Source organism: Streptomyces sp. NBC_01474, from assembly GCF_035918215.1.
In the GTDB taxonomy this organism is placed as follows: domain Bacteria; phylum Actinomycetota; class Actinomycetes; order Streptomycetales; family Streptomycetaceae; genus Streptomyces; species Streptomyces aureus.
Genome location: NZ_CP109449.1, coordinates 1,368,114 through 1,424,903, shown reverse-complemented (window position 1 = coordinate 1,424,903; position 56,790 = coordinate 1,368,114). Strand labels below are relative to the sequence as shown.

At 70.2% G+C, this 56,790-nt stretch carries 53 protein-coding genes (2 of these 53 running past the window's edge); 27 read left to right on the top strand and 26 right to left on the bottom strand.

Translation table 11 applies throughout. From position 1 onward, the window contains the following. Positions 1-921, top strand: the 3' portion of a protein-coding gene (galE, locus tag OG758_RS06810) for a UDP-glucose 4-epimerase GalE (protein WP_326709124.1). Its footprint begins 75 nt before the window's first position; the window shows 921 of its 996 coding nt (coding positions 76-996); its start codon lies off the left edge, out of view; its stop codon occupies positions 919-921. Positions 922-931: 10 nt separating this feature from the next. Here galE and OG758_RS06805 read toward each other — a convergent pair whose 3' ends face one another. The 5 genes from OG758_RS06805 to OG758_RS06785 all read right to left on the bottom strand — a co-directional run bounded on the left by OG758_RS06805 (position 932) and on the right by OG758_RS06785 (position 5,264). Further along, positions 932-2,164: a phosphodiester glycosidase family protein gene (locus OG758_RS06805; RefSeq protein ID WP_326709123.1), complete on the bottom strand. Its 1,233-nt coding sequence runs from the start codon at positions 2,162-2,164 to the stop codon at positions 932-934. A 74-nt stretch (positions 2,165-2,238) separates the two neighbouring features. Then, positions 2,239-2,598 carry a DUF779 domain-containing protein gene (locus OG758_RS06800; RefSeq protein ID WP_326709122.1) on the bottom strand — a complete coding sequence of 120 codons (360 nt, stop codon included), beginning with the start codon at positions 2,596-2,598 and terminating at the stop codon, positions 2,239-2,241. 92 nt (positions 2,599-2,690) lie between these two features. After that, positions 2,691-3,506, bottom strand: coding sequence for a dienelactone hydrolase family protein (locus OG758_RS06795; protein WP_326709121.1), 816 nt, complete (start codon positions 3,504-3,506; stop codon positions 2,691-2,693). A gap of 51 nt (positions 3,507-3,557) precedes the next feature. Beyond that, entirely contained in the window at positions 3,558-4,115 is a 558-nt protein-coding gene (locus OG758_RS06790) for a hypothetical protein (RefSeq protein WP_326709120.1), read from the bottom strand. 129 nt (positions 4,116-4,244) lie between these two features. Then, entirely contained in the window at positions 4,245-5,264 is a 1,020-nt protein-coding gene (locus OG758_RS06785; protein WP_326709119.1) for an AraC family transcriptional regulator, read from the bottom strand. A 70-nt stretch (positions 5,265-5,334) separates the two neighbouring features. Here OG758_RS06785 and OG758_RS06780 point away from each other — a divergent pair, with 70 nt between their 5' ends. Continuing rightward, complete coding sequence (locus tag OG758_RS06780) at positions 5,335-6,900, top strand: flavin-containing monooxygenase (RefSeq protein ID WP_326709118.1); 1,566 nt, start codon at positions 5,335-5,337, stop codon at positions 6,898-6,900. Between the two features lie 74 nt (positions 6,901-6,974). Here the strand turns inward: OG758_RS06780 and OG758_RS06775 are convergent, their stop codons facing one another. Both OG758_RS06775 and OG758_RS06770 read right to left on the bottom strand, forming a co-directional pair. Beyond that, the gene (locus OG758_RS06775; protein ID WP_326709117.1) at positions 6,975-8,339 is read right to left on the bottom strand and encodes a pyridoxal phosphate-dependent decarboxylase family protein; all 1,365 of its coding nucleotides are present in this window, start codon (positions 8,337-8,339) and stop codon (positions 6,975-6,977) included. 155 nt (positions 8,340-8,494) lie between these two features. Further along, positions 8,495-9,256, bottom strand: coding sequence for a FadR/GntR family transcriptional regulator (locus OG758_RS06770; protein ID WP_326709116.1), 762 nt, complete (start codon positions 9,254-9,256; stop codon positions 8,495-8,497). A 168-nt stretch (positions 9,257-9,424) separates the two neighbouring features. On the opposite strand from OG758_RS06770, the gene OG758_RS06765 reads away from it, so the two are divergent. Further along, entirely contained in the window at positions 9,425-10,795 is a 1,371-nt protein-coding gene (locus OG758_RS06765) for an MFS transporter (RefSeq protein WP_326709115.1), read from the top strand. A gap of 264 nt (positions 10,796-11,059) precedes the next feature. Next, entirely contained in the window at positions 11,060-12,217 is a 1,158-nt protein-coding gene (locus OG758_RS06760) for an RNA-guided endonuclease InsQ/TnpB family protein (RefSeq protein WP_326709114.1), read from the top strand. Positions 12,218-12,290: 73 nt separating this feature from the next. On the opposite strand, the gene OG758_RS06755 is transcribed toward OG758_RS06760, so the two are convergent. Next, on the bottom strand, positions 12,291-12,998 hold the full coding sequence (locus OG758_RS06755) for a GntR family transcriptional regulator (RefSeq protein ID WP_326709113.1): 708 nt from the start codon (positions 12,996-12,998) through the stop codon (positions 12,291-12,293). A 216-nt stretch (positions 12,999-13,214) separates the two neighbouring features. Here OG758_RS06755 and OG758_RS06750 point away from each other — a divergent pair, with 216 nt between their 5' ends. The 3 genes from OG758_RS06750 to OG758_RS06740 all read left to right on the top strand — a co-directional run bounded on the left by OG758_RS06750 (position 13,215) and on the right by OG758_RS06740 (position 16,760). Then, on the top strand, positions 13,215-14,531 hold the full coding sequence (locus OG758_RS06750; RefSeq protein WP_326709112.1) for an amidohydrolase family protein: 1,317 nt from the start codon (positions 13,215-13,217) through the stop codon (positions 14,529-14,531). After that, entirely contained in the window at positions 14,528-16,030 is a 1,503-nt protein-coding gene (locus tag OG758_RS06745; RefSeq protein ID WP_326709111.1) for an APC family permease, read from the top strand. The genes OG758_RS06750 and OG758_RS06745 overlap by 4 nt, the downstream gene beginning before the upstream one ends. Positions 16,031-16,181: 151 nt before the next feature. Then, on the top strand, positions 16,182-16,760 hold the full coding sequence (locus OG758_RS06740) for a dihydrofolate reductase family protein (protein ID WP_326715831.1): 579 nt from the start codon (positions 16,182-16,184) through the stop codon (positions 16,758-16,760). Between the two features lies 1 nt (position 16,761). Here the strand turns inward: OG758_RS06740 and OG758_RS06735 are convergent, their stop codons facing one another. Genes OG758_RS06735 through OG758_RS06725 form a run of 3 tightly spaced genes read right to left on the bottom strand, consistent with a single transcriptional unit; the run spans position 16,762 to position 19,235 of the window. After that, a complete protein-coding gene (locus tag OG758_RS06735) occupies positions 16,762-17,001 on the bottom strand; it encodes a hypothetical protein (RefSeq protein ID WP_326709110.1) in 240 nt (79 codons plus the stop codon). 5 nt (positions 17,002-17,006) lie between these two features. Then, the gene (locus OG758_RS06730) at positions 17,007-17,405 is read right to left on the bottom strand and encodes a thioesterase family protein (RefSeq protein WP_326709109.1); all 399 of its coding nucleotides are present in this window, start codon (positions 17,403-17,405) and stop codon (positions 17,007-17,009) included. Between the two features lie 51 nt (positions 17,406-17,456). Then, complete coding sequence (locus tag OG758_RS06725; RefSeq protein WP_326709108.1) at positions 17,457-19,235, bottom strand: FUSC family protein; 1,779 nt, start codon at positions 19,233-19,235, stop codon at positions 17,457-17,459. Positions 19,236-19,417: 182 nt separating this feature from the next. Between OG758_RS06725 and OG758_RS06720 the strand changes: the two genes are divergently transcribed. Further along, a complete protein-coding gene (locus OG758_RS06720; RefSeq protein ID WP_326709107.1) occupies positions 19,418-20,050 on the top strand; it encodes a DUF1345 domain-containing protein in 633 nt (210 codons plus the stop codon). Positions 20,051-20,210: 160 nt separating this feature from the next. On the opposite strand, the gene OG758_RS06715 is transcribed toward OG758_RS06720, so the two are convergent. Then, the gene (locus OG758_RS06715) at positions 20,211-20,684 is read right to left on the bottom strand and encodes an Hsp20/alpha crystallin family protein (protein ID WP_326709106.1); all 474 of its coding nucleotides are present in this window, start codon (positions 20,682-20,684) and stop codon (positions 20,211-20,213) included. 223 nt (positions 20,685-20,907) lie between these two features. Between OG758_RS06715 and OG758_RS06710 the strand changes: the two genes are divergently transcribed. From OG758_RS06710 to OG758_RS06700, 3 genes are read left to right on the top strand one after another with little or no spacing between them, the layout of a single operon-like run. After that, on the top strand, positions 20,908-23,460 hold the full coding sequence (locus tag OG758_RS06710) for an ATP-dependent Clp protease ATP-binding subunit (protein WP_326709105.1): 2,553 nt from the start codon (positions 20,908-20,910) through the stop codon (positions 23,458-23,460). Positions 23,461-23,503: 43 nt separating this feature from the next. Then, on the top strand, positions 23,504-23,779 hold the full coding sequence (locus tag OG758_RS06705; RefSeq protein ID WP_326709104.1) for a hypothetical protein: 276 nt from the start codon (positions 23,504-23,506) through the stop codon (positions 23,777-23,779). A gap of 40 nt (positions 23,780-23,819) precedes the next feature. Further along, a complete protein-coding gene (locus OG758_RS06700) occupies positions 23,820-24,281 on the top strand; it encodes a GreA/GreB family elongation factor (protein WP_326709103.1) in 462 nt (153 codons plus the stop codon). A 10-nt stretch (positions 24,282-24,291) separates the two neighbouring features. On the opposite strand, the gene OG758_RS06695 is transcribed toward OG758_RS06700, so the two are convergent. The 3 genes from OG758_RS06695 to OG758_RS06685 form a co-directional block, all read right to left on the bottom strand. Continuing rightward, positions 24,292-25,221 carry a LysR family transcriptional regulator gene (locus OG758_RS06695; protein WP_326709102.1) on the bottom strand — a complete coding sequence of 310 codons (930 nt, stop codon included), beginning with the start codon at positions 25,219-25,221 and terminating at the stop codon, positions 24,292-24,294. 76 nt (positions 25,222-25,297) lie between these two features. Next, positions 25,298-26,134 (bottom strand): formate dehydrogenase accessory sulfurtransferase FdhD, encoded by an 837-nt coding sequence (gene fdhD, locus OG758_RS06690; RefSeq protein WP_326709101.1) that lies wholly within the window; start codon positions 26,132-26,134, stop codon positions 25,298-25,300. A 501-nt stretch (positions 26,135-26,635) separates the two neighbouring features. Beyond that, positions 26,636-28,930: an FdhF/YdeP family oxidoreductase gene (locus OG758_RS06685; protein WP_326709100.1), complete on the bottom strand. Its 2,295-nt coding sequence runs from the start codon at positions 28,928-28,930 to the stop codon at positions 26,636-26,638. A 505-nt stretch (positions 28,931-29,435) separates the two neighbouring features. Here OG758_RS06685 and moaA point away from each other — a divergent pair. From moaA to OG758_RS48845, 5 genes are all read left to right on the top strand, one after another. After that, complete coding sequence (gene moaA / locus OG758_RS06680; RefSeq protein ID WP_326715830.1) at positions 29,436-30,446, top strand: GTP 3',8-cyclase MoaA; 1,011 nt, start codon at positions 29,436-29,438, stop codon at positions 30,444-30,446. A gap of 47 nt (positions 30,447-30,493) precedes the next feature. Next, positions 30,494-30,751 carry a DUF6457 domain-containing protein gene (locus tag OG758_RS06675; protein ID WP_382061341.1) on the top strand — a complete coding sequence of 86 codons (258 nt, stop codon included), beginning with the start codon at positions 30,494-30,496 and terminating at the stop codon, positions 30,749-30,751. Then, positions 30,748-32,004, top strand: coding sequence for a molybdopterin molybdotransferase MoeA (locus tag OG758_RS06670; protein ID WP_442810265.1), 1,257 nt, complete (start codon positions 30,748-30,750; stop codon positions 32,002-32,004). The genes OG758_RS06675 and OG758_RS06670 overlap by 4 nt, the downstream gene beginning before the upstream one ends. Positions 32,005-32,281: 277 nt before the next feature. Next, positions 32,282-32,977: a L,D-transpeptidase family protein gene (locus OG758_RS06660; RefSeq protein ID WP_326709099.1), complete on the top strand. Its 696-nt coding sequence runs from the start codon at positions 32,282-32,284 to the stop codon at positions 32,975-32,977. 189 nt (positions 32,978-33,166) lie between these two features. Further along, on the top strand, positions 33,167-33,415 hold the full coding sequence (locus OG758_RS48845) for a hypothetical protein (RefSeq protein ID WP_382061338.1): 249 nt from the start codon (positions 33,167-33,169) through the stop codon (positions 33,413-33,415). A gap of 21 nt (positions 33,416-33,436) precedes the next feature. On the opposite strand, the gene OG758_RS06650 is transcribed toward OG758_RS48845, so the two are convergent. Further along, positions 33,437-34,087, bottom strand: coding sequence for a TetR/AcrR family transcriptional regulator (locus OG758_RS06650; protein ID WP_326709098.1), 651 nt, complete (start codon positions 34,085-34,087; stop codon positions 33,437-33,439). A 39-nt stretch (positions 34,088-34,126) separates the two neighbouring features. Between OG758_RS06650 and OG758_RS06645 the strand changes: the two genes are divergently transcribed. Further along, positions 34,127-35,578, top strand: a complete 1,452-nt coding sequence (locus OG758_RS06645; protein ID WP_382061347.1) for an FAD-dependent oxidoreductase — start codon at positions 34,127-34,129, stop codon at positions 35,576-35,578. Here OG758_RS06645 and OG758_RS06640 read toward each other — a convergent pair. Continuing rightward, positions 35,575-36,360: an SAM-dependent methyltransferase gene (locus OG758_RS06640; protein WP_326709096.1), complete on the bottom strand. Its 786-nt coding sequence runs from the start codon at positions 36,358-36,360 to the stop codon at positions 35,575-35,577. The genes OG758_RS06645 and OG758_RS06640 overlap by 4 nt on opposite strands. 241 nt (positions 36,361-36,601) lie before the next feature. Beyond that, a complete protein-coding gene (locus OG758_RS06635; RefSeq protein ID WP_326709095.1) occupies positions 36,602-37,747 on the bottom strand; it encodes a S1 family peptidase in 1,146 nt (381 codons plus the stop codon). Between the two features lie 317 nt (positions 37,748-38,064). Here OG758_RS06635 and OG758_RS06630 point away from each other — a divergent pair, with 317 nt between their 5' ends. The 10 genes from OG758_RS06630 to OG758_RS06585 all read left to right on the top strand — a co-directional run bounded on the left by OG758_RS06630 (position 38,065) and on the right by OG758_RS06585 (position 48,772). Further along, positions 38,065-38,205, top strand: coding sequence for a hypothetical protein (locus OG758_RS06630; RefSeq protein ID WP_326709094.1), 141 nt, complete (start codon positions 38,065-38,067; stop codon positions 38,203-38,205). Between the two features lie 131 nt (positions 38,206-38,336). After that, a complete protein-coding gene (locus tag OG758_RS06625; RefSeq protein ID WP_326709093.1) occupies positions 38,337-39,104 on the top strand; it encodes an NPP1 family protein in 768 nt (255 codons plus the stop codon). Between the two features lie 268 nt (positions 39,105-39,372). After that, on the top strand, positions 39,373-40,137 hold the full coding sequence (locus tag OG758_RS06620; RefSeq protein ID WP_326709092.1) for an alpha/beta hydrolase: 765 nt from the start codon (positions 39,373-39,375) through the stop codon (positions 40,135-40,137). A gap of 149 nt (positions 40,138-40,286) precedes the next feature. Beyond that, positions 40,287-40,853, top strand: a complete 567-nt coding sequence (locus tag OG758_RS06615; RefSeq protein ID WP_326709091.1) for a glycerol-3-phosphate responsive antiterminator — start codon at positions 40,287-40,289, stop codon at positions 40,851-40,853. A 246-nt stretch (positions 40,854-41,099) separates the two neighbouring features. Then, positions 41,100-42,401 (top strand): MFS transporter, encoded by a 1,302-nt coding sequence (locus OG758_RS06610; RefSeq protein WP_326709090.1) that lies wholly within the window; start codon positions 41,100-41,102, stop codon positions 42,399-42,401. Positions 42,402-42,518: 117 nt separating this feature from the next. Then, the gene (locus OG758_RS06605; RefSeq protein WP_326709089.1) at positions 42,519-43,295 is read left to right on the top strand and encodes an SDR family oxidoreductase; all 777 of its coding nucleotides are present in this window, start codon (positions 42,519-42,521) and stop codon (positions 43,293-43,295) included. A 70-nt stretch (positions 43,296-43,365) separates the two neighbouring features. Continuing rightward, positions 43,366-44,829: an FAD-binding oxidoreductase gene (locus OG758_RS06600; protein ID WP_326709088.1), complete on the top strand. Its 1,464-nt coding sequence runs from the start codon at positions 43,366-43,368 to the stop codon at positions 44,827-44,829. Positions 44,830-44,899: 70 nt separating this feature from the next. Beyond that, complete coding sequence (locus OG758_RS06595; RefSeq protein WP_326709087.1) at positions 44,900-46,330, top strand: FGGY-family carbohydrate kinase; 1,431 nt, start codon at positions 44,900-44,902, stop codon at positions 46,328-46,330. A 118-nt stretch (positions 46,331-46,448) separates the two neighbouring features. Next, positions 46,449-48,335: a DUF6461 domain-containing protein gene (locus OG758_RS06590; RefSeq protein WP_326709086.1), complete on the top strand. Its 1,887-nt coding sequence runs from the start codon at positions 46,449-46,451 to the stop codon at positions 48,333-48,335. 188 nt (positions 48,336-48,523) lie between these two features. Continuing rightward, entirely contained in the window at positions 48,524-48,772 is a 249-nt protein-coding gene (locus OG758_RS06585) for a hypothetical protein (RefSeq protein WP_326709085.1), read from the top strand. A 57-nt stretch (positions 48,773-48,829) separates the two neighbouring features. Here OG758_RS06585 and OG758_RS06580 read toward each other — a convergent pair whose 3' ends face one another. From OG758_RS06580 to OG758_RS06545, 8 genes are all read right to left on the bottom strand, one after another. Continuing rightward, positions 48,830-49,804 carry a phosphotransferase family protein gene (locus OG758_RS06580; protein ID WP_326715828.1) on the bottom strand — a complete coding sequence of 325 codons (975 nt, stop codon included), beginning with the start codon at positions 49,802-49,804 and terminating at the stop codon, positions 48,830-48,832. A gap of 112 nt (positions 49,805-49,916) precedes the next feature. After that, a complete protein-coding gene (locus tag OG758_RS06575) occupies positions 49,917-50,474 on the bottom strand; it encodes a pyridoxamine 5'-phosphate oxidase family protein (protein ID WP_326709084.1) in 558 nt (185 codons plus the stop codon). 86 nt (positions 50,475-50,560) lie between these two features. After that, positions 50,561-53,290: a fumarate reductase/succinate dehydrogenase flavoprotein subunit gene (locus OG758_RS06570; protein ID WP_382061333.1), complete on the bottom strand. Its 2,730-nt coding sequence runs from the start codon at positions 53,288-53,290 to the stop codon at positions 50,561-50,563. 28 nt (positions 53,291-53,318) lie between these two features. After that, positions 53,319-54,068: an ABC transporter ATP-binding protein gene (locus tag OG758_RS06565; RefSeq protein ID WP_326709083.1), complete on the bottom strand. Its 750-nt coding sequence runs from the start codon at positions 54,066-54,068 to the stop codon at positions 53,319-53,321. Continuing rightward, positions 54,065-54,922: an ABC transporter permease gene (locus OG758_RS06560; RefSeq protein WP_326709082.1), complete on the bottom strand. Its 858-nt coding sequence runs from the start codon at positions 54,920-54,922 to the stop codon at positions 54,065-54,067. Before OG758_RS06560 ends, OG758_RS06565 begins: the two co-directional genes overlap by 4 nt. Continuing rightward, positions 54,919-56,265, bottom strand: coding sequence for an ABC transporter substrate-binding protein (locus OG758_RS06555; RefSeq protein ID WP_326709081.1), 1,347 nt, complete (start codon positions 56,263-56,265; stop codon positions 54,919-54,921). The genes OG758_RS06560 and OG758_RS06555 overlap by 4 nt, the downstream gene beginning before the upstream one ends. Positions 56,266-56,279: 14 nt before the next feature. Further along, positions 56,280-56,507, bottom strand: coding sequence for a 4Fe-4S dicluster domain-containing protein (locus OG758_RS06550; protein WP_266555939.1), 228 nt, complete (start codon positions 56,505-56,507; stop codon positions 56,280-56,282). Between the two features lie 41 nt (positions 56,508-56,548). Then, positions 56,549-56,790, bottom strand: partial view of a GntR family transcriptional regulator gene (locus OG758_RS06545; protein ID WP_326709080.1) — the 3' end only. It continues 529 nt past the right edge of the window; the window shows 242 of its 771 coding nt (coding positions 530-771); its start codon lies beyond the right edge, outside the window; it ends in the stop codon at positions 56,549-56,551.

The following is a 56,790-nucleotide window of genomic DNA, read 5'->3' as shown; positions in this document are numbered from 1 at the left end:
ACCCCGGTCATCCTCGACAGCCTGGTGACGGGGAGGCGGGAGTTCACCGAAGGGCGCGTGTTCTACGAGGGTGACATCGCGGACGGCACGCTCGTGGACCGCGTCTTCGCCGAGCATCCCGACATCGACGCGGTCATCCAGTGCGCGGCCCTGATCGTGGTGCCGGACTCCGTCGCGGATCCGGTGGGCTACTACGAGGCGAACGTGGCGAAGAGCCTCGACTTCGTCGGCCATCTCCTGCGCAACGACTGCCCCCGCATGATCTTCAGCTCCTCCGCCTCGATCTACCGCGCGAACGACGACCTGACCGTGGACGAGGAGTCCGCCGTCGAGCCGCTGAGCCCCTACGCCCGCACCAAGGCGGTGTGCGAGGCGATGTTCGCCGACATCGCCGCCACCCGGCCCCTCCGCGTACTGTCCCTGCGCTACTTCAACCCGATCGGCGCCGACCCCAAGATGCGCACGGGCCTGCAACTGCCGCGCCCCAGCCATGCCCTGGGCCAGATGATCCTGGCCCAGGGGGACGGCGTGCCGTTCCGGGTCACCGGCACCGACTACCCGACCCGCGACGGCTCCGGGATCCGGGACTACGTGCACGTCTGGGACCTGGCCGCCGCCCATGTGGCCGCCCTGCGGACCTTCGACACCCTCCTCGCCGGGGCGACCACGTCCACCGCCGTCAACCTCGGCACCGGCACGGGCACCACCGTGCGTGAACTCCTCGACGCCTTCAACAGCGTGACGGACGCGCCGATCGCCTCCGTCGACACCGCGCGCCGGCCCGGTGACGTCGTGGGGGCCTATACGCGCAGCGACCGGGCGAAGGAACTGCTCGGGTGGCAGCCGCGGTACTCGGTCGCCGACGGCATCCGTGACTCCCTTCGGTGGGCGGCGCTCCGGGGCGAGGTCCTGGCCGGGTAGGGCGCGGCGGTCAGGGACGTGAGAAGACGCCGATCCCGTTCGCGACGGCCCGCTCCGGGGTGTCCGTCGGGTGGTTCCTCACGGTGGTCGTCGCGGCGCCCGGGTCCCTCGTGGCCAAGGTCGACGAGCCGCCGCCGTCCAGGCTGAAGGCGTCGTCCGCGCCCAAGTTGCGCATCGCGTCGGCGACTTCCGCGATGGTCAGGCCTGTGCGGTACTGCGGGGCGCCGTCGAGGGCCAGGAGGTACAGGCGGCGGCCGTCGGCCGTGGCGCCCGCGGCGGTGCGGACCGCGGCCGTCTTGGCGTCCAGGCCGGGCAGTGGTGCGCCGTCCCGCAGTACGGGGTAGCCGCCGACCGCGAACTGGTAGGGAACGTGTGACGTCGCCGCCACCAGGCGGTGCGTGATCCGGACGCGGTCGCCCTCGGACAGCTTCCGCAGCTCCTGCGCGCCCGCTTCGCGCCCGACGAGGACGGTGGTGCCGGAGGCTATGGGTCCGCTGCCGGGTGTGTCGGCCGATGACACGACGCGGCCGTGGCGCACCGTCACCTCGTACGTGTCCGTGCTGCACGGCGCGGCCCGGTTCGTGTCGGTGCCGCAGGTGGCGCGCACCCGCGACACGGCGCCCCAGCCGGAGGTGAACGCGCCGACCGAACCGACCGGCAGGGCGTACTGGTTGAGGCCGCCGAGCGGCAGCCGCCGGCCGTCGGCGCCGACCGACCCTTCGAGGGCCATGCGGTCGAGCCGGACCCGGTGGTCGACGCCCACGCCGAGCACGTCCTCGGTGGTGGTGCCGGGCGGGAGCGCGGGGCCGAAGCGCTGACCGTTCGGCACGGCGGACTTGAGCGTCCGGCCGCTCGCGACGGCCGGACCGACGGAGGCGCCGGTGGCCTCTACGCCTGGGTGCTGGGACTCGGTGATGTTGAAGAAGTCGCCGTTGACGCCGCCGACCGCGCCGCTCGCGTCGGCCAGTGAGGAGACGGTGGCCCGGGCGCCGACCGCGTCCGGGTGCAGCAGATCGATCCGCACCCGCGCGTTGCGCAGGTCGACGCTCAGCACATGGGCGTGCGTGAGGCCCTTCGCCGCGGGGATGTCGAACTCCTCGTACGTGACGCCCGGGGCTATCGCCGTGCCGCCGCCCTCCGCGCCACTGGCCGGCGCCGCCCCGGCGAGGACGGTGCCGGCCAGCGCGCCGAATGCGGCGCAGGCCGCCAGGGCCGATCTGTAGCGTCCGTCGCGATGTCTCACGTGACCCCCTGGTGTCCGCGTAACTCACCCCTGTCACAAGGGAGTTCACCAGACGCGGAGGGGCACGTCGATGGCTAGGCGTCGACCAGCCGGGAACGGATCAGGAAACGTACACCTTCGGGTGCTTCCAGGGAGAAGCCGCTGCCGCGGCCCTCGACCACGTCGACGATCAGCCGCGTGTGGCTCCACACCTCGAACTGGCTCTTCGACATCCAGAACGCGATGGGCTCCGCGACGCCCTCGACGGTCAGGGACGCGAGCCGCACATCGCTGCCGCCCGTACGGAACTCGCCCTCCGGGTAACACATGGGAGCGCTGCCGTCGCAGCACCCGCCGGACTGATGGAACATCAGCGGCCCATGGGCCGTACGCAGCCGACGCAGCAGATCGGCGGCCGCAGGGGTCAGCTCCACACGCGGGGCCTCGTCACTCACGGCGGGCTCCTTCCGTAGGACGGTGTCGCGGGGCCACAGTCAACTCCCCGCTACGTTGCAGGAAGGTTGCGCCCCGCGCCAGGCCCCGGGATCTAAGAACCCTCGGGGGTCAGCTTTTCACGCAGGAAGGTCACGACGCGTTCGCGGGCGGCGAGCGCCGGGTTGCCCGGCTCCTCGCGCACCTCCGCGGTGAGCACCGCGTGCGCGGTCTTGGCGAAGCCGCCCGCGTTGCCCGGGGACGAGTCCAGTTCGATGACCTCGAACGCGTCGCCGAGGTGCTCGCGCAGGGTGCGGAACCGCTGTTCGGGCACCGCCCTGTCCTCGCTGAAGCGCAGGCCGAGCACGCACAGGCCGGACTCCTTGGAGCGGCTGACGACCGTGTCGAACTCGGCGCGGGACAGGCCCGGGTCGACGCGCCGCGCCCCGCTGACCGGGAACGGGACCGACGGCTGGCTGAGCACGGGCGCGAGCACGACGTCGTCCACCGCGGCCGCGAGCGCGAAGCCTCCGGTGAAGCACATGCCGATGACACCGACCCCGGGACCCGGTGTGCGTGCCGCGAGATCGCGGGCCAGCGCGCGCAGATAGTCCGCGATCGGCCGGCGCGCGTTCGTGGCGAAGGCGCGGAACTCGGAGCTGACGCAGAGCCGGGCCACGACCTTGAGCGCGTAGCCGACGGACTCCTCGCGGCCCGGCTCGCCGAACGGGGACGGGATCGCGACCGTGAACCCCTGCGCCACCAGATGGTCGGCCAGGCCGAGCACGGCGGGCGTGATGCCGGGGATCTCCGGGATCAGTACGACACCGGGACCACTGCCTTTCTCGTACACGTCGTAGGTCAGCCCGGCGCCCGTGAACGGTGCCTTCTGCCAGCCGGTGAGATCAGAGGTCGGTGCCGATCCGGTCACGACGCTTCTCCTTGGACTCCAGTGAGCAACGAGCGGGCGTGGCCCACGATCTCACGCGGCGAACGCCGAGATCTTGAGTGTGTCCGAAAGGACCTGCCACACCGCCAGGGCGAACAGCCCGCTCACCATGCCGCAGCCGTTGGTGCATGTCGTCGCCTCGTCGTACCAGGCGCGCACGGTCAGGAAATGCATGCCGAGGGTCCGCGAGAAGGAGAACCGGATGTGGAGACCGTCCCCGAGGCTGTGTCCCGGCAGCGTGGTGATCTGGAAGTAGGTATTCCCCACGCGCTCGACGGACACGGGATTGTCGCCCACCAGCGAACACCGGTCGCCCTGCCGGACCGCCCCCCGGCAGCCGGTGCCGGCCACGGGGAACAGCCAGAAGTGGTCCGTGAGCTGGGCCCGGATGTCGTGCGGGGTGGTGAACGGATGCAGCCCGAGGCTGAAGTTGTACTCGTACAGCCAGTTCACCCCGGCGCACGGGTAGGCGTCCGTGCCGCATTCCGCGGGGCGGCTCTCGGCGTGGGCGACGGGTGCCTTCGGCCCGGCGACGAGGACGCTCCCCAGCACGACCGCCAGTGCGGCCCGCGCCCATGTGAGACGCCGCATGCGCACTCCCTACGTCCTCACGGCCGAACCGTCCTCGTAAAGCACCATAAGCGGGACGGAGCGGGGGTGGGCGGCGCAGTGGGTCAGTCGGCCCAAGGCTCGCTTCGGCCGGTCGCGTCCAAGGCCCGCTCACTGGTCCGTCGGTTGTCCCTGCCGGCCCAGGCGAATGGCGCGGGGTGTGGCGCCCCACCAGCGGCGGCAGCAGCGGTTGAGGGCCGACTGCTCGGAGAGGCCGAGGAGCAGGGCGACCTGCCCGAGGGGGAGGTCGGTGCCGGTGAGGTAGCGGTGGGCGGCGGTGCGGCGCTCCTCGTCGATGACCTCGGCGAACGTCGTGCCCGCGGCGCGCAGCCGCCGCTGGAGGGTCCGCGGATGGACATTGAGCAGGCCGGCGACGGCCCCGATCCCGGGCGACGACGTGCCGAGCGACTGCTCGACGACGGCCCGGACGCTGCCCACGACGTCCGCCGGCTCCTTCGGCAGTTGCTCGTCGAGGTAGGCGAGCGCGAGGTGGCGCAGATGTGAGTTGCTGCCGCCGAGCGACCGGTTGGCCAGGCTCAGGGGGACGCGCAGCAGCGCCGCGGGGCGGTCGGCCTTGACGGGTACGCCGAAGAAGTCCTCGTACACGGACAGCGGGGCGAGCAGGGGGTGGGGGAGTTCCACGGAGCCCAGTCCGTACGGGCCGACCAGATATCCGATGGCGCGGTGGATGAAGCCGAGGGAGAGGTCGATGCCCTGCGGTGGTGCCACGACCCCCTCGCGCACGCCGTAGCGCAGCGCGGCCATTCCCGGAGTGCCGTACGGATCGGGTTCGAGGCTGAGGTTCACCGAGCGGGCGTGGACGAAGAGGTAGCGGGTCGTGCATTCCAGGGCGTCGCCGAGGGTGTCGGAGTTCTGGATGGCGAGGGCCAGGGCGCCGAGCATCCCCAGGTCCTGCCGGGCGGCGATGCGCAGCCCGAGGTCGGCGCAGCCGAGGTCCGCGGCGGCGAGTTCGAGCACTGTCGCCATCGCCTCCTCCGGCACCAGGAGGTCGTCCACGTCGAGCGCGGCCGGTGGGCAACCGGCCTGCCGGGCGTACGAGTCGGCGTCACCGCCGAGCTCCGCCACCGTGGCGCGAAATCCGCGCAGCGCCGCCGATCTGATCACGGACATGTCGTCCAGGGTCAAAGATCTGTCGTCCCAGGTCAATTCCTGAGGCGTGTGCTTCCCGACACTGGGAAACATGACGCACACCGCAGACTCCAGCACCGCCGGCTCCGGGGCCCCGGCCGAGCACATCGACGTGGTGATCGTGGGCGCCGGCCTGTCCGGTGTCGGCGCCGCGTACCGGCTTCAGACCGAGTGCCCGGAACGCTCGTACGCGATCGTCGAGGCGCGGCAGTCCATGGGCGGGACCTGGGACCTGTTCCGCTACCCGGGCGTGCGCTCGGACTCCGACATGTTCACGCTGGGCTACCCGTTCAAGCCCTGGCGCGACCGCAAGGTGCTCGCCGACGGCGGGTCGATCCTGAGCTACATCAAGGAGACGGCGGCCGAGTTCGGCATCGACCGCCGGATCCGCTACGGCACCAAGGTGCTCGCCGCCGACTGGTCCACTCGGGCGGCCCGCTGGACCGTGACGCTGGAGCGCACCGACGAGGACGGCCACCGCACGCTGTCCACCGTCACCTGCGACTTCCTCTACTCCTGCGCGGGCTACTACGACTACGACAAGGGGCACACCCCCGAGTTCGAGGGCGCCGACTCCTTCTCCGGCACGGTCGTGCACCCGCAGTTCTGGCCCGAGGACCTGGACCACGCGGGCAAGCGCGTCGTCGTCATCGGCAGCGGCGCCACCGCCGTCACGCTGGTCCCCGCGATGACGCGGAGCGCCGCCCACGTCACCATGCTCCAGCGCTCCCCGACCTGGATCAGCTCGCTGCCCTCGCGCGACAGACTCGCCGACGGGATCCGCGCCGTCCTGCCCGCGGGAGCGGCCCACCGGGTGGTGCGCAGCAAGAACATCCTGTTCACCATCGGCGTCTACCAGTTCTGCCGGCGCAGCCCGAAGGTGGCACGGCGCGTGCTCACCGGGCTCAACAAGCGCATCGTCAAGGACGACCGGCTGGTCGACGAGCACCTCACGCCGTCGTACGACCCGTGGGACCAGCGGCTGTGCGCGGTGCCCGACGCGGACCTGTTCAAGGCCCTCAGGTCGGGCGACGCCGACATCGTCACCGACCACATCGACCGCTTCGTCCCCGAAGGCATCCGCCTGAAGTCGGGGCGCGTCGTGGAGGCCGACATCATCGTGTCCGCGACCGGACTCAAGCTCCTCGCCTTCGGCGGCATCGCGCCCCGTGTCGACGGTGAACCCGTCCCCCTGAACCGGCAGTTCGTGTGGCGCGGCGCGATGATGACCGGCGTCCCCAACTTCGCGGTGTGCATCGGCTACACCAACGCCTCCTGGACGCTGCGCGCCGACCTCACGTCCCGGCTGGTGTGCAAGGTGCTCAACCACATGCGCCGCCACGACTACGCGGCGGTGGAGCCGAGGCCGACGGGCGCCCTGAACGAGCGCCCCCTGCTCGACCTCGCCTCCGGATACGTGCAGCGCTCCATCGACGCGTTCCCCCGGCAGGGCGACCGCAGCCCGTGGAAGGTCCGGCAGAACTACGTGCTCGACGCCGCGTCGACCATGCGCACCAACCTGCACCGGACGCTGGCCCCCACCCCGGCGTCCACGGTCCGCGTGGCCCGCAGCCGCATGGGCAAGGAGCCGGTCGAGGCGGCGACGCCGGCAGGGTGACGCGTCGCTGTCCACGTGCCGACCCCTGTACGGCACGGTGACGCGCCCCGCCGTCGTGCGGCCTCGCGCTCGAACTACCCCTCGTCGACGAGCGAGTCGAGGATCGTGCGGACGGTCTCCTCGGTGATGTCCGGGTGGAGGAAGGCGAGGCGGGCGACCGTCTCGCCCTCCCAGACGCTCGGGGTGACGAAGGCGGTCCCCGACGCGAGCAGCCTCTTGGACCAGGCGTAGTAGTCCTCCGGCTGCCAGCCGGTGCGACGCACGAGGACCACCGTCAACTCGGGCTCGCGCAGGAGCTCCAGACCCTCGGTCCGCTCGACGAGGCGGGCGGTGCGACGGGCGATGTCGGCGCCCCGGGCGACGGCGTCGCGGTAGGCGTCGGTGCCGTGCACGGCCAGCGAGAACCACAGCGGCAGACCGCGGGGGCGGCGTGTGAGGTGGTACGCGTAGTCGCTCGGGTTCCACTCGGTCTCGTCCGCCCCGTGGATGGCGTCGAGATACGAGGCGTCCTGGGTGTGGACCGCGCGGGCCAGCTTCGGGTCGCGGTAGAGCAGCGCGCCGCAGTCGAAGGGCGCGAACATCCACTTGTGCGGGTCGACGACGAGTGAGTCGGCGTGCTCGATGCCGCGCAGCCGCTCGCGCAGCTCCGGTACGAACAGCGCCGCGCCGCCGTACGCGGCGTCGATGTGCAGCCACAGGTCACGGGTGCGGGTCTGCTCGGCGACACCCTCGAGGTCGTCGATGATGCCGGCGTTGGTGGTGCCCGCGGTCGCCACGACGGCGACGACGGGCGCGCCGCCGTCCCGCTCGGCGGCGTCCAGCGCGGTGTGCAGGGCCTCGCCCGTGAGGCGGTGGTCGGAGGTGGGCACGACGAGGGGCTCGACGCCGAGGATGCGCAGCGTGTTGCCGACCGAGGAGTGGACCTGGTCGCTGACCGCGATGCGGACCGGTGCGCGCTCGTCCAGGCCGCGCCGGTGGCGGCCGGTGTCCCGGGCGACGACGAGGGCGGAGAGGTTGCCGGCGGAGCCGCCGCTCACGAAGCAGCCGCCGGCGGCTGCGGGCAGCCCGGCCAGGTCGGCGAACAGCCGCAGCACCTGGTTCTCCGCCGCGACCGCGCCGGACGCCTCCAGCCAGGAGACGCCGTGCAGCGAGGACGCCGAGAGCACCATGTCGAACAGCGCGGCGGCCTTCGTGGGGGCGCCGGGTATGAACGCGAGGAAGGCCGGGTGGTCGCACGAGACGACCGTGGGCTCAAGGGAGTCGGTGTAGGTGCGCAGCACGTCGGCGGGGGGCTGCGGGGCGGGTCCGATCGCGTCCTTGAGCGCCAGGGTCAGTTCCTGGTGGTCGCCGAGGCGGCCGAGCGGCGGCGGGTCGAGCCGGAGTCGGTGCAGCAGGTGGTCCATGACCTGCTGAGTGAGGTCCTCGTCGTAAGAGTGCACGGGGCGTCTCTCCTGTCGCGCGCTGCGGAAATACTTTTGGGTCTCTGCTGGACCCATTTCGGAGCGTAGGCGTCGCCAGGGCGCGCGTCAATCGACGGGCGCACGGAGAACGGGTGCCGGGCCCGCCCGTGTGGGGCGCGGGGGCGCGCCCGGGGTCAGTCCTGCGCGGCGAACTGGTCGAGCAACGCCAGGAATTGGCGGTGCGAGTCGTGCAGGTGATCCCGCATCCGCGCCTCGGCCGCGTCCCCGTCGCCGGACAGCACGGCGAGCGCGATGGCCTCGTGTTCCTCCCGGAACGCGGAGCCGAAGTCCCGCTCCGCCGGATACACACGGCTCCAGTCGGAGCCGAGCCACAGCGCGTTGCCGCCCACGAACATCTCTGCGCGGGCCCGCGTCACCGCCTCCGCGAGCACCTCGTTGCCGCCGGCGGTCGCGATGCCGAGGTGGAACGCGGTGTCGCAGCGGTGGTACTCGCCGAGGTCGGCGACGTCGGTGGCGAGCATCGCCACCAGTTCGCGGCGGGCCGCGCCCGCCCCGCGCTCGGCGGCGAGGCGCGCCGCGTACGGCTCGATCGCGAGCCGGTACTCCATGTAGTCGCGCAGTGAGGCCCGGATCGTCGCGGTGATCGCGGCCCGTGAACCGTCCCCGGCGGGCCGGGCGGGCGCCACGCGGGTGCCGCCGTTGCGGCCCAATGTGGTCGTGACCAGGCCTTCGTCGGCCAGCTCACGCACCGCCTGCCTGACGGTGTTGCGCCCCACCCCGAAGGCGACGGACAGCTCCCGCTCGGTGGGCAGCCGGTCGCCCGGTCCGAAACCGCCGAGCGCGATGCGCTGCCGGAGCGCCTCGGCCACCACGGCGTGCGACGCCGCCTGGCGCGTTCCGGTCGTCCATTCGTCACGACTCTCGCTGTTGCTCACGGGCCCTCTCCCAGCTCGCGGGTCACGCGCGTCCCGTCATGTCCCGGATGGCCATGATATTGGACTTGACGCGAACCCTATTGACAGCCCCTGATGAGCGCCTTAGCGTCGCCCCCACGTTTTTGGGTCCATTGCGAGCCCAATCGTTGGCCGTGAAGGAGTACGCACATGAGCACAGTCGCAGGTGGCGCTACGGACCGGGGAGCACGGCGCCGATCCGGGCCGTGGAAAGTCGCCGGGGCCTCGATGATCGGCACCAGCGTCGAGTGGTACGACTTCGGCATCTACGCCACCGCCGCCGCGCTCGTCTTCCCCGAGCTGTTCTTCCCCGAGATGAACCGGGCACTCGGCACGCTCATGTCGTTCGCGACGCTCTTCGTGGGATCCCTCGGACGCCCGCTCGGCGCGGTCGTGTTCGGGCACATCGGCGACCGCTACGGCCGCAAGCGCGCCCTGATCTGGTCCATGACCCTCATGGGCGGCGCCACCTTCTGTATCGGCCTGCTCCCGGGCTACGCCTCCATCGGCATCGCCGCGCCGCTCCTGCTCGTCCTCATCCGCATGGTCCAGTCACTCGCGGTCGGCGGCGAGTGGGGCGGCGCCGTACTGTTCGCCGTCGAACACGCCCCGCCCCGGCGCCGGGCGTTCTTCGGCTCCTTCCCCCAAGTCGGCGACGGGGTCGGCTACTTCATGTCGACCGGCGTCTTCGCCCTGGCGGCACTGGCGGGCCACGACGCGCTCGTCGGCTGGGCCTGGCGCCTGCCCTTCCTGCTGTCCGCCGTCCTGGTGCTGGTCGGCCTCGTGATCCGCAGCTCCATGGAGGAGTCGCCCGAGTTCGAGGCGGCGCGCCGGGCCGAGGCCGCCGAGGAGAAGCAGGCCGTACCGTTCGTCGCCGTCGTCCGCGACGCCTGGAAGACCTGGCTGCTCGCCTCCGGCGCCTTCCTGATCACCGTCGGCGGCTACTACGTGGTCGTCACCTTCATGTCGACCTATGCCGTCACCGAACTCGGCTTCACCGACTCGCAGGTAGCGGGTGCCGGCACGGCCGCCTCCGTCGTCGTCATCGTGTGCACCCCGCTGGCCGCGCTGGTCGCCGACCGCCTCGGGCTGCGCCGGGTGACGCTGACCGGCATTCTGCTGCACCTCGTCGTGGCCTTCCCGATGTTCTGGCTCGCCGACACCCGTTCCGTGCCCGGACTCTGGCTCGCGATGTGCCTGCCGATGCTCGCCAGCACCGTCGCGTACGCCTCCATCGGCACGCTCATATCCGGCTGGTTCGCTCCCCGGGTGCGCTACACGGGCCTCTCCATGAGCTTCCAGACGGCAGGGCTCATCGGCACGCTGGCCCCCGCGGCGGCCACCTGGCTGTTCAGCGCCGCCGGGAACTCATGGACCCCCGTCGCCATCGCCTTCGCCGCGATGGCACTGGTCAGCGCGGCCTGCCTCGCCGCGTTCCGGCAGGTGCCGGTCACGGGGTCGGAGGCCGCGGACATCGATGAGCAGGAGGCGGCGCCTCCGGCCGCCGCACCTGTCGAGTAGTGGGACCGCCCGCCCGGAACGGATCTCCCGGGCGCCTCCGGCGAGGGGGGCTGGGTTCCTGTTCGGGCGGGAGTGGTGGGAGTAGTGGGAGCGGCGAGAGCGGGTGCGCCGGGGCGAGTGCCCCGGCGCACCCCGTTGTTCAGCGGGATCTAGTGAGGATCCCGGGGCCTTCAGGCCCGGGAGGAATCACTTCTCGAAGTAGGGGTGACCTGCGCGTACGCACGGGTCTGCATTGTTGTCAGTGCCCCCGCATAGGGTTCCGGTATGAAGATTGTGGTGCAGGTGAAGCTGATGCCGGAGGCCGAACAGGCCGCCGCGCTGCGCTCCACGCTGCGCACGGTCAACGATCTGGCGTGCTGGGTGTCCCAGGTGGCGTTCGCTCGCGGCGTGCCGCGTGAGTATGAACTGCGTAAGCACACGTATCCGCACCTCAAGGCGCAAGGGCTCGGGGCGCAGGCCGCGCAGCATGTGATCAAGAAGGTGCGTGACGCGTACACCACGCTGCACGCCAACCTGCGCGCCGGAAATCTCGGCAAGCCGAAGTCGAGGCGCCGGGTCAAGGCGGAGTCCAAGCCGATCGCGTTCCGCCCCGAGGCCGCGCAGCCGTATGACGACCGGTGTCTGAGCTGGCAGTACGACCAGCACACGGTGTCCATCTGGACGATGGCCGGGCGCATCAAGAACGTCTCGTTCGTGTGCGCCGCCGACGCGCTCAAGGTGCTCAAGCAGTACCGCAAGGGCGAGTCCGACCTGATCGAGCGCGATGGCGTGTTCTACCTGATCGCCACCTGTGATGTGCCCGAGGCTGAGGCGTACGAGCCGGACGGCTTCATCGGCGTGGACCTCGGCATCGTCAACATCGCCACTACGTCCACCGGCTACCAGGCCGCCGGGCGCGGCCTGGGCCGGTACCGCAAGCGCCAGCTTGCCCTGCGGCGGAAGTTGCAGAAGAAGCGCACCAAGTCTGCCAAACGCCGGTTGAAAGAACGCTCCCGCCGTGAACAGCGGCACGTCAAGAACACCAACCACATCATCGCGAAGACGATCGTGACCGAGGCTGAACGCACCGCACACGGCATAGCCCTGGAAGAACTCAGGGGCATCCGCCGGCGGGTACGGCTTCGCAAGCCCCAACGGGTCACACTCCACTCCTGGGCCTTCGCCCAGCTCGGAGACTTCATCGTCTACAAGGCCAAGCGGGCAGGCGTGCCCCTGGTCTACGTCGATCCCGCGTACACGTCGCAGATGTGCTCGCAGTGCCGGCACATCGACAAGCGCAACCGTGTCGACCAGGGGCTTTTCATCTGCCGGGGGTGCGGGGTCGTTGCCCACGCCGACCGGAATGCTTCCCACAACATCGCCGCACGTGGCGCTGCTGTGTGGACTGCGGGGCGTGAGTCACGCGTCCCTGCCACCCCATAGCGGGTGTCTGGACGGAGGAGCCAACCCAGCAGCCAGTTGGGAACTACCTCCAAGCCCGGTCCTTAGGGCCGGGTCAAGTTGACCCCTTGTCGGAGAGTTGCGTCGCCGCGTCCGAGAAGTAGCGCAGCGCCGAGTCGCGGGTGCCCGCCACGTGGTGGCGGGCCAGCTCCTCCGCCCGGGCCGCGTCGCGGTCGTGGATCGCCTCGTACAGGCGCTCGTGCTCCCCGCACATCGGATCGCCGTCGTTGAGGTCGGAGGTCAGCCGGAAGAGCCGGCGCAGTCGCGCGTCGAGGGGTGCCATGAGTTCCTGAAGGAGCGGGTTGCCCGATGCCTCGACGATCTGCTGGTGGAAGTCCGCGTTGTGGGCCACGGCCTGGCGCAGCCGCCCCGCGTCGGAGGACTTGCGGCTGCGCTCCAACAGCCGTTTCATCGTGCGTAGTTGGGCGGTCGTGGCGTGGCGCGCGGCGAGTCCCGCCGCCAGGCCTTCGAGGTTCTCGCGGACGTCGAAGAGGTACGTCGCGTCCTGCGCGCCGAAGTCGGTGACCACGGAGCCGCGCCTGGCCTGCACGGTCAGGAACCCCTCCTGTTCGAGCCGCTGCATGGCTTCCCTCAAGGGGATGCGGGAGACACCCAGCTGGTCCGCCAGTTCGCGTTCCACCAGTCGCATGCCCGCCGGGAAGGTTCCCTCGATGATCCGCTCGCGGAGTTCCACGTAGACCCGTTCTCTCAGGGACTGGTGGGTCTCACCGATCGTGGGGCGGCGGTCAGCGCGGGTGGTCATCGAGTCCTCTTCAGTGGCGAGCGGGCGCGGCCGTGGCCGCTCCCGGGGGTGCTCCTGATCATCGCAGACCGCGGAAACAAGATCCCACAGACCATTGCCTGGTATTTGGTATACCAGTTAGCTTGTCGTTGCCCGCCGCTCACCAGCAGCGTTCCGCCGGATTCGCGACCGGCTGGTCAGTCGTGCCGGGCACCGAACGAACAGTTGGAGGAAGTCGTGTCGCATCCCGCCGACACCCCGTCGATCCCGCTCGCCCCCGAGGTCCTCAGGAACGCCACGCTGCCCGATGGCCGGCGTGCCGACATCCACCTCGCGGACGGCCGGGTCACGGCTCTGGTCGACCAGCCCGACAGGGCCGACCAGCCCGACAGGGCCGACACCGGCCGAGGGCCCGCGGCCGGTCCCGGCAGTATCGACCTCGGGGGCGCTCTCGTCCTGCCCGCGCTCGTCGACGGGCACGCCCACCTGGACAAGACACTGCTCGGCGGGCCCTGGCAGCCGCACCCCACCTCGGCCACGCTGCGCGAACACATCGCGAACGAACGGGCCCTGCGCGTCTCCACCGGCGTACCGGTGGCCGACCGGGCCACGGCCCTGGCGCACCGCATGGTGTCCCTCGGCACCGGCCATGTACGGTCGCACGTCGACATCGACCCGGACGTGCGCCTGGACGGCCTGCACGCCCTGGTCGAGGTGCGGGAGAAATTCCGCGACCGGCTGGGGATCCAGATAGTCGCCTTCCCGCAGAGCGGCGTGGTCACCGCGCCCGGCGTCGCCGACCTCCTCGACGCGGCACTCTCGGAGGGCGCCGACCTGATCGGCGGCCTCGATCCGGCAGGCTTCGACGGAGACGTGGACGGCCAGCTCGACATCGTCTTCGGCCTGGCCGAGCGCCATGGCACGGGCATCGACATCCATCTGCACGACGGAGGCGTGACCGGCACCCGGCAGCTACGGGACATCGCGGAGCGCACGGCGGCGCTCGGCATCAACGGCACCGTCACCGTCAGCCACGCCTACGCCCTCGGGGAGGTCGACGCCACCGAACTCGACCGCACCGCCACCGCCCTGGCCGCGGCCGGAGTGGCGATCATGACCAACGGTCCCCGCCACTCCATGCCGCCCGTGCTGCGCCTGCGCGACCACGGCGTCCGCGTCTTCGCCGGCTCGGACAACATCCGTGACACCTGGTGGCCCTACGGCACCGCCGACATGCTCGAACGCGCCACCATCATCGGCCTCCAGGGTGACCTGATGAGCGACGCGGAACTGTGCCACGCGGCCTCGATGATCACCGACGAGGCTGCCGCGGCACTCGGCCTCACCGGCTACGGCCTCGCCCCCGGCTGCCGCGCGGACCTCGTCGTGATCGCGGCGGGCGGCGTACCGGAAGCGGTCGCGGCCCACCCGCGGCGCTTCCTGGTCCTGCACGGCGGACGGGTCGTCGGACCCGCACCCGAGACCGACTTCCCGGACTTCCCCGCCATTTCCGTTACCGGCGGCGACGCCTTTGCCCCGCAGGGGGAGCGATGAGCATCCAGCAGTCCACAGCCGAACCCGCCGCGGGAGCCGCCGGCAGACCCGAACCCGGCGAGGCCCGGCAGGGCACCGACGGAGGTCTCTCCTCCGGACAGATCGGTACCTTCGACCTTGTCTTCTTCGTCGTCGCAGCCGCCGCACCGCTCACCGTGCTCGCCGGCGTGGCGCCCATCGCCATAGCCATCGGCGGCCCCGGCGCCCCGCTGGGCTACCTGATCTCAGGAGCACTGCTCGTCCTCTTCGCCGCGGGCTTCACGGCCATGAGCCTGTACGTCCGCAACGCCGGCGCCTTCTATGCCTACGTGGCCCGCGGCCTCGGCCGCACCCTCGGCGTCGGTATCGCCTACGTCGCCGTCGTGTCGTACAACCTCATCACACCCGGAGTCGCTGCGGCCTTCGGCTACTTCGCGGCCGGGTCGGTGCACGACGCGACCGGAGCCGACATCCCCTGGTGGGTGTTCTCCGGTATCTGTGTCCTCGCCGTCGGCGTGCTCGGCTGGCTCCGAGTGACCCTCAGCGCCAAGGTCCTCGGCGTCGCACTGATCCTCGAAGTGCTGACCCTGCTCATCATGGACGGCGGCATTCTCGGCCACCGGGGCGCGGCAGCCCTCGACGCGCACTCCTTCGACCCGAGCACGCTCGCCACCGGCGGGATCGCGGGCATGTTCGTCATCGTGATCGGCGCCTTCACGGGCTTCGAGGCCACCGCCATCTACGCGGAGGAGGCGCGTGAACCGAGCCGCACCGTCCCGCGCGCCACCTTCATCGCCATCGGATTCCTCGCCCTGTTCTACTCCGTCGGCGCGTGGCTCATCATGGGCGCGTTCGGCACGGACAAGGCGGTGGCCATGGCCCGCGCCGCGGCCGGCCCCGAACTCACCTTCAAAGCAGGCGAGTTGTACGTGGGTGCCTGGCTGTCCGACACCATGCACGCCCTCGTCATCGTCAGCGCCTTCGCGGCCACCCTCGCCTTCCACAACGCCGCTGCGCGCTACCTCTACGCCCTCGGACGCGAACGACTCCTGCCGCGACGACTGGGCGTCGTCTCCGCCCGGCACGGCTCCCCGGGCATCGCGGTGAGCGCGCAGACCGTCTTCAACCTCCTGGTGATCGTCGTCGGCGCGGCGCTGGCCGCCGACCCGTTCTCCCAGGTCCTGATCTGGACCAACAGCATCGCCGTCCTCGGCATCATGGTCATGCAGGCCCTGGCGGCCCTCGCCGTGTGGGCCTTCTTCCGCCGGGACCGGCGGGGCATGTCGGCCGCCCGGGTGGTCTGGTCCCCGCTGATCGCGTTCGCCGGTCTCGCGCTCCTCACCGTCCTGGCGGTCCTCCACTTCGACCTTCTGACTGGCGCCTCGGGGACGGTGAACGCCGTCCTCCTGGCACCCCTGCCCGTGGTCCTCGCGGCAGGCATCTACATCGCCCTGCGCATCCGGAGCCGGGACCCGCAGCGCTACGCACGGCTGACCAACATCGACGTCGAAAGGGACTGAGACCCGTGGCTCCCGGCGGTGAGGTACGCGGACGGTGCGGCCGCCCGCGTACCTCATCCGTCGGGCGATGAGTCCCGGGGGCGTGCTCGGTCCATATATGTACGAAGGCCAGAAGTCCTCGCGGCACATGTCGGAACACCTGGGAGCAGTGATGGGCGCCGTAGTGATGCACAACGTCGTTTCCGTGGACGGTTTCATCGCCGACTCGAAGGATCAGGTCGGCCCCCTTTTCGACTGGTACTCGAACGGCGACGCCGAGATCGGTGTGAACGACAAGGTGTCGGTGTCCGAGGTCTCGGCCGAGTACGTCCGGCCGATGTGGGCGGGTATCGGGGCGATGGTGATCGGGCGGCACCTGTTCGACATCACCAACGGCTGGGAGGGGTCGCCGCCGGCGGGGGAGCACGTGGTCGTGGTGTCCCACCGGCCGAGGCCTGAGGGCTGGCACCCCGAGGCGTCGTACTACTTCGTGGACGACGTGGCGCGGGCGGTCGCCAAGGCCAGGGAACTCGCGGGGGACCGCACCGTCGCTGTGGCCGCCGGCGAGGTGGGCGGGCAGGCACTCGCCCTGGGTGTGGTGGACGAGGTGGCCATGGACGTCGTGCCCGTCGTCTTCGGCTCCGGCAAACGGTACTTCGGCCCCGTCGACGCCCAGCATCTCCTCGAGGACCCCCACGTGGTGATCCAGGGCGACCGCGTACTGCACCTCCGCTACAAGGTACGCCGATAGTTCAGGAGGTGAGAACGGAAACGACCCGGTTGGTCATGTCCTCCGGCGGCGCCGGCGGGGTCTGGATGTACGCGAGAACCCGACGGAGCCGTTGATCGCGAGTGGAGAACATCCGCGTCCGCGTATGCGCGGCAGCATGTCCCGCGCCGGCCGGCAGCGCGCCCGCCGCCGCACTGCCTGCCAACAGGGACCGTCTCGAGGGGAATGTCATGACGTCGATCTTGCCGTCGGCGCCGAGCACTTCCATCAGGGAAGGCCCCCACGCTCACCCTGATTGATCCCGGAGCCCTGGGCGGACGCCCGAGCGAGGAAGCGTTGCCGGTCGACGATCGCCCGGTCGATCTCGCCCGTCGCGACCAGCTCTCCCGTACTGTCCACGGCCCGTACGAGGAAGGTGAGCCGTCGGCCTTCCGCCTCTGCGGGCGGTTCCGCGAGGACGTCGACCCAGGCACCCACCCGTGTGGCACGAAGGTGCTTGATGCGCACACCGGTTCCGACCGTCGTCCGGCCGGGCGTCGTGAAGGGAGCGGCGGCCCGCACGGTGGCCGCCTCCATCCACGCGATCAGCCACGGGGTGGCGAGAACGGGCAGGTCACCGCTTCCCACCGCCATCGCGGTATGGGCGTCGGACACCTCATGGCGCATCACACCACGCTAGCCCGAGGCCGGAGCCCCGCGCGCGTCGGACGCCGGTCGTCAGCGCTGGTGGTGGAGGCGCTCCAGCAGTCGGTAGGCACGTTGCTCGGCGGCGGCGAGTTCGGCGGGATCGATCCCCGCGGGCCACAGTTCTCCCGCGGCGGCGTCGTCGGCATCACGCAACTCGACCACTGCGAGCACCAGTTGGACCTGGACCTCCGGAAGCTGAGGCCCCGAACCTTCGGCCAGCGACCGTTCCGCGTGACCGGATGCCTGCGTGCAGGCGGCCAGCGCACGCTCGACCCGCAGCGCGGCGCGGTCGTGGACGACCAGAAGCGCGCAGACGAGCCCGACGACGATGCCGAGCACGCTGCCCAGCACACGGTCAGTGACGAGTTCCCCGGCAGGGGAGGGCGCGGCCAGGTCGCTCATCAGGAGGGCCAGCGGGGTGAGGAAGACGACGCCAAGGCCGTAGTTACGCGGGACGAAGTACTCGAGGAGGAATTCGAGGAGCACGATCACGCAGGCCAGCGCCACCGGCTCCGGGTCTGTGGCCAGCACGCCCAGGGCGAGGAGCAGGCCGACGACCGTGCCGAGGGTGCGCTGGACGGCGCGCTGGGCCGTGGTGCGCAGGTTGACGGAGTGCAGCACGGCGGCGGCGGAGATCGACGCCCAGTAGCTGTGCTCGAGCCCCCCGGCCACGGCCAGCCCGCCGGCGATCCCGGTGCCCAGGACCATCCGCACCGCGGGAACGGCGAGGACGGCGCGGTGTTCGGGGCCGCCGGCGCGTCGCCCCGTCAGGAGTTCGGTGGCGCGCCAGGTGACAGGTTGGCCCGGTCCGGTGGCGGGGGCCACGGGAGTCACGGGCGCGTCCTCGCTGTCCCGCGCCGCAGGAGACGCGAGGGACAGCTCGGGCAGGAGTGGCGGCGGTCGGCGGCGCCGCTCGGTGAGGACGCCAGCCTGTCGGAGCAGCTGCTCCGCCGTCGCGGCAGGGTCAGCCGGCGGCTGCCGCGCCGAGTTGATCAGCAGCGACCAGGACAGGTCGGTGAGGCGTACGAAGATTCCGTCCCGGCCTGCCTGGTTCGCCTGCGTCGGAGGCGCGAGACCGAGGGAGTGGTACGCCTGGAGCACCGCGACGGTCGTGCCGTGCCGGGCCTGCCGTACGTCTCCGCTCGGTCCTCCGGGCCCGGTCAGCAGGCCCGCGAGCTCACGCAGGGCCGTGGCGACGGCGAATCTCTGCGGCCGGTCCGGGTGCACGAGCCAGCCGGACACCCCGAGTACCCAGGCGACCGCAGCCCCGGCCGCGGCAAGCCCGGTCTGCGGGAGGACGTCGGCGGTGGTGGGCGATCCGTTGGCAGCCACCGCGAAGGAGAACAACAGCAGCATCGCGCCGAGCCCGCTCAACCGGGTCGCGTCACACGCCAGCTTCGCCAGCCCGGCGACCACCGCCGTCGCCGTGACCACGACGGCGGCACCCCACCCCCCGGCCCCCGGATTGACCCAGGCGGCGAGAGCGGACCCGCAGCCCACGCACGCCGTCATGGCCACCGCCACCAGCGCGAGAACGCGAGCACGGCGCGGGTAGGGCAGATTGCGCCCGAACGTCGTCGTGAAGGCGCCCAGCATGGCGTACACGGAGAGGTCGGGCCGACCCGCGATCGCCACCGGCAGTGCCACCAGCGCCATCGCCAAGGCGCCACGCACGGCGAAGAGAAGTGCCCCGTCCGCCCGCTGGAGCGCGAGCGAGCCGCGCGGGGAGAGCAGGCGCAGCGCGCTGACCACGGCAGGCCGCCAACCGTGCCTGGTCACGGCGGCGGGTGGGCGGCGGGAAGAAGGCATGTCCGGTATATACCACCGGCTCCGATCGGGGTTTCTGATCCGAACGCAGCTGATGCGAGCCGAGTCGGGCCGAGTCGAGCTGATGCGAGCCGAGTCGGGCCGGATCGAGCTGAATCCAGTCTGTGCCCCCGCAGCGGGCTTTGCCAGGCTGGCCGGTGGCGGAAAGACTAGTGTGCTGGTCCATGAGCACATGGCTGCCCTTGTCCGCGGTTCCCCGGCTCGGTGTCTCCGTGGTTGCCGGTGCGGTGGTCGGGGCGATCGTCGCGGTGGTGAACAACGCCGCGCTGGGTGTCCTCTCCGGTATCGCCGCGACCGAGCTGGTCTTCGTGCTGGCGGGCTGGGCTGTGCTGTGGCCGATGGATGCCAGAGCCACCCGCGCCAACGTCCGGCGTGAGGACTTCCAGCCCATCACCGACGAGCTCGTGATCGTCGGTGTCGCTTTGTGCGGCCTGGTCGCCACCGTGCTGTTGCTCCTGCTCGGCAAGTCCGAGAGCGGCCACGCCGCGGCGGCCGTCGCGCTGGGCGGCGTGTTCATGGCCTGGGCGGCGCTCCATCTGATGTACGCCACGCGGTACGCGTACCTGTACTACACAGCCTCCGGCGGGATCGACTTCAACAACGACGACCCGCCCGCGTACCGCGACTTCCTCTACTTCAGCTACAACCTCGGCATGACCTACCAGGTGTCCGACACCAACGTCTCGTCCTCGACGATCCGTTCGGTGGTGCTGCGTCACTCCCTGCTGTCCTACGTGTTCGGCACCAGCATCCTCGCCACGACCATCAACCTCGTCACAGGAATCGTGACGGGCTGACATCGGCCGCGGAGTGGCACGACCGGGAATCGGCGGTGGCACGGACGACAGAGTCAGCAGCCCAAGCCTGGCGCCACGCGCATGCCGTGGAGGGTCCCCGCCGACAGGACGTCCCGGCCGGGCAGGGGGACACTGAGAAGGGCAGGGCGCCGCTCAGCCCCTATTTGGCGCTGCCTTCGGCGCGGATTTCGATCGTTCGCCGCGTCACCGCCGCGGTCTTCGGCAGGCGCAGCGTCAGAATGCCGTCCGCCATATCCGCCTGGATGCGATCGATATCGACATCGCCGGGAACACGAACTCCATAGGAAAAGGTCCCTGCCCGGCGACGCAGAGCATTTCCGTCCGTGGTTTCCTCGACGGAGCCGGAGATGTGCAGTTCCCTGCCGTCCACCTCTACGTTCACGCGCTCACGACGGACACCGGGCAGTTCCGCGCGCACCACGTACGCGACACCCGAGTCCTCTTCCTCCACCACGGGCATCCAGTGCTGCGAAGGGCCTGCCGGCTGTGAAGAGCGCTCCAGCAGACGGCTCACCTCGCCCCACAGGTGCTGGAGCTCCGATGCCGGATCGGCCCCGGCCCACCAGGCAGTTCGTGCCGGATGCGACCGCGTGACGTCTGCGCGTTCATGCATGATGTGCTCTCCGACTCCATCGACTCTCGCGGCGCTCACCCGCCGGATTCCCTGACGACAGCCTGCGTCCCGGGCCTCACGTCCGCAAATAGGCCCACGCCATTGGGTCGCATTCCCTTACTGACGTGATTCCGGTGCTCAGGGGCGTCGATTTCGCTGCTGTTGCGGCCCAGCTGACATCGCGCTTGAGTTGAACCAATCTCTCTCGGCATCAGGAGCTGGCATGTCGATGTCCTTCGGTTCAGGGTTCAGCTCGTCCGACCCCTTCAGCGACTTGTTCAACCGGTTCTTCGGAATGTCGCCGGCTTCCTCACCGCCCGCCGTCCAACGCGTGCCGATCGGACGGCTGTTGACAGAATCGTCGCAGGAACTCCTCAATCTCGCCGCTCGGAAAGCGATCGAGGACGGCACCTCCGATCTCGACACCGATCACCTGCTCTGGGCGACCACGAAGATCGATCCGACGCGGAAGCTGCTCTCCCAGATCGGAGTGGACCCCGACGCGCTGTCGACGGAGGTCGCCGCGGTCCTCCCGCAGGAGTCCGGCCAGCCGTCGGCGGAGCCCGGACTCACCCCGGCGGCCAAGCGCACGCTCCAGGCCGCCTACTCGCACTCGCAGGTGGCCGGGGCCTCGTACATCGGCCCCGAGCACATCCTCGCGGCGCTCCTGAGCGATTCCGACAGCGGCGCCGCCCGACTGCTGCGCGCGCAGGGCTTCAGCCCGGACCGCCTGGAGAGCCTCGCGGACCAGACATCACGCTCGGAAGGGTCCGCGGAGGCCAAGAAGCCGGCGACGACCCTCGACGAGTACGGCCGGGACCTGACGGAGGACGCGAAGGCCGGGCTGCTCGATCCGGTGGTGGGGCGGGCCGACGAGATCGAGGAGACCGTCGAGATCCTCTCGCGGCGCTCCAAGAACAATCCCGTACTCATCGGCGAGCCCGGCGTCGGAAAGACGGCCATCGTGGAGGGTCTGGCCCAGCGCATCGTGGCGGGCGAAGTCCCGGAAACCCTCAAGGACAAGCGAGTTGTCTCACTCGACCTCTCCGGCATGGTGGCCGGCGCGCAGTACCGCGGCCAGTTCGAGGAGCGCCTGAAGAAGGTCATCGAGGACGTCCAGAACGCTAGCGGCGGCATCATCCTGTTCATCGACGAGCTGCACACCGTCGTGGGCGCGGGAGCGACCGGCGAGGGCTCCATGGACGCGGGCAACATGCTGAAGCCCGCCCTCGCGCGCGGTGAGCTGCAGCTCGTGGGCGCGACGACCATCGACGAGTACCGCAAGCACATCGAGAAGGACGCGGCGCTGGAGCGCCGCTTCCAGCCCGTACTGATTCCGGAGCCGACCGTCGAGCAGACCGTGCAGATCCTTGAAGGGCTGCGCGACGCGTACGAGGCCCATCACCAGGTCCGGTTCGCCGACGGCGCCCTGGCGGCGGCCGCCGAGCTCTCCGACCGCTACATCAGCGACCGGTTCCTGCCGGACAAGGCCATCGACCTGATGGACCAGGCAGGCGCGCGCGTGCGGCTGCGCAGCGCCGGGCGCTCCACCGAGGTCGTCAGTTGCGAGGACCGCATCGCCAAGCTGCGGCGTGAGCAGCAAGAGGCCGTGGCCGGTGAGGACTTCGAGAAGGCGTCGGAGTTCAAGCGGCAGATCGCCGAGCTGGAGGGCGAACTCGCGGGCATCGAGGAGCGGCGCGAGGGCGTCGTCTCGGTCACCGAAGCGGACATCGCCGACGTCGTCTCCCGCCGCACGGGCATCCCCGTCTCCCAGCTCACCGCGAGCGAGAAGGAGAAGCTCCTCAACCTCGAGGCGGAGATGCACTCGAGGATCGTGGGCCAGAACGAGGCGGTCACCGCGGTCTCCCAGGCCGTGCGGCGCAACCGCGCGGGCATGGGCGACCCCAACCGCCCCGTGGGCTCCTTCCTCTTCCTGGGCCCCACCGGCGTCGGCAAGACCGAACTCGCGAAGACCCTCGCCGACCTGCTGTTCGGCGACGAGGATCACATGATCCGCTTCGACATGAGCGAGTTCCAGGAGAAGCACACCGTCGCCCGCCTCGTCGGCGCCCCTCCCGGATACGTCGGTTACGAGGAGGCCGGCCAGCTCACCGAGAAGGTCCGCCGGCAGCCGTACAGCGTCGTGCTGTTCGACGAGGTGGAGAAGGCACACCCCGACGTCTTCAACACCCTGCTCCAGATTCTCGACGACGGACGTCTCACCGACGGCCAGGGCCGCACGGTCGACTTCCGCCACTGCGTCATCATCATGACGTCGAACATCGGCGCCCACCGGATCCTCGCGCACCACGGCGACGTGTCCGAGATCAAGGGCGATCTGATGGAGGACCTGCAGGGCCGGTTCCTGCCCGAGTTCCTCAACCGCATCGACGACATCATCATCTTCCACGGCCTCACCGAGGACGACCTGTCGCAGATCGTGGACCACCTCCTGGACCAGAGCAAGCGCCGGGTGCTCGGCCAGGGCATGACCCTGGACGTCACCGACGCGGCCAAGAAGCTTCTCGTCGCCCACGGCCACCAGCCGGAGTTCGGCGCGCGTCCGCTGCGGCGCACGGTCCAGGCCGAACTCGACAACCGGATCGCGTCGATCCTGCTGAGCGGTGACGCGGAGCCCGGGGACACCATCGTCGCGGACGTGGTGAACGACACCATCCACTGCACCGTGCGCAAGGACGACGCGGAGGACGCGAAGGCCGAAGGCACCGCGGAGGAACCGCCCGCGGCCGAGGCGCAGCAGACTCCCCACGCCTGATCCGGTCGGGCGCGCCTGACGGCGCCTGAGCCAAGGAGGACACATGGTCCATCACCACAAGTCCAACCGAGCCGTCGAGGGCAACCCCGACGACCGACGGGGTATGCCCCTGCGCCCCAACGTGGATGCGCTCGAAAGGCGCACCCAGGAGGACCTGCGGGGCGTCGGGCTGCGCGTGAAGAAGCCCGAGCGGCCCGCGAAGCAGTACGAGGAGATCCAGAACGAGGTCGACCGGGAGGTCGGCAGCGGCGAGATGCCGAGCGGCAAGATGTCCCGGGCACAGCGGGAGGCCTTCCCGCCGACCCGCTACGACAGGTGACCTACCCGCACACCGGCCACGACGAGCGACGGGAGCAGGCATGAGCGGAGAGCCCGAACCGATGAGCGCCGCCGAGCGCCGCGCACTCGAGCAGGAACTCGCCGACGTGACGGCCGAACGCAACGCGGACGCCGCCACGTTGCAGGACACCACCGAGGTGGGCGACCACGCAGACCAGGCCGACGAGTTGATCCGCTCCGACGAGACCCACCGACTCGACGCGCGGATCGACGAGATCAAGGTGCGCCTGCGCGGCGCCGCCGACGCGGGCCCGCCCAGCACGGACGTGGTGGGCGTGGGCAGCACGGTCGAGCTGCGGTACGCGGACGGCTCGGTGGCGACCGTCCAGATCGGTGAGGGCGCGGCGGTCCTCGACCGGACACTGGTCACCGCCGACAGTCCGCTCGGCAGCGCGCTGCTGGGACACCGGGCCGGCGACAGCGTCAGCTATGACGCGCCCGACGGGCAGGCAACGGTCACGGTCGTGTCCCTCGGCGAGTAGCCGGACGTGTCTACGGGACCGCGGGATCCCCCGGGAGGCGTTCCAGCGCGGCGGCCACATCGGTGTGCCGGGCGACTTCCACCAGTGCGCGGGCCATGACCGAACCCGGCTCGCGGGCCGTGACCACCAGGCCGACCGGCACCGTCCGGGCGGGCTCGACGAGGGGCACCGCCCGCATGCCGTGCGGGACGCCGAAGACATGCAGCCACGCGTGCGGGACGACGCTCGCCCACCGGCCCGTCCTGACATGGGCGAACAGCGCGCCCACCGAGTCGGTCTCGATCCGGGGCGAGGGCCGGGTCCCGGCCTCGGCGAACACCTCGTCCAGCACCCGGCGTCCCTGCATGGAGTCGGTGAGCAGGCACAGCGCCAGCCGCGACGCCTCCGCCCACGTCGCCGTCGTCCGATGAGCCAGGGCATCGACGGCCGTGATCAGGAGCACGTACCGCTCCTCGTACAGCGGGAGGGTGTGGAAGTGCTCCGCAAGGTCCTCGGGCAGATACGTGATGCCGGCGTCGATCTCGAAGTTCTGCAGCTGCCTCAGGATGTCCCGCGACTGGAGATCCGCTATCACCTCAACGGTCACGAGCGGGTGCTCCGCGCAGAACGGGCCGGTCAGCAGCGAGACGGCGCCGGACGCGGTCGGGACCGAGCCGATCCGCATACGGCCGCTCAGCCCGGTGCGCAGCGCGCCGACCTCGTCCTTGAGCGCGTCGCGATCGGCCAGGATCCGCTGCGCCCACACGACGATGCGCTCACCCTCGGGCGTGAGGCCCTCGTACTTGCGGCCGCGCCGGACCAGCGGCACGTCCAGCTCCTCCTCCAGCTTGCGGATCGCCTCCGAGAGGGCGGGCTGGGAGACGAAACAGGCCTGGGCGGCGCGGGCGAAGTGGCGCTCGCGAGAGAGGGCCACCAGGTATTCGAGTTGGCGAAACAGCACGCCATGGGTCTACCCGACGGCCCGGGGGAAAGCCAATCGGCCTCGCTGGCCACCGGACGAGTCACCGGTCAGGACATCAGGCCACGGGTACCTGCGCCAGCCGCTCGGCGCCGGTGTACACATTCATCGAGGTGCCGCGCAGGAAGCCGATCAGGGTCAGGCCGCTCTCGGCGGCGAGGTCCACGGCGAGCGACGACGGGGCGGAGACGGCCGCCAGCATCGGGATTCCGGCCATCAGCGCCTTCTGCACCAGCTCGAAGGAGGCCCGGCCGCTCACCATCAGAACGGTCTCGCGCAACGGCAGCAGGCCCTCGCGCAGTGCGTGACCGACGACTTTGTCGACAGCGTTGTGCCGGCCGACGTCCTCGCGCAGGCACAGCATCTCCCCGTCGGCGCTGAACAGGGCGGCGGCGTGCAGGCCGCCCGTGCTGTCGAACACCTTCTGGGCCGCCCGCAGCCGGTCCGGAAGCGCCGTCACCAGCCCGGGACCGACGCGCAGCGGATCCTCGGAGACGGTCCACGCCGCCGAGGTGCGCACCGCGTCCAGGCTCGCCTTGCCGCAAAGCCCGCACGAGGACGTCGTGTAGAAGTTCCGCTCAAGAGAGGCGTCAGGGGCGGCCACGCCGGGGCCCAGGGCCACATCCACGACGTTGTACGTGTTGCCGCCGTCGGACGTGGCGCCCGCGCAGTAGCGGATCCCGGCCACATCGCCGGCGGAGTGCACCACGCCCTCGCTCACCAGGAACCCGGCCGCGAGATCGAAGTCGTCGCCCGGCGTCCGCATGGTCACCGTGAGCGCACGGCCGCCCACCCTGATCTCCATCGGCTCCTCGACGGCCATGGTGTCGGGCCGGTACGAGGACACCCCGTCCCGAACTCGCAGCACACGCCGCCGCGCGGTCACGCGTCCCATGATGTTGCTCCTCTCCTCGGAGCAGTACTCCGATGCTGTCGACGATATGACCCATGGCGGACCTCGTCCTGCGGCCGTGCCATCAAGGAAGACTCAGACGGCTGTGCCTTGCCGTGAAGCGGGGCGCCACCGGGGCGGTTCCGGGTTCCGGCGCCGTCTGCGGTACGCGCCCGGGGCCGGACCGTGAGGCATTGGCCCAGCCGGTCCGCCGAGCAGCTGACCGGGCGGGAAACCCAGCAGGCAGGTGGTGAACATCGTGGCGACCGGGACGGCGGGCCAGTGCTCCCGCGTCCGGTACACCGCGAGCGGGGTGAACTGGTGCGCGCCCCACCCGGCGGCGCGCACCGCGGCCGCCGGAAGCCGACTGCGGACGGCGGACGGCGCGAGATGCGGGCATGCGGCCAAGTACCCATCTGAACACGGTGCTTCGGCCCGCTGTCACGACGGGCGCTACGAGCACTCCGGCACCCCTGAACCTCTCCGGGCGTGCCCGGTGTCGCGTCAGCTCGGAGTGACGACGGGCTCCAGACGCACCACAACTCCCTTGGAAGTGGGGCAGTTGCTGATGTCGGCGACGCTGTCCAGCGGGACCAGGACGTTCGTCTCGGGGTAGTAGGCCGCGGCGGATCCGGGGCTCGCCGGGTAGGCGACGACCTTGAAGTTCTCGGCGCGGCGTTCCCTGTCGTCGTGCCAGACGCTGACCAGGTCGACCATGTCGCCGTCCTCGATGCCGAGCAGCTTGAGGTCGGCGGGGTTCACCATGACGACACGGCGGGCGTTGTGGATGCCGCGGTAACGGTCGTTGGGCGCGTACCAGACGGTGTTCCACTGGTCGTGCGAGCGCAGCGTCTGGAGCAGCAGGTGGCCCTCGGGCACGTGCGGCATCGTGAACTCGTTCTGTGTGAACACGGCCTTGCCGCTGGGAGTGTTGAAGACGCCACGGTTGGCCGGGTTGGGCAGGTTGAAGCCGCCCGGCACGGAGACACGCTCGTTGAAGTCCTCGAAGCCCGGGATGACGCGGGAGATCCGGTCGCGGACGGTGCCGTAGTCGTCCTCGAAGCCCTGCCACGGGATGCCGTACTTGTCGCCGATGGTCGCGAGAGCCATGCGGCTGATGATGGCGACCTCGCTGAGCAGGTGCGGGGAGGCCGGCGGCAGCTTGCCATGGGAGGCGTGCACGTCGCTCATCGAGTCCTCGACGGTGATGAACTGTTCGCCGGTGGCCTGGAAGTCCTTGTCGCTGCGGCCCAGGGTGGGCAGGATCAGCGCGGTCTCACCGCACACGGTGTGGGAACGGTTGAGCTTCGTCGAGACGTGGGCGGTCAGGTTGCAGTTGCGCATCGCCTGCTCGGTGACCTCGCTGTCGGGGGTGGCCCGTACGAAGTTGCCGGCGACGCCGAGGAAGAACTTGGCACGCTTCTCGTACATGGCGCGGATGCCGTCGACGGCGTCCAGGCCGTGATGGCTGGGCGGCGTGAAGCCGAACTCCTTGCCCAGGGAGTCCAGGAACTTCCGCGGCATCCGCTCCCACACGCCCATCGTGCGGTCGCCCTGCACGTTGCTGTGGCCGCGCACCGGGCACGCGCCCGCGCCGGGCTTGCCGATGTTGCCGCGCAGCATGAGGAAGTTGATGACTTCGCGGATGGAGGGGACGCCGTGCTTGTGCTGGGTGAGGCCCATCGCCCAGCACACGATGACCGACTCGGCCTTCATGACGCGCTCGAAGACCTCGTCGATCTCCTCACGGGACAGGCCGGTGGCGTCGTGGATGTGGTCCCAGGTGACCTGGCGCGCGTGCTTCTCGAAGGCCTCGAAGCCGATGGTGTTCTTCTCGATGAAGGTGTGGTCGATCACCGTGCCCGGGTTGGCGTCCTCGGCCTCCAGGAGCAGCAGGTTCAGAGCCTGGAACAGGGCGAGGTCGCCGCCGGCCCTGATGTGCAGGAACTGGTCGGCGATCTGCGTGCCCTTGCCGATGATGCCGCGCGGGCGCTGCGGGTGCTTGAAGCGCAGCAGGCCGGCCTCGGGGAGCGTGTTGACGGCGACGATCTTGCCGCCGTTGCGCTTGGTCTCCTCCAGGGAGGACAGCATGCGCGGGTGGTTGGTGCCCGGGTTCTGGCCCACGACGAAGACCAGGTCGGAGTTCTCCAGGTCGTCGAGCGAGACCGTGCCCTTGCCGACCCCCAGGGTCTCCGACATGGCCGAGCCGCTGGACTCGTGGCACATGTTGGAGCAGTCCGGCAGGTTGTTGGTGCCGTATGCGCGGGCGAAGAGCTGGAGGAGGAACGCGGCCTCGTTGTTGAGGCGGCCGGAGACGTAGAAGAGGGCCTCGTCAGGGGAGGTGAGCTGCTTGAGCTCCTTGGCGAGGATGCCGAACGCCTCGTCCCAGCCGATCGGCTCGTAGTGCGTCGCGCCGGGGCGCTTGACCATCGGCTCGGTCAGCCGGCCCTGCTGGTTGAGCCAGTAGTCCGACTTGGAGCCCAGATCGGCGATCGAGTGCTCGCGGAAGAAGTCACGGGTGACGCGGCGCGAGGTGGCCTCGTCATTGATGTGCTTGGCGCCGTTCTCGCAGTACTCGTTCATGTGCCGCTTGCCCGGCGCGGGCTCGGGCCAGGCGCACCCGGGGCAGTCGATGCCCTTGGCCTGGTTGATGTTCAGCAGCGTCAGCATGGTGCGGCGCGGCGACGTCTGGCTGAGGGAGTACTCCAGCGCGTGCGTCACGGCGGGCAGACCCGTCGCCCAGGTCTTGGGGGGCGTGACCGTCAGGTCGTCGAGCGGGTCCTCGATGCTGCTGCTCATGATCTGGTCTGCCTCTTTCTTCCATGCACCTGGGTGGACGGGTCCCCGGGAACCGGCGGCCTGTTTTCCGTGTTCGCTTCTACGCGGTTTACCTACGCGCGCCGGTCACGTTTACGCCTCATCGCCGAGAGAGAAGTTTCCTGCAATCCACGGACGCCGTCAAAGAGGCATTGCCGATCGCCTGATAGGTGCCGCTTATCACCACGGATCCCTTGCCCCACCTGGGGTTCTAGGTCCGATAGCCCCGACCGATGATGTCATCGAGAGCCCCTCTTTGACTTCTCCGGGAGACCTTCCGATGCTGATCGATGGGTGAGGAATGGGTGGCGTCGGGAAAGGTGTCGGATTCCGGCCCCTGGATAATTCGCGAAGCCTGGTCTCTAATGTTTCACCAACCCCGGCTTCCGGTATTTCATGGGAGGGCGCAACCGTGCTTGATCACAGCGACGATCCGACCGATCCCGGTCTGTCCCGGCAGGCCACCGTGGAGCGGCTTCCCGACCGTGTGGAGCGGCTTCCCCGCGTTCCGTCGCCCCTCGTGGACCGCTTCGGGCGGGTCCACACGGACCTGCGGGTCTCCCTGACCGACCGCTGCAACCTGCGGTGCACCTACTGCATGCCGGCCGAGGGGCTGAACTGGCTGCCCCGGGCCGAAGTCCTCACCGACGACGAGGTCGTACGTCTGGTCCGTATCGGCACCGAGCGCCTCGGGATCACCGAGGTCCGGCTGACCGGTGGTGAGCCGCTGCTGCGACGGGGCCTGCCCGGTCTGGTGGCCCGCCTGTCCGCCCTGGACCCGGCTCCGGAACTGTCGATCACCACCAACGGCATCGGCCTGGCGCGCAGTGCGGTCGCCCTGCGGGAGGCCGGGCTGAGCCGGGTCAACGTCAGCCTCGACACGCTGCGCCCGGAGAGGTTCGCCGAGATCACCCGGCGCGACCGGATCAAGGACGTACTGGCCGGGCTCTCGGCCGCGCGTGACGCAGGTCTGAACCCCGTGAAGATCAACGCGGTGCCGGTGCGGGGGGTCAACGACGACGAGATCGTCGACCTGACCGCGTTCGCGGCGGGGCACGGCTACCGGATGAGGTTCATCGAATCGATGCCGCTCGATGCGCAGGGCGCCTGGGACCGGGACCGAATGGTCACGGCGGCGGAGGTCCTCGACCGGCTCGGCGAGCGCTTCGAGTTGGTGCCGGTCGGGCGGCAGGACAACGCGCCCGCGGAGGAATGGAGGATCGCCGGAACGGAGGCTCTGGTGGGTGTCATCGCCAGTGTCACCCGACCGTTCTGCGGCACATGCGACCGCGTGCGGCTGACGGCGGACGGGCAGTTGCGCAACTGCCTCTTCGCCACCGAGGAGTCCGACCTGCGGTCCCTGCTGCGTCGGGGCGCCGACGACGCGACGGTGGAGGCGGCGTGGCGGACCTCGGTCGGCGGCAAGGGCCCCGGCCACGCGATCGACAGCCCGGAGTTCCGCCGCCCGGAACGCCCGATGTCGGCGATCGGCGGCTGACGGCCACGACGGACAGCGGGCGGAACAAGCGAACAAAGGTGAGCTGGATGCGTAAATGGATCGAGGACGTCAAGTCCGAACTCGGCGTCGACCTTGACGTCGATGTCGCCGAACTGCTCGACATGACCAAGGTCGTCGCCCATGGTGTGGCCCGCCCGGCAGCGCCACTGACCTCGTTCCTGGTCGGCTATGCCGCCGCGCAGGCGGGCGGCGGGCCCGAGGCCGTCGCCGAGGCGAACCGCAGGGTGACGGCGCTGGCCGAGCGCTGGGCTGCCGAGCCCGAGAACAGCGCGGGCACCGCATGACCCCGGCAGGCACGCACACCCTGGACGGCACCGGGACAGCGGGAGTGACAGCAGACACCCACATGGCCTGGGAACAGGCCCGGCAGACAGCACGGGACTGCGTCGGACAGCCGCTGCCCGTCGTCACGCGGTCCCTGGCGGACGCGCTCGGTCACGCTCTCGCCGAACCGCTGACGGCCCTCACCGATCTGCCGCCGTTCGATACGTCCGCGATGGACGGCTGGGCCGTGGCCGGACCGGGACCGTGGCTGGTGGGCGGCGCCGCCGTCCTCGCCGGCGACCGGTCCGCGCGGCTCAGCGACTACGGCACCGCCGTCCCCATCGCCACCGGCGCCCGGCTGCCGACGGGCGCAACGGCCGTGCTGCGAAGGGAATATGGGGAGTTCGACGCCGAGGGCGGCACGCTGCACGATCGCTCCACCGGGCCCGGCCCGGTGGCTCCGGGCCGGGACATCCGGCCGCGTGGCCAGGAGTGCCACGCGGGCGAGGTGCTGATCCCGGCCGGCAGCACGGTGACCCCGGCCGTGCAGGGACTCGCGGCGGCGGCCGGGTACGACCGGCTCGCCGTGCACCGCCGCCCGATCGTCGAACTCCTGGTAATGGGCGACGAGTTGCTGGAGTCCGGCCTGCCCCGGCACGGGCGGGTGCGCGACGCGCTCGGCCCCATGCTGCCGCCGTGGCTGCGAAGTTGCGGCGCCGACGTGATCGGCAGCCGCCGGGTGGCGGACGACTTGGGGCTGCTGCGGGAGGCCGTGCACGACTCGCCCGCCGACGTCGTCGTCACCACCGGCAGCACCGCCGCCGGCCCGGTGGACTTCCTGCACGCCACCCTCGAAGAGGTGGGCGCCCGCCTGCTCGTCGACTCCGTCGCCGTACGGCCCGGCCACCCCATGCTGCTCGCCGAGCTGCCGCCGACCCCCGACGGCCGGACCCGCCGGCTGGTCGGTCTGCCCGGCAACCCCCTTGCCGCCGTCGCCGGGACGGTGACACTGGCCGCGCCGCTGCTGCGCCGCCTCGGCGGGCACGCGGACGCCGAACCCTGCCGGATGCGCGCCGCCGCCCCGCTGCCGGGGCACCCGCGGGACACCCGGCTGCTGCCGGTGCAATGCACGGACCACGAAGTGGCAGCGCTCCCGTTCGACGGCCCGGCGATGCTGCGCGGGCTGGCGTTCGCCGACGGCCTCGCGGTCGTCCCGCCAGGCGGGGTGCCCGCCGGGGCCACCGCGGAGGTCATGCGGGTACCCGGAATGTGACCGCGTGGCCACGGCATCGGCAAGCTCCTCGTCGGCCTGGTGCTCTCCGCCGCCCGCAGGAATGCCGACGGCTTCGGCGCCCGGATCAAGGCGGCGACCGATACGGCGATCGCCCCGCTCTGACACCCTTCACCACAGTCCTTACTGGCGCAGGCTTCGGAATTGTCACCATTGGGTCCCGGCCCGAGCACGGCCGCAACCACCGAGACCCGCAATCGGTCTACCTGGCAGAGAACGCGTCAGGCGCATCGAGCGCCCTGCCCGGAAAGGCCCTTCCATGGGGGACATACGCAGACGGGGAGCCGTCGCACTGGGGATCACCGGACTCGTCGCACCGCTGACACTCGCGCTGGGCGCCGCGCCCGCGCAGGCCGCGAGCTGCACGACGTCGACCGGTCCCTACCAGAAGCAGGTGGAGCGGTTCCTCGGCCGGCCGGTCGACGGAAAGCAGTCCGCCGCGGACTGCAAGGCCGTCCAGGCCTTCCAGAACAAGCACGGGATCAGCCCGAACATCGGCTACGCGGGGCCTGTCACGTGGGGCGTGATGGACCTGATGAACAAGCAGAAGGCTGTAGGCAGCAACCCCAACAAAGACGGCAAATGCCCTGTCAACAAGGGGCGCATCGCCTGCGTGAACCTGACGCTTCAACTCAGCTGGATCCAGGACGGCAAGAACCTCGTCTACGGGCCGGTGCCGGTGCGCACCGGCCGTGACGGCTACGAGACCCGCACCGGCCTGAAGAAGATCTACTGGCGGCACATCGACCACGTGTCGAGCATCTACAACGTGCCCATGCCCTACAGCCAGTTCTTCGACGGCGGCCAGGCCTTCCACTCGGTCGGTGTGAGCATGTGGAACCCGCCCGGCTCGCACGGCTGCGTCAACATGACCAGTACCACCGCGAAGAAGTACTGGTCCCTGCTGAAGACGGGCGACGACGTCTACGTCTACGGCCGTAAGCCGGGCACCTGAGCCCAGCGGGCGGCCGCGAGTTCCCCGCTGTTCCCATTTCCCTGGTCTCATGCCTTTCAGGTACGGCAATTGACGGAGAGTCATGGAATGGAGCGTGCGGCGACGACGGGGGGAGAAGAACGGCAGCGAGCTGATCGGCAAGGTACTCGGGGGCGCTGGCGGGTCACCTTGATGATCGGGCGCGGCGGTATGGGGGTGGTCGCGCGGGCGGTGGACGAGCTGCTCGACAGAGAGGTCGCCGTCAAGATCCTCAGAGCCTTCGCCGGCTCCTCCGCGTCCGATCTGGCCGGTCTGCGGGTCCACATGCAGCGGGAGGCGCAGGCCGCCGCCCGTATCCGCCGCGGCGGGGACTACGTCCGGGTGGCGGGCGCGAACACGTCGGGGTGGATGCCCAACGACAACCTCGCCAAGCGGTCGGGGGCGTCGACGCGCTGCTGAGTCCCGTTCGCCAGTAGCTGCTCAGGCCATCCCGTAGCGCGCCTCGATCCCCGCGATCACGAGGGCGAGACCGTCCTCGAAGTGCTGCTCGTAGTCCTCGAAGATCTCCGCGCCCGCCGCGGCCGACAGGGGGAAGTCGGCCATCCGGCGGGCGCGTTCGTCGATGTCGTACCCCTCTCGGCGCTCACCCGGCAAGGGCTGAACGCCCTGCTCCTCGGTGACGAAACCGAGGGTGTACATGTACGCGGTCGTGGTGGCCCGCACCGCCTGGGTGAGCGTGAACCCGGCAGCGGTGAACAGACGCAGAGTCCGCTCCATCTCGACCGCGTGCAGCGTGCCGGTGAAGCGTGAGCCGCTGAAGACCTTGGCGCCGTCGCGGTGGCTCAGGAGCGCGGTGCGCAGTCCGCGGTTCGACGTCAGCAGGCGCTCCCGCCAGGTGGCGTCGGGTGTGAGCGGGTCGTCTGCCGTCATGCGGCTGTACATCTCCGTCGCCATCTCGTCCAGCAGTTCCTGCTTGTTCTTGAAGTGCCAGTAGAGCGCGGGCGCCTGGACGTTCAGCTCCTTGGCGATGGCGCGGAGCGTGAGGCCGTCGAGGCCGACGTCGTTGAGCAGGCGCAGCGCGGTGTCGACGACCTGCGTCTTGTCCAGCTTGGGGGATCTCTGGGTAGCCACACTTGACAGTTTAACGTCGTTAAGCGCATGCTGCGAAGCATCGAACTTAACGACGTTAAGGAGCTGGTCTTGGACACCCGTACAGACGCGATCACGCACACCCAGGTCCTCGTCGTCGGCGCCGGACCGACCGGCCTCGCCCTCGCCGTCGACCTCGCCCGGCGCGGGGTCGACGCCCTCGTCGTCGAGCGCGCCGACGCGCTCTTCCCCGGGTCGCGCGGCAAGGGGATCCAGCCGCGCACCAGGGAGGTCTTCCACGATCTCGGTGTGCTGGACGCGATCCACGCCGCCGGTGGCCCCTACCCCGTCGGCATGATCTGGCAGGACGGCGCGCGGGTCGGCGAGCACAGGATGTTCGATCCGGCCGAGGCGAGCGACGAATCCCCGTACACCGACCCGTGGATGGTGCCGCAGTGGCGCACACAGGAGATCCTGTTCGAGAGGCTCACGGAACTCGGCGGGCGGGTGGAGTTCGGCCGTGAGCTGGTGGCGGTGGAACAGGACGCGGACACGGTGACCGCGCACTTCGCCGCCGAAGGCCCGGTCCGCGCGCGGTACGCCGTCGCGGCCGACGGCGGCCGCTCGGCCGTGCGCCGCGCGCTGGGCATCGGCATGACCGGCGAGACCGTCGACCCGCATCCGATGCTCGTGGCGGACGTGCGCATCACCGGTCTCGACCGCGACAACTGGCATGTGTTCCCGCCCCGCGAGGGGGGCGACGGCTTCCTCGCGATCTGCCCGCTCGCAGGCATCGAGGACTTCCAGGTGACCGCGCAGTTCCCCGAGGGAACCGTGCCCGACCTCTCCCTCGACGGCATCCGCAAGGTGGTCGCCGCGCGCTCCCATCTGGCCCCCGAGGACGTGACCGAAGTGCGCTGGGCCTCGGACTTCCGGCCCCGGGCCGCGCTGGCCGGCCGCTTCCGTGTGGGGCGCGTCCTCCTCGCCGGGGACGCCGCGCACGTCCACTCGCCGGCCGGGGGCCAGGGGCTGAACACCAGCGTCCAGGACGCGTACAACCTGGGGTGGAAGCTGGGCGCGGTGCTGCGCGACGGCGCCCCGGACTCCCTCGTCGAGACATACGAGGAGGAGCGCCGCCCCGTCGCCGCGCACATGCTCGGCATCTCGACGGGCGTGCACCGCGGAGAGATCCGCCGAGGCGAGGCGACCCGCCAACTGGGCCTGGGCTACCGTGAATCGACCCTCGCCGTCGACACCCGCGCCACCGCGGGCCCCGTGCGCGCGGGCGACCGGGCGCCGGACGGAGCGGTGGACGGCACCCGCCTCTTCGACACCTTCCGCGGCCCGCACTGGACGCTGCTCACTGTGGGCACGGACGCCGAACTCCCCGCGCTCGGCGTCCCCACCGCCCGCATCCCGGACTGCGAGGCGTACGGCACGGGCGTGTACCTGGTCCGGCCCGACGGCTACGTGGGGTGGGCGGGCGACACGGCCGACGGTCTCGCGGAGTACGCGCGGCGGATGGGTCTTTAGGGCACGCGAGCGACCCCGACGTAGAAGCCGCTCAACTCCTTTTCGGGTGCGAGCGTGTCCTTGTACCACTTCGTCGCCGTGACCAGCCCCGGCTCCACCAGCTCCAGGCCCTCGAAGAACGGCTCGACCTCGGCCCGCGTACGCATCCGCAGCGGGATCTCGCCCCGCCGGTAGGTGTTCTTCACCGTCTTCGCGAGGTGCGGGTGCTCATCGGTGGTGCCGTGGGAGAACACGAAGTAACTGCCCGAGGGCAGGGCGTCGATGAGGGTCCGCGCAAGACTGTACGGGTCCTCCTCCTCGGTGATGAAGTGCATCAGGGCGAGCATCGACAGCGCGAGGGGCCGGGTGAAGTCCAGGAACGTACGGGCGTGGTCGAGGATGACCTCGGGCTGACGGACGTCTGCCTCGATGTAGTCGGTCGCCCCCTGGGGAGTGCTGACCAGCAGCGCCTCCGCGTGCCGCAGCACGATGGGGTCGTTGTCGGTGTACGTGACCCGCGCCGACGGCACGATGCCCTGCACGATCTGGTGCAGGTTCGGTTTCGTCGGGATGCCCGTGCCGACGTCGAGGAACTGGTCGATGCCGTTGCCCGCCAGCCATGCCGCCGCACGGTGCATGAACGCGCGGTTGCGCCGGGCACTGAGGCGCGACTCCGGCGGCAGCTTCTCCGCGACTTCCTGATCGACCGGATAGTTGTCCTTGCCGCCCAGCAGCCAGTCGTAGACGCGCGCCGGGTGGGCCCTGCTCGTGTCGATACGGCTTCCGGGGGACTGTGCCGTCATGCGTGACTCCAGCGTGTACTAGGTCGCTGACCGACTCGCCGGGGCCGCTGCGCGCACCCTGGGTCAGGCCGTGAAGGACCTTGCGATTATGCCACCGGCCACGCCTTCGCGCAGAGCTCTCAGTGAGGGGCACGGGGCCATCTCGCGTGCGGTGACTGCGCGTTGGGGCAGAGATGGGGGGACTCGGTACGGCGGGCGGCGCCTGCTACGCCGTACCGAGCCCGGCTCCTCAGTGCGACGGTCAGGCCGTGGTAAGCGTCAGGCCGTACCGATTGAGGATCTCGTTGATCGGCTGGTACCAGGTCTCACCGCCGCCGGAGCAGTCGCCCCAGCCGCCCGAGGTGACACCCTGGGCCTGGTCGCCGCTGATGAACGAGCCGCCCGAGTCGCCCGGTTCGGCGCACACATTCGTCTTGGTCATCTCGTGCACCGCGCCCTGGCTGTAGTTCACGGTCTCGTTCTTGGCCAGCACATTGCCGCAGTGCCAGTGCGAGGTGGAGCCCGAACGGCAGATGGACGCGCCGATCGGCGCCTCGGCCGAGCCGCGCACCAACTGGTCCGGGACGGTGCCCCAGCCGAGGACCACGGGGACGGTCCACCAGCCGCTGCCGACGTTGACCCAGGCGTAGTCGTTGTCCGGGAACGACGACCCCTGGAAGTTGCCGATGTACGAGCCGTCCCAGCCGTTCACGGCGGCGCCGGCGCCGCTGCAGTGACCGGCCGTGACGAATCCGCCGTTCACCGAGAAGCCGATCGAGCAGCGGACGTTGCCCGTGTAGTAGGGGTCCCCTCCGACCGTGCCGGCGGCGAGGGTGCGGGGCGCGTGGGCCGTCCTCTCGACGGTGACGGGGCCGGCCGCGCGGGCCTGCGCGAGGAAATGCCTGACATCGTTGTCGCCCTGCCGTCCGGCCAGGGTCTCGATCACGATCCGGTTGGACGCCGGATCGACGTGCCAACTTGCCACGCCCGTGGGCGCCTTGAGGGCGTCGATGCGTTCCTTGATCGCGTCGAGCTGCTTGGCGCTGTACTTCACCAGCTTGGCCCCGGCGCCGGTCGACCGCACGGCCGCGGCCTTGTTCCAGTCGGTGACAGCCACGGTGAGGCGGCCGCTCTCCGGCGTGAACCAGGCGCCGCCGTAGGACGATCCGGCGGCGCGCCGTGCCCTTCCTTCGACGGATGTGGCCTTCTTCTCCGCGCTGAGCCGGGCCTCGGCCTGGCTCTTGGTGAGGCCGAAGTCGCGCTGCATGGCGGCGAGCATGGACCCGGAGGCCGGTGCCTTCTGGTCCGCGGGGGTGGCGGCGCCGGCCGAGGCCGGTACGAACCCGGCCGACACTCCGGCGACGAGTAACGCGGACAGGGCGATGCGCAGGGGTTTGGTGCGTCTCATGGGGTTGGCCCTTCGTTGTTCCAGCATCGTGGGGGTGGAACAGCAAAGCCTGGGAGCGCTCCCAGGAAATGCCCGCTGGGGAGCCTATCGAAGGATCATGGACAGGTCCATGCCAATGCGTTCGCGATGTGCTCGGGGTGTGACGCGCACCGCCTTCGGCCCGGTGGGCCTGGTGCGGGCCTCGGGCCTCCGTCTCGCGGATCAAGTGCACGGCTGCGTTGGACCAGTCACCGGGCGGCAGTTCGAGGTGCATCCCGTACTCGGTGAGCACGGCGGTCTGGTGCACGGCCCCGGTGCGTGCTTCGCCGTAGCGGGCCTTGGGAGCCAATTCCCTCGGACGTACGGGTAGTTGTAGGCGTCCCCCGTTCTTCGACGGCGGCGACCACCTGCTCCCCAAGGGCAAGGGCATGCAGGCGATGGCCGACTCGGTCAACGTCCAGGACCTGACCGCCTGTTGACGACAGCACGGACTCTTCATCATCGCGCCACACAGTTGGGGTCCGCCGGGCAGCTGAGGCGCGGATGATGACAAGGGCATGCCAGATTCAGTCGTGTGTCCCACACCCCCACGGTTCATCAGGAGGACGCAGTGAAGCAGAGTTCGCGGATCCGCAGAGCGGCGCTCACCCTCGGCAGCACCGTCGCGCTGGTCATCGTTTTCCCGGGCATCGCGCTCGCGGACCCGCCCCCGGCGCTGCCCGCCAACGCCGACGGCCTGGAGCAGACGTTCCAACCTGCCTACGACTACGACGGTGACGGCTGTTACCCGACGCCCGCCATCGGCCCGGACGGCACCATCAACCCCGGCCTCAACCCGTCCGGGGCCGTCAACGGCCAGTGCCACGACTCCTGGGACCTCGACAGCACCAACGGATACGCCCGCTCCAAGTGCAACAACGGCTGGTGCGCCATCATGTACGGCCTGTACTTCGAGAAGGACCAGGCGGTCGCGGGCAGCGGCCTCGGCGGGCACCGCAACGACTGGGAGCACGTCGTGGTGTGGGTGCAGAACAACGAGGCCAAGTACGTGTCCACTTCGGCCCACGGCAACTTCAACGTGTACAGCAGTGACCAGATCCGCTGGGACGGAACCCACCCCAAGGCCGTGTACCACAAGGACGGCCTGGGCACGCACTGCTTCCGTCCCGCGACCGCCAACGACGAGCCGCCGGAGAACCACCGACACACCTGGCAGTTCCCGAGCCTCGTCGGCTGGAACGGCTACCCCTCGGGCCTGCGGGAGAAGCTGAGCCAGGCCGACTTCGGCAGCGCCGTCTTCGGCCTCAAGGACGGCAACTTCAACTACCACCTCGAGAAGGCCGAGCCGGCAGGCATACCCTTCGACCCCAACGCCTGAGCGGGCAGCGCGGCTGAGCGGGCGGCGCCGCTGAGCGGGCGGCGCCGCTGAGCGGGCCGCACCGCCCGAGCGCGCAGCCAGAAAATGGGGTTGGGCGGGATGCCCGCCGGTTGGTAGCGTCCCGCCCAGGCCGTGACGTCGTGCGAGGAGGTGAGACCCATGAACGCTGTATCTGTGTGGGTGCTCCCCTCTTCGCAACGGCTGGGCGATTGACGTAGGTGTCGCCGGGAGCGCCTCCTCCACAAGGCACTCCCGAAGGGCAACACCTATGAACTCTGTTCAATTCACCGCGCAGACATCGTCGAACGGTGTCGTGGAGCGCGACTTCACCGTGGGTGGGGTCACCGGCGCGCTCTGGTCGCCGACCCCAGGCTCCGACCGCGCGCCTCTTGTCCTGATGGGCCACGGCGGTGGCAACCACAGGAAGTCACCGGCCATGGTCGGGCGGGCTCAGCGGCTCGTGGCGGGCGGCGGCTTCCATGTCGCCACCATCGACGCGCCCGGTCACGGCGGCAGGCAGCGTACCGAGCACGACGAGCGCGAGATCGCCGTGATGCAGCAGGCGATGGCGGCGGGCGAACCGGTCGGCCCGATCGTCCAGCGGTACAACGCCCACCTCGCGGAGCGAGCCGTGCCCGAGTGGCAGGCGACCCTCGACGCCCTCCAGGAACTCCCGGAGATCGGTACCGACGGGCCGGTCGGCTACTTCGGCCTGAACATGGGCACCGCGATCGGCGTGCCGCTGACGGCGATCGAACCCAGGATCACCGCCGCGGTCTTCGGTCTCTTCTGGCCCGAGTCGCTGGCCCGGGCGGCGCGGCAGATCACCGTTCCGATCGAGTTCGCGCTCCAGTGGGACGACGAGCACATCCCGCGCGAGTCCGGTCTGGCGCTGTTCGACGCCTTCGCCTCGAAGGACAAGACGTTGCACGCCAACGCGGGCCGGCACAAGGAACTGCCCAGGTTCGAGGCCGACAGCGCGGTCCACTTCTTCGTCCGGCATCTCGGCGGGGCGGTCACGTCACCGGCGTGACCTGACCCGACCTGACGGCAGCGGCGTCCGGGCGCCGCTGCCCCGCCGGTGGGATCAGGGGCAGGTGGCGGCTCCCGGCGGAGGGAAGTTACCCTGCGCTGCGGCGCTGATCGGCGGAGATTGGCCGCCGATCCCATGGGAGGTCATTCGTGGACGTGTCACTTCCGGTCCTCCTTGAGGACCACCCGGTCGTCGCCAGCGTCATAGACGACGACGGGCTGCGCGCCGTCTTGGACTCCGAGTGCAAGGTCGTCTTCCTGCTGTACGGGTCCCTGCTGAACCTCCCCGCGATCGTGCAGCAGCTCAAGGACAGCGGCAAGGTCGTCCTGGTCAATGTGGACCTGCTCGAAGGGTTCAGCGGCAAGGACATCGTGGTGCGGTACGTGAAGGAGCAGACCTCCGCCGACGGGGTGCTCAGCTCCAAGGCGCACATGGTGCGTGCCGCCCGCGAGGTCGGCCTGTTCGCCGTCCACCGCTTCTTCCTCATCGACTCGAAGTCGTACCGCAATCTCGCGCCGCAGGTTCGCCAGTCCAAGGCCGACTGTGTCGAGATCCTGCCGGGCTGTATGCCGCGGGTCATCTCCTGGGCCGTCCAGGACATCGAAGTGCCCCTCATCGCGGGCGGGCTCGTGTGCGACCGCGAGGATGTGTTCGCGGCGCTGAAGGCGGGGGCCGCGGCCATCGCCTCGTCGAATCGTGACGTCTGGGCCATGTAGACGTCCGGGCGATCCAAGGGAATGTGTCGCAGGACTCTATTGACACTTTCGAGCGGCCCTGCCTAGCATGGCGAACGCACCCGGAGTCCATGTCATGGCCACGGGCGCGACAATCAAATAAAGGTTCCGGCCTCGCGCCGGGACAGTTACTAGAGACCAGAGAACAGTAACCTCCGAACATCGGAGTTTGCTGTTCTTTTTTTGTGCCCATTTCCTGTCCACGACGAGGTGGCTGCGGTGATCCGGATGAACAAGGCCCAGAAGTGGCTGAGCTTCTTCGCGCTCTCCATGACCGGCGGAATCATTTTCCAGGTCGCCTACATCAGGTTCGTGTACCTCGAACCTACCTATACGGCGCTGAATCTCAGCTCGCAGCAGTACGGAAACATCATCTCGGCATTCGGTGCCGTGGCCATCGTCATGTATTTCTTCGGCGGCTGGTTCTCCGACAAGTTCTCGCCGAAACTCCTCATCGTGATTTCGCTCATCGGAATGGGAATCGCCGACATCTATCTCGCCACCGTTCCGGGATTCTGGGGAATCGTGGCGGTGCACATCCTGATGGCCGTCGTCGGCATGGGTCTGTACTGGTCGGCGCTGGTGAAGTCGATCAGCATGCTCGGCGACTCCGGCGAGCAGGGCCGGCTCTTCGGCTTCCTCGAAGGCACCCGCGGCATCGTCTCGACGGCCATCGGCTTCATCGGCACCGCGATCGTCTCCGCCTCCGTCGTGCCCGCGCACGGCGTCCTCACGCTGATCCGGATCTACGGCGTGCTGAGCTTCGTGTTCGCCGCCGTCGTGTTGCTCGTCGTACGCGAGGACAAGACGAGGCTCGCCGGGCTCGGCTCGGCGACCGTCACCCTCAAGCAGCTCCTCGCGGCGGCCCGCAACCGGTACACCTGGCTCATCGGCGGCACCGCCATGCTGATGTACTGCTTCTACACGACGCTCGGCTACTTCTCGCCGCTGCTCCAGGACAACTACGGCGTCTCCGCCTCCATGATCGCCGTCATCGGCGTCGTGCGGTCCTACGTCTTCCAGTTCGTCGCCGGACCCGCGGGCGGCGTCGTCGTGGACAAGGTGACGCGCTCCTCCGCGGTGTTCCTGCGCTGGATGTTCGCCGGCGGCGCCGTGCTCGCCGCACTCTTCCTCGTGCTGCCGCGCAACGCCTCGCTGGCCTGGCTCGCGCTGGTCATGATGTTCGTCCTGTGCGCACTGGTCTTCGCCTCGCGCGGCGTCTACTGGTCCACGGTCGGCGAGGTGGAGGTCCCTGAGCGGGAGCGCGGGGGCGTCATCGGGCTCGCCTCCGGCGTCGCGTATCTGCCGGACGCGTTCCTGCCGTCCCTGTGCGCCTGGTGGATCGGTGACTCCTCGGCGAGCCCGAAGGTGCCCGAACAGGGCGGCGGCTACAGCGCTCTGTTTGTCTTCCTGCTCGTGGCCGCACTGCTGGGCCTGGTGATGACGACACTCACCGCCCGCACCCGACGGCGCGAACTGGCCGCCCGCCACACGGCCCCCGTCACTGACCGCGTCCTGGCAGGGGTGTGATCGCGGGGTCCTTCGGCTCACCGCCCCGAGCACGTAGAACGTATCCATACAGAGATTTACAAAGACTTACAAAGAACAAAAAGAGTCACGAAGAGTAAGAAGATCGGCAGGCATCACATGGACATCACGGACTTCTCCCGGGACTTCTTCTCCCTCGACGGGAAGAACGCGATCGTCACCGGTGGCAACACCGGCCTCGGTCAGGCGTTCTCCCTCGCCCTCGCCAAGGCGGGCGCCAACGTCCTCGTCCCGGCGCTCGCCGACGACGGTGGCGAGACGCGCAAGCTGATCGAGGCCGAGGGCCGGCGCATGGAGTTCCTCGAGGCCGACATCACCGGGGCGGGCGTGCCCCGGCAGGTCGTCGAGCACTGTGCCGACACCCTCGGGTCGGTCGACATCCTGGTGAACTCGGCGGGCATCTGCAATCTCGCCTCTGTCGAGGAGTTCGACCGCCGCGCGTGGGACCCGATGCTGGCCGTGAACCTCACCGCGCCCTTCGAACTCGCCCACGAGGCAACGAAGTTCATGATCCCGCAGCGCTCCGGGAAGATCATCAACATCGCCTCCCTGTTCTCCTTCCTGGGCGGCCAGATGTCTCCCGCGTACGCCGCCACCAAGCACGGCATCGCCGGCTTCACCAAGGCGTACTGCGACGAACTCGCCCAGCACAACATCCAGGTCAACGCGATCGCCCCGGGCTACTTCGCCACCCGGATCACCGAGGCCACGCGCGCGAACCCGGAGACCAACCAGCGCGTCCTCGACCACATCCCGGCCGGTCGCTGGGGCGATGTCGCCGACCTCATGGGCGCCACCGTCTTCCTCGCCAGCCGCGCCGCCGACTACGTCAACGGCCATGTCCTGACCGTCGACGGCGGCTATCTCGTCCGCTGACCCCGACCCGACACCCACTTCTCCCTCACCCCCACACGTACACACACACGTACAAAGAAGGTTGATCCACATGGTGCAGTCCGCATCGAAGCTGAACCGAGAAGAGATCGTCGACCGCCTCACCTCCCTGGTCGGCGCGGGCGCGGTCGTCACCGACGAGCAGCAGCTGCGCGAGGCGAGCGTCGACCGCTTCAAGAAGTACCAGGCGGTGCACGGGATCTACGACGCCCCGCCGCCGGCCGCGATCGTCAACGCCACCAGCGTGGACGACGTGTCCAAGGTGCTCGCCTTCGCCGACGAGAACCGCATCAACATCGTGGCCCGCACCGGCCGCACCGGCACCGAGGGCGGCCTGGAGACGGCCGTCACCGACACGATCGTGCTCGACGGCTCGGGCCTCGACGAGATCATCAAGATCGACGAAGAGAACATGCAGGTCACCGCCGGGTGCGGCGTCCAGCTCCAGGTCCTCGAGGACACACTGCGCGCCAAGGGCTACACGACCGGGCACTCCCCGCAGTCCAAGCCGCTCGCACAGATGGGCGGGCTCGTCTCGACGCGCTCGATCGGCCAGTTCTCCACCTTGTACGGGGCGATCGAGGACATGGTCGTCGGCCTGGAGGCGGTCTTCCCCGACGGCACCGTCAGCCGTATCAAGAACGTCCCGCGCCGCGCGACCGGCCCGGACATCCGGCACATCGTCATCGGCAACGAGGGCGCCCTGTGCTACATCACCGAGGTCACGGTGAAGATCTTCAAGTACCAGCCGGAGAACAACGAGTTCCACGGTTTCCTCGTCGACGACATGGCGACCGGCACCGCCATCATCCGCGAGGTCGTCGTCGGCGGCTTCAAGCCGTCCGTCGTGCGCGTCTACTCGCCCGAGGACGCCGGCCAGCACTTCTCGCACTTCTCGAAGGGCAAGTGCGTCGTCGTCTTCGTCGCCGAGGGCCCCAAGGGCATCGTGCGCGCCACCAGCGAGGAGATCGAGCGCGTCGCCGGCCGGCACGCGCACGAGAAGGTCGACCCGAAGCTCATCGAGGCGTGGTTCGACAACCTCAACTGGGGTCCGGACAAGATCGAGGCGGAGAAGGAGGTCATGCGCGCCAAGGCCGAGCTCGGCTACACCACCGAGGTCTCCTGCGACTGGTCGAAGGTCACCGAGCTGTACGGCGCCGTCATGAACCGCATCCGCACCGAGTACCCGCACGCCGACGACCTCACACTGCTCGGCGCCCACTCCTCGCACAGCTATCAGACGGGTACGAACCTCTACTTCGTCTACGACTACAAGATCGACTGTGAGCCGGAGGAGGAGATCCACAAGTACCACGTGCCGCTCAACGCGATCATCGTGGAGGAGGCGCTGCGCGTCGGCGGCTCGATGGTCCACCACCACGGCGTCGGCAAGTACCGCACCGCGTGGACGAAGCAGGAGCACGGCAGCGCGTACCACATGCTGGCCAAGCTCAAGGAGGCGTTCGACCCGAACGGGATCATGAACAAGGGAACGATCTTCCCGCTCGACGCCTGATCCCCAACTGTCGTACAGGGGGCCGCCGGCGGCCGGCGGCCCCCTCCTCTCTCGCACCTCGGAGTGGGCCATGACTCGCTACTTCATCGGCATCGACAACGGCTCCCAGAGCTCGAAGGTGACCGTTTTCGACGAACACGGCCGGGCCGTCTGCGAGGGACGGCAGAGCCTGCGTCCGTACGCCACCCCGCGCCCCGGCGTCGTGGAACATCCGGACGACGACCTGTGGACGTCGATCGGAGAGGCCAGCCGCCGGGCCATGGCCGGCTTCCCCGGCGACGTGGCCGACATCGTCGGCGTCGGCCTGTGCACGATCCGCTTCTGCCGGGCCGTCCTCAGGGCCGACGGCACACTCGCCCAGCCGGTCATGAGCTGGATGGACGCACGCGTCTCGCGCCCCTACGAACACACCCTCCCCGAGGCGCGCTACGTCACGACGTCCTCCGGCTACATCAGCCACCGCATGACCGGCGTCTTCCAGGACACCGCCGCCAACTATGCGGGCGACTCATGGCCGTTGGACTCCGACACCTGGCAGTGGACGACCGACGACACCGTTCTCGCCAAGTCCGGCATCCCGCGCGAGATGCTCTTCGACCTGGTGATGCCCGGCGACGTCCTCGGCACCGTGACCGCCGCCGCGGCCCTCCACACCGGCATCCCCGAGGGCCTGCCCGTCGTGGCGACCGCCAACGACAAGGCGGTCGAGGCCCTGGGCTGCGGACTGCGCTCCAGCGACACGCTCCTGGTCTCCCTCGGCACGTACGTGGCCGGCATGACCGTCGGCGACAGGAACGTGCCCGACGCCTCCGACTTCTGGACCAACTACGCCTGCATGCCGCACTCCTACCTCTACGAGAGCTTCGGCGTGCGCCGCGGCATGTGGACGGTCAGCTGGCTGCGTGACCTGCTCGGAGAGGAGGGGGCCGCGGGCGCCAGGGCGGCGGGCCTCTCCGTCGAGGACTACCTGAACGCCGAGGCCGCGAAGGTCCCGCCCGGCTGCGACGGCCTGATGACGGTGCTGGACTGGCTGGCGCCCACCGACGCCCCGTACCGCAAGGGCACCATCCTCGGTTTCGACGGCCGGCAGGGCCGCTTCCACATGTACCGCTCGATCCTCGAAGCGCTCGCCCTGTCCATCCACGCCACCGGCACCCACATGGCCACCGAACTCGGCACCACCTACCGGCACACGGTCGTCTCGGGCGGCGGCTCCGGCTCCGACCTGATGATGCAGATCCACGCCGACGTCTTCGGCGTCCCGGCCCACCGCGCCGAGGTCAACAACGCGGCGGGGCTCGGCTCCGCGATCTGCGCCGCGGTCGGACTCGGCGCGTACCGGACGTTCGACGAGGCGATCGACGCGATGGTCCGCCCCGGCGCGGAGTTCACCCCCGACCAGGCCAACCACGACCTGTACCGGCGCCTCGGCGAGGTGCACCGCGACATCCGTGAACACACGGACGGGATCTACCGACGGTCGTACGACATCTTCGGCTGACGGCTGCGCTCCTCATCCCTGGCGTGACGCCCACTGCGGGGCGCGGGTCGTAGCGGACCGGGGGTTCGCCGCGTCCGGACGTGATCGACTGTCAGTGGCGGGTGTCACGATGGCGCGTATGGACATCTTCGAGTGGGGGCCGCTGCTCAAGCGGTGGAGCGAGGAATGGCTGGAAGGGCTGGCCGCGGAGGAGCCGGAGGAGTTCGCTGAGCTGGACGAGGAGATCGTCCGGGGCCGCTGGCTCGGGTTCGGACCGGCCGATCCGGCGGGGATGACGGCTTTGGAGGAGCGGGTCCGGGCGCAGGGGATCGACGTGCCGCTGCCGCCGTCCCTCCGCTCCTTCCTTGAAACGACGGACGGCTGGCGCCACGCCGGGGGCTTCGTCTACCTGCTGGCGGGGACGGACAGCATCGCGTCGTACGGCGATCCGTACGGCCTTCAGGCGATGTACGAGGAGCATCTGGACCAGGACCCGACCGAGGAAGAGGTACTCAGGGCCGGAATGTGGGGACGGGCGCTGCAGCTGTCGCTCGACTCGGACATGACGGATGTGCTGCTCGACCCTGGCGATGTGGGTGCCGACGGGGAGTGGGCGGTGTACGTGTACCACGGGTGGGGTGGTGAACTGCCGGACCGGTACGACTCGTTCCGCGCGTTCATGGAGGGCATGTACAAGGAGTTCTACCGCCTGGGCGGCGGCCACTCAGGTTTCGAGAACGTGGTGACGCGTGAGCTCGACGCCGAGGTGGAGCAGGCCCGACTCGCTTGTCTGAGAGGCGAGTTGGACGCGGCGCTCGCCGTCCTCGGCGGGGCGGGGGAGCTCGGCCGACCGCGGGCCGTCCTGCTGGCGTCACAGCTCCGGGCGCTGCTCGACGGGCGCGGCTGGGTGCCGGTCGACCCGCGTATGGACGATCCGCTGTACGCGGGCGAGGTGCTGCCCCTGAAGGTGCGCGATCACCTGCGCGAGTACCGGAGGGACGACACCTTCGTGCTCGGCCCGGTGACCGAGGACTACGCGAGGGACCGGGAGCGGGCCGGTGCCGTCCTGGAGCAGATCAGGCAGCGCACGTACGAATACACGTCGCCCGGTCCGTTCGGGCGCGCGGTCGAGGAGGCCAGGGAGCTGGCGCGCTGGGGCGACACGGACGGCGCCTGGCGGGTACTCGCGGCGGCGGTCCCGCACTGGGAGCCGTACCGGGAGGACCACGTGGCGCCGTTCGGTCTGCTCGGGGATCCGCTCCTCGGGCTGCTCATCACACCGGAGCGGGGGCGGCAGCTGCTGATGACACCCCGGGCAGGTCAGGCGGGGGCGATACCCACGCCGGTCGCCGTCGAGGGGGAGACCGTGCGCGACGGGCTCGCGTGGCTGACCCATCGGCAACCCAGTGTCGAGCTGCGCAGGGACGCGTACAGGTTCGTTCTGGTGGAGGGCATACGCCCCGATGAGCTGGTGGAGCGGTTCGGTACGGGCCCGCTGGAGCTGGTGGCGAGTGAGCGGGATTTCTGGGATCTCCCCTTCTCGCGGGAGCGGGAGCGCCGCGGTTCCGTCGCCCGGATCGGCGCCCTCGACGGCTGGAGCTTCGCCTTCGAATCGGCCCGCCGGCCAGGCTTCGACCGTGCCCGTCTGACCCACCCCGGCACCGGGCTGTCACGGGGCACCCGGGCCCTCACGGTCTGGTGGGAGCCGGGCCTGTTCCACTTCGCCTGCGCCGAGGACGGGGAACAGCGGTACGCGTTCACGGTCCACGAGGCGGAGCGCCATCGGACGGGCGACATCCCCGACGAGCTCTCGCCCGACCACCTGTTCCCGGACCCGGCCGGCCCGGCCACCGACCTCTCGGACGAAAGCAGGGCCTTGGACGCGATAGCGACGACGTTCGGCGTCTCCCTGCCCCAATTCGCCCTCGACCACGGCAGATTGCCGACGCTCCCTACGCACCCGTGGCTCAGGCCGCAGGCACCAGGCGGGACGGAGGCGAGGCTCACGTTCACGCGCCACAGGTAGGCCCTGCCGGGCCGGTGCGGTGGTGGCCCCGGCTCGAGGTCGGAATCGGGTTCGTACGGGGTGGTGAGGTCTCGTACGGTCACGAGCATGAACGTCAAGGTTGGTGACCCGCGCAGGCTCGGACTGCCCGCGTCCGAGGCGAGACTGCGGTTCGAGGCGGAGCCACCGAAGACGGGGCCCGGGGGGCGGTGTCGACCCTGGATGTGTGCCTGCCCGCCATGGACCGGTCGACCGACTACTACACGCACTGGGGGCTGACGCACTTCCTGCTCGACGGCCACCACAAGCTGGAGGTAGCGGCTTCCGTGGGGCGCCCCGTACAGCTCTTGTCGCTCCTCGCGCTGGGCGACTGCCTGGCCGAAGCCGGTGACAAAGACCGGTTGGGGGCCCTGCGCTCTCAGCCTTCCTTGATCCGTGGAACTCGACGGGCTCGGTGACCCTCGGGCCGGGCTCCGAACGGGCGGCCTTCGCCCTCGTGCTGCGAACAGGGGTGTTCAGGAGTGGACGAGCTCCAGCGCTTCGTTCAGGTTGTGCTCGGCGATGGCCTCCATGAACGCCCGGTCGGGGAAGTCCCCGTCGAGCAGCCTCAGCGGTCCCGCCGTCAGTGAGAGCCGCTGGGCCAGCATGTAGAGCGCGAGCCTGTCTTCGTCCAGGCCGCCCACCTTCAGTGGCCGGTACGCGTCGTGCAGTCGGATCCGCAGAAACACGTGCTCCCACTCGACATCGAAGTACATCAAGCCCTCGATGTCGATCACCACGGGGTTCCCGCCCGCGTCCACGAGCACGTGGTCTGGTCCCAGTTCGCCGTGGACGACCGCGTACTCCGCGCGCGGTTGTACTGCCGCCGCGAGCCCCAGCAATCGCTGCTCAAGCCGTTCGCGCGCTTCCGCGACGCGTGGATCACGCGACGCCGCCTCGGTGAGGTCCCGCAGCGCACGGTCCAGGACGACCCCCTCGCACGACGTTCCGCGCGAGGTGCCTCCCCCGTCGACGACGGCCACCTTGCCGTATGTGGGACCTCGATGACGCCGCATCGACTCCAGTGCCTCCCCGAGCCGGGCCATGACCGGCTCGGCCGCGCCCGGATCGCGTGCGAGAAGTTCCTCCAGGTTCTCGCCCCGGAGGTCCTCGACGATCGCGAGGTCGGCCGGACGGTGAGTGCCGTCGCGGTCGACGAGACGGATCGCGGGGACGCGGGCGCCGAGTGTGTCCAACCGCGCGTGTGCGGCCTCGAACAGGCCGATCCCGAGACCGGGGGAGAACGGGTCGGTGAGGTCGTCGTCGCCCTCCGCCGCCGGCCAGTAGTTCTCGGCGTCGTCCCACAGGTAGGCGATCGCCGTGGTCGCGTCGTCCATCACCAGGCGGTACACGCCCTTCTTGCTCCCACCCGCGACGCGCTCAACCGCTGCCAACCGCCGCTCGCCACCCAGGGCGGCCTGCGCCGCACCCGCCAGCTGCTCCCGTGTCACTGCTCTGGGTGCCACGTCCCCAACCGCCTCTCCGCCGCAGCCACAACAACCCGCGCAACCTACGGGATCAGCGACGCGGAGGCGATTGGTTTGTGGGTGTGTGTGGGTGGGCTCAGAATGTCCAGCGCGTGTGCGAGTAGATCCCGTCGTCCCGGCCGAAGCCGTATGCCGTGGCCGGGGACACCGCGAACACCATCGCGTCGCCCTTCCGGAACGCGTCCCCGATCCCGTGGAAAGTGCCCTCGGGGGAGGTGATGTGTGCCCCGTACTTCGCTTCGTACGCCGTGATCACCTCTTCGAGCACCGCCGGATCGGCAACCGGCGTGGCCTTGCCCTCGACCACGACGTCGAGCCCTTCGGTGAGCGAATTCCGTCCGGTGGTCAGGGCGCAGTGCCCGTCATGAGAGAGGTTCCTCGCCTTCTGTTCGCCCGCGCCGGTGGAGAAGTACAGCACCCCGTCGTGCCAGGCGGCGATGACCGGAGTGACGTGCAGGCGGCCGTCGGGGCGCACCGTGGACACCCAGAAGATCTCGGCGGCCTCCAGCTGCCGCTGGGCTTCGGCCCATTCGGTGGCGGAGACGTCGGTGGCACCGGGGCGGGGGTTGAGCGCGGAGCTGTAGCGGGCGTCGAGCTCGGTCGTGGGCTGCTTCGCAGGTCCCTGAGTCGGCATGGTGGGTCTCCCTTCCTCGCCCCTGTAACGATCCGCCGCCCGCGCGGTCATCACGTGACGTCGGCCCCGTCCGTCACGCATGGCGGTCAGGTCGCGGCGCGGGATGCGTAGGCGCGGACGTCCGCGTCGGGGTCGGCTGTCGCGTCGGCGAGGGCCGCGCGGGCGTCGGGGTCGGCGCGGTGGACGAGGAGTGACAGGACGACGGCCTTGCGGACGTCCGCGTTGGGGTCGGTGGATGCCTTGGCGAGGGCGGGAACTGTCATGGTGGGCAGGGCCGTTCGCAGGGCGGTCGCGGCGCCGGCCCGCACCTGCCAGGCGCGGTCGCCGAGCGCGGCCACGGCCCGTTCGGCATACGGGGGCGGGCAACCCGTATCGGCGAGTGCAGTGAGAGCGGCTGCCCTCACCAGCGGGTCGGAGTCGTCGAGGAGCGGAGCGAGCGGGTCCGGCGACGGTTCGCGCACCGCCGCGAGACCGCGGGCGACCGCGACTCTGACCTCGCGGGCCGGGTCTGCCGTGGCCGCCGAGAGCTGATCGGCCGCGTCCACCGAGACCAGTGCCCGGACGGCTTGGACACGTACGTCGATGTCGGTGTCGGCGAGCACGGTGGCGTACACCGAGGCGTCGCCGAGCCGCAGTTCCCGCAGGACGTCCAGCGCGGCGCCCCGCACCGCCGGGTCCGCCACACCGAGGGCTGCTCGCAGGCCGGACGCCAACTCATCTGCTGCGGGCAGGACTTCGACCAGTTCGCGCAGCGCGCCGGCGGCGGCCTGCCGGACCTGGGGCGCGGCATCCCGCAGCCGTGCGGCGAGCGCGGGACCGGCCCCGGCGGGCACCGTCTCGGCGAGGACGGCGACGGCGGCCACCCGCACCGCCGGGTCGGAGTCCTCAAGGTAGGTGGAGAGCGCCTCCAGGTCGGGGGACTCCTCGGCCAGGGAGAGGAGAGCGAGGAGGGTGGGGTTCGACGAGGGGGCCCGGATCGCCGAGGGCGGGGGAGCCGGCGCGGCGGACGCGGCCGGGCGGGCGGCGGGGGCGACGTCCCGCTGCCCCGCCGTCGCCACCGGCACCAACGCGACCTCGCCCAGCACCCGCTCCGCCCCGGCCGCCGACGGCTCGAACTCCGGCACCGGAACGACATACGGTTCGACCGGCCTGGCCCTGAACTCCATCGCCCCCGAACGGGACTTGTACAGGTCGAGATGGTGCAACCACCCCGCGTCGTCCCGCTCAGGATGGTCGAGCCGCTCGTGATACAGGCCCCAGCGCGACTCGGTCCTCGCCAGGGAGGCGCGCGCGGCCATCTCCGCACAGTCCCGGATGAACGACACCTCCGCGCACCGCATCAGCTCATGGGCGGTGCGCGCCCCCATCCCGGCGATCTCTCCCGTCATCCGCTCGAAGGCCTCCACGGCCAGGGACAGCTTCGCCCCGGCCTTCGGCGGAGCCACGTAGTCGTTCACGAACCGCCGCAGCTTGTACTCGACTTGAGATTGTGGCGGCCCGTCGGGGTGACGCAGCGGCCGGTAGATCAACTCATGCGCGGTGGCGAGCTGATCGCCGGGCAACTCGCCTTCATGCGCACGGAATTGGGAGGCGTCCGCACCCGCCAGGTCCCCGAAGACGAACGCGCCGATCATGTAGTTGTGCGGCACGCAGGCCAGGTCGCCGGCCGCGTACAGACGGGGCACGGTGGTGCGGGCGTGTGCGTCGACCCGTACGCCGGACGCCGAGTGGCCGCCGCACAGACCGATCTCCGAGATGTGCATCTCGATGTCGTGCGTGCGGTAGTCGTGACCGCGGCCCTCGTGGAAGGTGGCTCGCGTGGGCCGCTCGGTCGTGTGCAGGATCGACTCGACGGCGTTGATGGTCTCCTCCGGCAGATGGCTGAGCTTGAGGTACACCGGGGCGCGGTCGGAGGCGAGTTCGGCCGCGAACTCGGCCATCATCTGCCCCGACCAGTAGTCCGACTCCACGAACCGCTCGCCGTGCCGGTTCACCTGGTAGCCGCCGAACGGGTTCGCGACGTACGCGCAGGCCGGCCCGTTGTAGTCCTTGATCAGCGGGTTGATCTGGAAGCACTCGATCCCGGTGAGCGCGGCGCCCGCGTGGTACGCCATGGCGTAGCCGTCGCCCGCGTTCGTCGGGTTCTCGTACGTCCCGTAGAGATAGCCGGACGCGGGCAGGCCGAGGCGGCCGCATGCCCCGGTGGCCAGGATCACCGCGCCCGCCCGTACGGTGACGAACGCGCCTGTACGGGTGTTGAACCCGGCCGCACCCACGGCACGGCCGTCCACGGTGAGCACCCGGACCGGCATCACCCGGTTCTCGATGCGGATCCGCTCGCGCATCTCGCGGCGCCGCAACTGCCGGTAGAGGACCTTCTTGACGTCCTTGCCCTCCGGCATCGGCAGCACGTACGAGCCGGAGCGGTGCACCTGGCGGACCGCGTACTCGCCGTGCTCGTCCTTCTCGAACTTCACGCCGTACGACTCCAGGCGCTTGACCATCGCGAAGCCTCGGGTTGCCGTCTGGCGGACGGTGGACTGGTCGACGATGCCGTCGTTGGCGCGGGTGATCTCCGCGACGTAGTCGTCCGGTTCGGCCCGGCCCGGGATGACCGCGTTGTTCACGCCGTCCATCCCCATGGCGAGTGCGCCGGAGTGCCGTACGTGCGCCTTCTCCAGGAGCAGCACGTCCGCGCCGTGTTCGGCGGCGGTCAGGGCGGCCATCGTGCCCGCGGTGCCGCCGCCGATGACGAGGACGTCGCAGGAGAGTTCGGTCGCGTCGGAGAGGGCGGGGATGGCCAGGGGGGTGTCCACGGGCGGGCCTTTCACAGGGGTGCGGTGGTCAGAGGGATGTGAGGATGCGGCGGCGGAGGCCCGTGGTGGCGGGCGCGTTGCGTGCGTCCCGCTGCCGGGGGTGCGGGACGGTCAGGACCTCGCCGGAGGAGAGCAGGGCGATCCGGTCCCCGAGGTAGAGCGCCTCGTCCACGTCATGGGTGACGAAGACGACGGTCGCGCCCGTGCCGCGCAGGATGTCCACGAGCAGGTCCTGCATGCCCGCGCGGGTGTGCGGGTCGAGGGCGCCGAACGGCTCGTCCATGAGGACCGCGCGAGGCTGCCCGGCCAGGGCGCGGGCCAGCTGGACGCGCTGCCGTTGCCCGCCGGAGAGCTGGCGTGGCAGCTTTCGGGCGTGCTCGGCCAGTCCGACACGCTCCAGCCACCAGTCGGCGGCACCCCGTCGCTCTTCCCGTCCCAACCGACTTATCGCCAAGGGGAGTTCGACGTTGGCGCGGACGCTGCGCCACGGCAGCAGGGCGTTCTCCTGGAAGACCAGCGCCCGGTCGGCGGCGGGCCCGCCGATGGGTGCCCCGTCCTGCGTGACCTGCCCGCCCAATGGGGGCAGCAGCCCGGCAAGGGTGCGAAGGAGCGTGGACTTGCCGCAGCCGGAAGGGCCGAGCACGGCCACGAGTTCGCCCGGCGCGATCCGCAGGCGCACGGTGCCGGGCAGGGGCTGCCCTTCGTAGTGGCCGAGCCGCACGTCTTCCAGGGCGAGTTCGGCACCCTGGCGGAGAGAGGCGGTACTCGTCGGACTCATGAGACGGGCTCCTTCTCCAGGGCCGGTACGGGAGACGAAACCGCCGGGGGAGCGGCGGCGCGGCGTACGGCACGGGACGGCGCCCGCTCGGGCGGCCGCGGCAGCCAGGCGGTGGCGCGGCGGCCGAGGAACTCCACCGCCGTGGACGTGAGCCAGCCGAGAGCGCCGATGGTGACCATGCCGACGAAGACACCGGGGTAGTCGACCACCGTGTAGTCCTGCCAGGTGCGGTAACCGACCCCGTACTCACCGGAGATCATCTCCGCCGAGATCACGCAGATCCACGCGACGCCGATGCCCACCGAGAGCCCGCCGAAGATGCCCGGCAGCGCTCCGGGCAGCACCACCGAGAACAGCACCCGCAGCCGGCCGCCGCCCATGGTGAGCACGGCCTCCTCCCACACCGGCGTCAGCGCGCGCACCGCGTGCCGCGTCGACACCAGCACCGGGAAGAACGCCGCGGTGAACGTGATGAACACGATGCCCTGCTCGTTGCTGGGCAGCAGCAGGATCGCGACCGGGACCAGGGCGATCGCCGGGATCGGCCGCGCCACCTCCATCAGCGGGCCGAGCAGATCGGCGGCCCACCGCGACCGCGCGATCGCCGTGCCCGCCGCCACCCCGAGCACCGCGGCCAGCAGGAACCCGATCACGATGCGGCGCAGGCTGTAACCGAGGTCCTGCCAGTACGGGGCGGTGCCCAGCCGGTCGCCGAAGGCGGACGCCACCTCGCCGACCGTGGGGAACTGCCCGAACCGCAGCCAGAGTTCGACGTCCCAGGAGGTCAGCAGCTGCCAGAGCCCGAGGGCCGCGGCGAGCGATGCCGCTCGGATCAGCCAGCGGCCCGCGCTCATGACGCGAGCCCCACGGCGTCCGCGTAGCTGACGACCCTGGCGCCGGCGTGCCGTTCGACGTACGTCTTCGCATGGCTCGGGGTGACGAAGGCGCGCAGGTCGGAGCCGTCCGCGACCCACACCGCGCGGTCGGCGAACCACAGGGTGCCGGTCAGTTCGTCGGGTACGTAAGCGGCCCGGACCTCAGCTCCCTTCAGAGCCTTGAGGAGCTGCTTCGGACTGTCGAAGGTGCGGGTGGAGTCCTGCCCCTTCAGCCACAGCTCGGACTTGGCGGCGCCCGCCTTCGGATACGCGGGTGTGTGCGTGGCCCGCTTCAGCGGCTCAGGGTCGACGAAGGAGTCCACGTCGACGTCGCCCACCAGCTTGGCCGCCTTGAGGATCGGTACGTCCTTCTTCAGCGCGGCGATCAACTTCGGCCGCAGTGCCGGGTCGAAGGTGGCGATGCCGTGGGCGCCGTTGTAGAGGTAGACCGCCTCGGCGGGCAGGCCGGTCTCCTCGGCCACCGACTCGGCGGCCGCAACCGGCCGCTTGCGGAGGTAGTCGGTGGCCCGCCGCTGAGCCCGGAGGAAGTCGTCGAGGACCCCGCCGCGCTCCTCGGCGAACTTCTCCCGGACGGTCACTCCGTGGAACGTCGGCAGATTCAGGTCGGCGCCGTCGTACAGGGCCTTCGCTTTGCCCTCGTACGCCAACTGCCCGGGCCAGGCGACGAATTGGGACAGTGCGTCGACGCTTCCCCCGGTCAGGGCGGACGCGCCCACGCTGGGCTGCTGGTTGAGTTTGCTGATGCCTTTCTCCGGGTCGATCCCGGCCTTCTTCAGGGCGCGTACCAGGGTGCCGTCGGCGGCCGAGCCGACGCTGGTGGACACTTTCCTGCCGCGCAGGTCGGTCAGAGATCTCAGGTGCGAACCGGGTGCGGTGACCACGGTGTTGAGGCCTCCGCGCAGGTTGTAGCCGGTGACCGAGACGAGCCGCGTCGGCTGCCCCAGCTGCTTGCCCCGGGCCGCGTTGATCAGCAGCGGGAAGTCGCCCATCGACCCGATGTCGATCTTCCCGGCGGTCATCTGGGCGGTGATGGGGGCGCCGGTCGCGTAGTCCTGCCACTTCACCTTGTAGGTCTTGCCGTCCTTCTTGCCGCGGGCCGCGAGTTCCTCCTCGAAGTAGCCGAGGGAGCGCAGCAGCGTTCCGGCGGTGACGGTGTTGATGGTCTTCGACTGGTATCCGACGGTCACCGTGACGGTCTTGGAGCCGTCTGCCCCGGCGGTGCCACCGCACGCGGTGACCAGGGGCAGCAGCAGGGCCAGCGGCAGTAGCCGGGCGAGCGGGACAACGGGTTCATGAGGCACGGCAGTTGGACCTTTCACCGGAGCAGGTAGGGCATGTTGACGGTGACCGCGCCGGTGGGGCACCGGGCCGCGCACGGGCCGCAGTACCAGCACTCGTCGACGTGCATGTACGCCTTGCCGCTGTCCTCGTGGATCGCGAGCGAGTCGAGCGGACACATGTCTACGCAGAGCGTGCAGCCGTCGATACACCGCGACTCGTCGATGGTCACGGGTACGTCGGCGCGCTGCGGGACAACGGGCATGGCTGTCTCCAGGGAGGGGGGTAGGAGGAACGTGGGGTGGGTCAGACGGAGTGGCGCCGAAGGACGCCGCTCATGGTGATGCGGTCGCCGCGGAAGCGGATGAACTCCAGGTCCACAGGCCGCCCGTCGGGCAGATGAGTGAGCCGCTCCAGCATCAGAACGGCGCTCCCGCGCGGTGCCTCGAGGACCGCGGCGGAGTGCGCGTCGGCGTTCACGGCTTCGAGAGTGATCTCGGCATGCCCCAGCGGGCCGCCGGTCAGCGTCTCCAGGAGCCGGAACACAT

Excerpts from the sequence above, each read along its gene's own strand:
- OG758_RS06790 (WP_326709120.1), bottom strand. The coding sequence starts at position 4,115 with ATGCGGCGTCTCACATGGGCGCGGGCCGCACTGGCGGTCGTGCTGGGG.
- OG758_RS06785 (WP_326709119.1), bottom strand. The coding sequence starts at position 5,264 with ATGTCCGTGATCAGATCGGCGGCGCTGCGCGGATTTCGCGCCACGGTG.
- OG758_RS06780 (WP_326709118.1), top strand. The coding sequence starts at position 5,335 with ATGACGCACACCGCAGACTCCAGCACCGCCGGCTCCGGGGCCCCGGCC.
- OG758_RS06765 (WP_326709115.1), top strand. The coding sequence starts at position 9,425 with ATGAGCACAGTCGCAGGTGGCGCTACGGACCGGGGAGCACGGCGCCGA.
- OG758_RS06760 (WP_326709114.1), top strand. The coding sequence starts at position 11,060 with ATGAAGATTGTGGTGCAGGTGAAGCTGATGCCGGAGGCCGAACAGGCC.
- OG758_RS06755 (WP_326709113.1), bottom strand. The coding sequence starts at position 12,998 with ATGACCACCCGCGCTGACCGCCGCCCCACGATCGGTGAGACCCACCAG.
- OG758_RS06745 (WP_326709111.1), top strand. The coding sequence starts at position 14,528 with ATGAGCATCCAGCAGTCCACAGCCGAACCCGCCGCGGGAGCCGCCGGC.
- OG758_RS06740 (WP_326715831.1), top strand. The coding sequence starts at position 16,182 with ATGGGCGCCGTAGTGATGCACAACGTCGTTTCCGTGGACGGTTTCATC.
- OG758_RS06730 (WP_326709109.1), bottom strand. The coding sequence starts at position 17,405 with ATGCGCCATGAGGTGTCCGACGCCCATACCGCGATGGCGGTGGGAAGC.
- OG758_RS06725 (WP_326709108.1), bottom strand. The coding sequence starts at position 19,235 with ATGCCTTCTTCCCGCCGCCCACCCGCCGCCGTGACCAGGCACGGTTGG.
- OG758_RS06720 (WP_326709107.1), top strand. The coding sequence starts at position 19,418 with ATGAGCACATGGCTGCCCTTGTCCGCGGTTCCCCGGCTCGGTGTCTCC.
- OG758_RS06715 (WP_326709106.1), bottom strand. The coding sequence starts at position 20,684 with ATGCATGAACGCGCAGACGTCACGCGGTCGCATCCGGCACGAACTGCC.
- OG758_RS06710 (WP_326709105.1), top strand. The coding sequence starts at position 20,908 with ATGTCGATGTCCTTCGGTTCAGGGTTCAGCTCGTCCGACCCCTTCAGC.
- OG758_RS06705 (WP_326709104.1), top strand. The coding sequence starts at position 23,504 with ATGGTCCATCACCACAAGTCCAACCGAGCCGTCGAGGGCAACCCCGAC.
- OG758_RS06700 (WP_326709103.1), top strand. The coding sequence starts at position 23,820 with ATGAGCGGAGAGCCCGAACCGATGAGCGCCGCCGAGCGCCGCGCACTC.
- fdhD (WP_326709101.1), bottom strand. The coding sequence starts at position 26,134 with ATGGGACGCGTGACCGCGCGGCGGCGTGTGCTGCGAGTTCGGGACGGG.
- OG758_RS06685 (WP_326709100.1), bottom strand. The coding sequence starts at position 28,930 with ATGAGCAGCAGCATCGAGGACCCGCTCGACGACCTGACGGTCACGCCC.
- OG758_RS06675 (WP_382061341.1), top strand. The coding sequence starts at position 30,494 with ATGCGTAAATGGATCGAGGACGTCAAGTCCGAACTCGGCGTCGACCTT.
- OG758_RS06670 (WP_442810265.1), top strand. The coding sequence starts at position 30,748 with ATGACCCCGGCAGGCACGCACACCCTGGACGGCACCGGGACAGCGGGA.
- OG758_RS06660 (WP_326709099.1), top strand. The coding sequence starts at position 32,282 with ATGGGGGACATACGCAGACGGGGAGCCGTCGCACTGGGGATCACCGGA.
- OG758_RS48845 (WP_382061338.1), top strand. The coding sequence starts at position 33,167 with ATGGGGGTGGTCGCGCGGGCGGTGGACGAGCTGCTCGACAGAGAGGTC.
- OG758_RS06640 (WP_326709096.1), bottom strand. The coding sequence starts at position 36,360 with ATGACGGCACAGTCCCCCGGAAGCCGTATCGACACGAGCAGGGCCCAC.
- OG758_RS06635 (WP_326709095.1), bottom strand. The coding sequence starts at position 37,747 with ATGAGACGCACCAAACCCCTGCGCATCGCCCTGTCCGCGTTACTCGTC.
- OG758_RS06620 (WP_326709092.1), top strand. The coding sequence starts at position 39,373 with ATGAACTCTGTTCAATTCACCGCGCAGACATCGTCGAACGGTGTCGTG.
- OG758_RS06610 (WP_326709090.1), top strand. The coding sequence starts at position 41,100 with ATGAACAAGGCCCAGAAGTGGCTGAGCTTCTTCGCGCTCTCCATGACC.
- OG758_RS06605 (WP_326709089.1), top strand. The coding sequence starts at position 42,519 with ATGGACATCACGGACTTCTCCCGGGACTTCTTCTCCCTCGACGGGAAG.
- OG758_RS06600 (WP_326709088.1), top strand. The coding sequence starts at position 43,366 with ATGGTGCAGTCCGCATCGAAGCTGAACCGAGAAGAGATCGTCGACCGC.
- OG758_RS06595 (WP_326709087.1), top strand. The coding sequence starts at position 44,900 with ATGACTCGCTACTTCATCGGCATCGACAACGGCTCCCAGAGCTCGAAG.
- OG758_RS06590 (WP_326709086.1), top strand. The coding sequence starts at position 46,449 with ATGGACATCTTCGAGTGGGGGCCGCTGCTCAAGCGGTGGAGCGAGGAA.
- OG758_RS06575 (WP_326709084.1), bottom strand. The coding sequence starts at position 50,474 with ATGCCGACTCAGGGACCTGCGAAGCAGCCCACGACCGAGCTCGACGCC.
- OG758_RS06565 (WP_326709083.1), bottom strand. The coding sequence starts at position 54,068 with ATGAGTCCGACGAGTACCGCCTCTCTCCGCCAGGGTGCCGAACTCGCC.
- OG758_RS06560 (WP_326709082.1), bottom strand. The coding sequence starts at position 54,922 with ATGAGCGCGGGCCGCTGGCTGATCCGAGCGGCATCGCTCGCCGCGGCC.
- OG758_RS06550 (WP_266555939.1), bottom strand. The coding sequence starts at position 56,507 with ATGCCCGTTGTCCCGCAGCGCGCCGACGTACCCGTGACCATCGACGAG.